Source organism: Staphylococcus sp. HMSC62B09, assembly GCF_001839115.1.
GTDB classification, from domain to species: Bacteria; Bacillota; Bacilli; order Staphylococcales; family Staphylococcaceae; genus Staphylococcus; species Staphylococcus haemolyticus.
On sequence record NZ_KV840107.1, the window covers coordinates 1 to 57,671 of the forward strand.

The following is a 57,671-nucleotide window of genomic DNA, read 5'->3' on the forward strand; positions in this document are numbered from 1 at the left end:
TCTATTCATCTTTCAGATGTGTGTCCTAAATTACACCCAGTCATTAGAACTTTAAGACGCTTAGCAGCTGTCATTGAAAATACTATGACATATTCTAACCTGACCAACGGTCCGTTAGAAGGAATTAATAATAAAATCAAACTCATTAAAAGGGTATCTTTTGGTTATAGAAATTATGATAATTTGCGTAATCGAATTATTATAACTTCGCGACTATTTGCCTCAACAACAAAAAAAGAGATTAAACGACCTAAGGTTGCCTAATCTCAATATTGGGACTCATCAGTCCGATTTGACGTAGAGACTTTTAAATTTGATTCATAGTCTATTATTTAAATATTTCCTTTATCCTTAATACGGCGTACAGGTATATTTTTTAAAATGTCGTTTACTACGTAACTCGCACAGATTAATCCTACTGTACTTGGTACAAATGCATTTGATGATGGAGGCATTTGCCCTTTACGATTAATGGCGTTTGCATCTCCAACGGTTGCTTTTACATCTTCACGAATTACAATAGGACTTTCATCAGAAAACACGACAGGTACACCCTTTTTTATACCTTGACGCTTTAGTTTATTACGGATAATTTTAGCCATAGGGTCCATATAAGTTTTAGAAATATCTGCTATTTTAAATCGTGTAGGATCAGTTTTATTAGCTGCCCCCATGCTTGAAATCATCTTAATTCCTCGTTCTAAACACTCTTTCATCAGATGAACTTTATATATTATAGTATCACTTGCATCGATAAAGTAATCAATATCATAATTATTAAATAAATCCTCATATGTCTCCTCAGTATAAAACATGTGAAGTGGTGTTACTTTACAATCAGGGTTAATAAGTTTAATACGTTCTTCCATCAAAGTGACCTTACTTTGTCCAATAGTTGTAGTGAGTGCATGTATTTGACGATTGACATTTGTAATATCTACGTCATCTTTATCGATTAAAATAATATGACCAATATTGGTTCTAGCTAATGCTTCGGCAGCAAATGAACCAACACCACCTACCCCAAGAACTGCAACTGTTTTTTCTTTTAATAGATCTAAACCCTCTTGTCCATATGCTAATTCGTTTCTTGAAAATTGATGTTTCATTTTAAACTCCTTTATAAAAAACAATACGATAACTATATGTTAACAGAAAAAGACAAATAAAAATACGCAAGACATAAAGTCTTGCGTACCGGTAGAGTCCGTGATTGCCGTAGTTATAAAAAGCTTGATCATTCGGCCTGCTATATACAGGTGGGTGCCCTGTTTCTTGTTTTGCAAGTCCTCCAATTGAGGCGTGTGCGCTGCAAGAAAACCTATTGGGCTCCCTGATCAAAAAGTGTTAGGCCCAAATAAAAAGCAAACATACGAACAATACAGATGACTACCTTATGTTTATATATTACCACAGAGGTTTAAATAAAGAAATCCTTATGAACTAGATAGAAATGTATATTTTGTGATTCAAAATTTTAATTATATTAAATTTACATAATATTATTATAGTTTTTATTGGCTAAATATAATTCTGCAACAAAACAAAAAAAACACTAAATAAAAGTCACCAAAATCAATTGTGATTTTGATGACTAATGTATTTATATCATTTTATATGTTAAATCTAATGACGAATACGTAAAGAAAGCTCTTCTAATTGTTTGGCTGAGACTTCACCTGGTGCATCTGTAAGCAAGCAAGTCGCAGAAGCTGTTTTAGGGAATGCAATTGTATCACGTAAGTTTGTACGATTAGTTAATAGCATTACTAAACGGTCTAAGCCTAGTGCAATACCGCCATGTGGTGGTGTACCATATTTAAATGCATCTAATAAGAATCCAAATTGTTCTCTAGCTTGTTCTTTAGTGAATCCTAATACTTCAAACATTTTTTCTTGTAATTCACCGTCTGCAATTCTGATTGATCCCCCACCTAATTCATAACCGTTTAAAACGATGTCATAAGCATTCGCTTGTGCATTTTGAGGTTCTGAATCTAATTTACTAATATCTTCTTGTTTAGGTGAAGTAAATGGATGGTGTGCAGCTACATAACGTTTAGCATCTTCATCATATTCTAATAACGGCCAATCTGTTACCCATAAGAAATTAAGTTTATTTTCATCGATTAAACCTAATTCTTTGGCAATTTTAATACGTAAAGCACCTAAACTTTGAGCTACTACATTTGGTTTGTCAGCGACAAACATTACTAAGTCTCCTGATTCAGCCTGTGTAAGTTCTTTTAAAGTCGCAACATTTGAATCTTCAAAGAAACGAGCGATTGGACCACTCAATCCATCATCAACAACTTTTACCCATGCTAAACCTTTAGCACCATAAATATTTACGAATTCTGTTAATGCGTCCATGTCTTTACGAGTATAATTGTCGGCTGCACTTTTAGCTACAATGGCTTTTACTTCGCCATTATTTTCTACAGTATCTTTAAATACTTTAAAGTCCATTTCACGACCTAACTGCGATACATCTTTAAGTTCCATATCAAAACGAGTATCAGGTTTATCTGAACCATATCGTCTCATCGCTTCTTCATAAGTCATTCTAGGGAAAGGACCTGATACGTCAATGCCTTTAACATCTTTAACAACTTTTCGTAACATTTCTTCACCCATTTCAATCACATCTTCTTGATCAACGAAACTCATTTCAATATCGACCTGAGTGAATTCAGGTTGACGATCTGCACGTAAATCTTCATCACGGAAACATTTAACAATTTGATAATATTTGTCAAAACCACTAATCATTAATAATTGTTTAAATAATTGAGGTGATTGTGGTAATGCATAAAATTCTCCTTCATGAACTCGAGAAGGTACTAAATAATCTCTGGCACCTTCTGGCGTAGATTTAGTTAAAACAGGAGTTTCAATATCGAAGAAACCATTGTTATCTAAATATTCACGAATAGAGCGTGTTGTTTGATGTCTCATTTTGAAAGTTTGTGCCAACTCTGGGCGTCTTAAATCTAAATAACGGTATTTTAAACGGATGTTTTCATCAACATTTTGATTTTCTTCATTAATAGAAAATGGTGGTGTTTCTGATTTATTGATAATTGTTATATTAGAAACTTGTACTTCTACTTGACCAGTTTTAATTTTAGGATTCACAGTATCTGGATCTCTCTTTGTTACTGTTCCCTCAACTTCAACTACATATTCTGATCTTACTGATTCAGCTACACTTAAAGCTTCTTCAGAAAAATCAGGGTTAAAGACGATTTGCACGATACCTTCTCTGTCACGTAAATCGACAAAGATTAAACCACCTAAGTCACGACGATTATGAACCCAACCTTTTAAAGTAACTTTTTGGTTTAAAAGTTCTTCTGTAACTAAACCACAATACGTTGTTCTTTTACTCATTTATATTCTCCTTTTTATTATTTATTTTTTTCTTTAAAATAATTTACTAAGTTATTTAAGTTAATAGTTTCTGTTTCACCTGTTGACATGTCTTTGACATCAATCACTTCATTTTCAAGTTCTTGATCACCGATAACAACTGTATATTGAGCATTCAAGCGATCAGCTTGTTTCATTTGTCCTTTAACTTTACGTTGTAAATAATCTTTGTCGGCTTTTATACCCGATTTTCTGAGTTGATTTAAAAGCTTAACGCTATATCGTTCAGCTTCTTCACCCATAGTAACGATGAAAAGATCAAACGTATCCTCGACGTCCAAATCAATTCCTTCTTCTTCAAGCGCCAATAACAATCTTTCAATACTTAAAGCGAAACCAATACCCGTTTGATTTGGTCCATCTAATAATTCAAGCAGTCCATTATATCGACCACCACCACATAAAGTAGTTATTGCACCATCATAATTAGGATTATCCATCATTAATTCAAAAGCAGTGTGTGTGTAATAATCAAGACCACGTACAAGGTTAGGATCTTCAACATATGAAATACCTAAATCATCTAAGTGAGTCTTCACTTCATTAAAGTAAGCTTTTGAATCGTCATTTAAGTAATCAGTAATTCTTGGCGCATTTTTAACCGCTTCTTTATCTCTATCAATTTTGCAATCTAGTATTCTCATTGGATTTGTGTGTAATCTTGATTTACAATCATCACAAAATGTATCTATCACTGGCTCAAAATGACGTATTAGTGCCTCATTATATTCTTTACGTGAATCAGCATCACCAATACTATTGATAACTAATTTTAAATGTTTAAGGCCGAATGATTCATAGATATGCATCACCATAGCTAGAACTTCAGCATCCATGCTCGGATTTTCAGCGCCAATCGCTTCAACACCGAATTGAGTGAATTGACGGTATCGCCCTTTTTGTTTACGTTCATATCTGAACATTGGCCCATTATAATATAATTTAACAGGCTGATTTGGAATACCTTGCATTTTATTCTCAATGTATGAACGTACAACAGCTGCTGTTCCTTCTGGTCTTAAAGTTATGCTTCTGTCACCTTTATCTTTAAAAGTGTACATTTCTTTTTGTACGACATCTGTAGAGTCACCCACGCCACGTGCAAACAAATCTGTACTTTCAAATATAGGCGTGCGAATTTCTTTATAATTATATAATTTCATTAATTTATCAAGTTGATTTTCAATGTAACGCCATTTACTAGAATCTTCAGGTAAGATATCTTGTGTACCTCTAGGAATTCTAATCACACAATCACTCCTTCTTTGTATTTTTACAAACTCCCTTTAATAAAAAAAGTCCCTTATATAGCATTTCTGCTATACAAGGGACGAATCGCCGTGTTGCCACCCTAATTGTAATTAAATTCGTTAGTAAAACTTAATTACCACTCAAAACGTGTAACGTACGTAAAACGGCTTAATCTATTAAAGCACCTGTTCTTGTGTTCAAAGTAATAAATTACTCAGTATAATCTTACAGCCATGGATTATATCTCTTCACAATATCAATTATTGCTACCTCTTTCATTTACACTTTCAAGAATCATAACGGTATTATATATAAAGTTCACTAATTATAATAACGAGTTTATGCTTAGTTTGCAAGCTTTAAGAGGCAAAATATTGTTTTAAACCATCCACTACAGCTTCTTCTACAACTTGTCGATGAATTTGATCTCGTATCATTACCTCATCTGTTGGATTACTTATATATCCTAATTCTAATAACACGGCTGGCTTATTGGTCTGTCTGAGTACTTGGAAGTTCTCTTGTCGAGTTCCTCTATTAGACAACATGGCTTTCTTTTGTATGTTTGTATTTAACGTTTCAGCTAAAGCTTCTTGATTATTTTTATACCAATAAACAGTTGCACCATTAGCATTAGGACTATCAAGAGAATCATTATGTATACTAATGTATGCGTCACCATTAAGTTTTCTATCATCTAAGCTAACATATGTATCATCAGAACGTGTTAATTTAACTGTTGCCCCCGCTTTTTCAAGAGCACGTCTCAATTCTTTAGCTGTTTTTAAAGTATAGTTCTTCTCCAAACTCTTTTTTGAAGTATTACTAGATGCACCCTGGTCATTGCCTCCATGGCCAGGATCTAAGACAATGACCTTATTTTTCAAAGGGTTTACTTTTTTATTCGCATCCGCTTCAATATTTAAGCTTGTGTGCCATCCAGCTATCCAACCTTTTTCAGAACCATCTCTGCTTTCAACTTCTATCCATTTACCTGATTTACTCAATCTAGTAAACGTATCACCTTTTTCGACTTGGTAAATCACAGGATAAGCAGCATTTGGACCAGTTCGTAATTCAGCATTCTCTGAAACTGTAATTCTATTACTCCCTTGATCACTATGATTCATTAGCATAAATAATAATATTAAAAATAATATAAAAGCACCTACAACAATCAATGTTGTCAGATTTTTAAGGTCATGTTTAGATAACCATGCATCTATTTTGTTCATATTATTTTGCCATCCTGACTTTCATAAATAATAGTAACTGGACCATCATTGATAATTTCAACTTCCATATCAGTACCAAATTCACCTGTTTTCACTTTAACGTCATAAGCTTTTAAAGCAGTGTTAAATTTTTCGTATAACACATTGGCTTCTTCAGGATTTTTTGAATTTGAAAATCCTGGTCTATTCCCTTTACGTACATCAGCATATAAAGTAAATTGAGAGATAGATAAAATTTGACCTTCAACTTGTTGGATATTTAAATTAAGTTTGCCATTTTCATCTTCAAACAAACGAGCGTTAATAATCTTTTTAGCAACTGCATCTATATCTGCTTCTGTTGTATCCTTACCTATTCCGACTAAAAGACAGAAACCCTTGTCGATTTCATTGTGAATGCTGTTATTTATAACTGCTGCTCTTTTTACTCTTTGTACAACTACTTTCATATTAATAGCACCTCATTAATTCCAAACTCTTGACACTGTATATACATCACTTAATTGTTTTAGTTTTTCAACTACACGGAATACATCATTAACATTATGCACCATAACACTAATAGTGATAATTGCATTCTTATCAGTATCAGACCGTCCATTGATTTTAATAATACTTCCGACTGTAGAGTTAACGGCTTGTATTACTTCATTTAATAAACCATTACGATCATATGCACTAACTTCTAAATCTACTTGGTATCGTTGAGTAGAATCTTTAGATTTAACCCACTCAACTGCTATTAATCGTTCTGTTTCATTTTTAACATTTGGACAATCTGTACGGTGCACTTTTATACCATGTCCTTTAGTGATATATCCTACAATATCATCTCCAGGGATTGGATTACAACATTTTGAAAGCTTTATCAATACATTCTCTATACCTTCGACATAGACACCACTATCAGTGATGATATCATCTTTAATTGGAAGTGATTTAATAACTTCCTGCGCCTCGTTTAGCGCTTTTTGTTTATCTTGTATACGTTGTCTTTCGGTCAATTTATTAACAACCTGTAAAGCTGTTACACCACCAAATCCAACTGCTGCAAATAGGTCATCATCATTAGCAAAATTGTATTTCTCATTAACAACTTCTATATTTTTATCAGTTAAAATATCATCTACTCTAAAGCCCTGTTCTTTAATTTCTGATTCGACCATAAACTTACCTTTTTCAATGTTAGATGAACGGTCTTGTTTTTTAAAGAAACCCTTAATTTTACTTTTAGCACTTGATGATTTAACTATCTTTAGCCAATCTCTACTAGGTCCATAAGAGTGTTTACTTGTACGAATTTCAATAATATCTCCGGTTTGAAGAACATAATCAATAGGAACAATTTTACCATTAACTTTTGCACCAATCATCTTATTTCCGACTTCGCTATGAATAGCATAAGCAAAATCTATTGGGACCGCACCATAAGGCAATTCAATAACATCACTTGCAGGTGTGAAAGCGTACACTTTATCACTTTGTAAATCATATTTCAGTGATTCCATAAATTCTTGTGCGTCAGATGATGTATGATCAGCTTCAGCTAATTCTTTTAACCAATTTAATTTATTTTGAAAATCTTGATTCTTCTCATTAACTGTTTTTCCTTCTTTATATGCCCAATGAGCTGCAACACCATGTTCAGCTATTTCATGCATTTCATATGTTCTAATTTGTATTTCTAAAGGGTCACCATTAGGACCAATGACAGTTGTATGTAGAGATTGATACATATTCTGTTTAGGCATGGCAATATAATCTTTAAATCTTCCAGGCATTGGTTTCCATAATGTATGGACTAACCCTAAAATTGCATAACAATCATTAATAGAATTTACAATTACACGAATAGCTAATAAATCGAATATTTGATCAAACTGCTTTTTCTGCTTCATCATTTTTCGGTATATGCTATAAATATGTTTAGGTCTACCGCTAATTTCTCCAGTGATGTCCATTTTAATCATTTCTGTTTGAATTTTATCTATTGCATTAGCGATATAAGCTTCCCGTTCACTACGCTTTTTCTTCATTAAATTGACAATACGGAAATACTGAACACTGTCTATATATCTAAGTGCAGTATCTTCTAATTCCCATTTAATCGTATTAATACCTAATCTATGTGCCAATGGTGCATAAATTTCTAGTGTCTCTTTAGAGATACGCACTTGTTTTTCTCTAGCCATAGCTTTTAATGTTCTCATGTTATGTAATCTATCGGCTAATTTGACAAGTATCACTCGAACATCTTTTGCAATTGCAATAAATAGTTTACGATGATTTTCTGCTTGTTGTTCTTCTTTAGAACGGTATTTTACCTTTTTAAGTTTAGTAACACCATCGACAATTCGCGCTATTTCTTCATTAAACATATCTTTAACATCGTCAAATGTATATGGCGTATCTTCAATGACATCATGCAGAAAGCCTGCCACTATCGTTGGACCATCTAAACGCATTTCTGTTAATATGCCCGCTACTTGAATAGGATGCATGATATACGGAAGACCATTTTTGCGGAACTGTCCTTGATGGGCTTCATAAGCTATATGGTAACTTTTTAGGACATATTGATAATCATCAGTTGACAAATATGATTTAGCTTTATTTAGCACCTCATCAGCGCTATATGGATACTCGTTATTCAATATATGACACCCCAACTCATTTGTATTTCAAATACTCAACTCATATTCGAATTTTTGAAAATTAAGAAAACATACATTGTCCTTCATTAATCCGAGTATATCATCTATTTAGATATAGTAATGCGAGTATTACTTTAATTTTATCAAATGTTAAAAGAACTACAAAAGCCTTAACATTTTTATAAATAATAGTTCTATGATACTACAAGTTTTTAAAAAAATAAATGGTGTTACGCTGAAATCAAATCAAGTAAACAATTTAACGAAAAAAAGGGAATGAGATAGAATCCCATTATGAATTCATTATCTCATTCCCAAAAATTGTTAGACATTAAAAGCATGTACTATGTCTTTTAATTATAGTCACCTATTCATCATATGAAATTAAACTCATCACATCATAATCTTTAATTTTTTCAATACCGTTTAAATATTTAAGTTCAATTATAAATGCAATACCTACGACGATTCCTCCTAGTTTTTCAACTAGTTTAATTGCCGCCTCTATAGTACCTCCAGTAGCTAATAAGTCATCAGTTATAAGAACACGTTGACCTGGTTTAATTGCATCATTGTGCATTGTAAGAACATTTGTACCATATTCTAAGTCATATTCATATCGGATAACTTCACGAGGTAATTTACCCTCTTTTCTCACGGGCGCAAAACCAATACCCATTGAATAAGCTACAGGGCACCCAATTATAAATCCTCTTGCCTCAGGACCTACAACTATATCAACGTCTCTCTCCTTAGCATATTTTACAATTTGATCGGTAGCATAACCATAAGCTTCCCCGTTATCCATAATTGTTGTTATATCTTTAAAACTGACTCCCGGTTTAGGCCAATCTTGCACTTCCGAAACATATTGCTTTAAATCCATATATCTATTTCCTCCTATTTACTAACCCTTCTGTGATTTGATCCAAGTTTTTAATTGCGTAAAATCATCATAAAGTAAAAGTTTCTCAACTTCCATTCTGGATTGTCTTAATTGATAAACACGACTTGTTTCAATATTTTGTTTGTTAGCATTATCTACAATTTTAATTATACCATTTTCGTCAGTTACAAAACCTAACTCATAAAATACTTTAAGCATAAATTTTAAAATATTAGGTTTAACATTCAAATGTTGACATAGTAACATACCCTCTTGTTCAAGATTGGTTTCTTTTTTGGTCATTAGCGCTTTGAAACAGCTTTTAAATTGATGTGACGAGGGCATACCATCAAAATATATACTCTGCTGATGTTGCAAAACTAAATAGAGTTGTGAATAATTTAAGTTTTTGAGACTATCTTTAAGACTGTCTAAATCGTTTGGCAAGTCTCTTAAAATTACTACTTCATGTTCTTGATCGATTTTATCACCATAATAATAGTAATTATGATTCAATTTTTCTTTTTTAGGGTGTATTAAAAAAACAACTCTAGTATCGTTTGGGTCTATATTTAATTGTTTATGTTTACTTCGGTAATCTAATATTTGTTCTTTATTCGTTGCTATATCTTGAATAATAAACTGTGGTGATTGATTTCCGTTCCATTCATTGATTTGTAAATTTCCTAGTAGATTGATTGGTTGACCAGGTTCAATTTGAGTTGCTAATTGACCATTTTTCCAAAATAGGCTTTGTAATTGTAACTGACCGGTTACTAATTTCAAATGGTTTTTATCTTTTCCAATTGCTCTAACATCAACGACTTCATTATCATCAATTTCCAATAATGGTTTTTCAAAGTCTGTGCCAAATGGACTTAGTCTTTGAATATCACGAATGTTATTTATAGAAATATCATTCTCTTCTAATTTAACTGATACATGTTTTGTCGGCTCTAGTGACGTATGTTCTGATAATTTAAACATCCAGTCATTCAATCCTTGCTCTAAAGCTTCAATATAATCTATTTCCATAGTCATACCCGCAGCCATATGATGACCACCAAACTTAGAAATTAAATCTTGATGTGCACTCAAAATTTCAAACATTGAAACTTGTTCTATACTACGAGCTGATCCTTTAGCATGATTTTGTTCTAAATCAATATTCAGAATTAAGGTAGGTAATGCATATGTCTCAACAATTTTAGATGCTACTATACCTAAGACACCTTCATGCCAATTTTCTTTAGCTAATAGTAAAAATTGATTGCCATTATTCACTTTTTCTTCAGCAATGGCTAGTGCCTCTTCAGTTATCTGAGCTACTATTTCTTTACGTTCAACATTAAAATGTTCTACTTGTTCAGCTAGAAATTCAGCTTCTTCTTCATCCTCGGACATTAATAACTCCGCAGCTAACGATGCATCCTCTAATCTACCAACAGCATTAAGTCGAGGCCCTATAATAAAACCTACAGTTTCTTCGTTAATCGTGTTATTATAACCAGCTTGATTAAGTAATGCTTTAATTTGAATTGGACAGCTTTGATTTAAAAATGATAAACCTTGTTTTACTATAGAACGGTTTTCATCTGTCATTGACACTAAATCTGCTATAGTACCAATCGCAGCTAAACTTACAAAATAATTAGGAGGATTGTCTAATAAAACTTGAGATAATTTGTAAGCTACACCAGCACCGCATAAAAAGTGAAATGGGTATTCATATTCTGGATGCATTGGATGAACGATGGCATATGCTTCAGGCAAAGTACGTCCAATTTCATGATGATCAGTTACTATGACATCAACTCCTAGCTTTTGTACCATTTCAATCTCTTTATGACCTTGTATGCCATTATCGACAGTTATGATGAGAGACACGCCTTCATCATAGGCATTTCTAAATGCAAGTTCATTAGGACCATAACCTTCTGAAAATCGATTAGGAATATACCAACCCACTTCAGCACCTAATGTCTGCAATGTATTAACTAATATAGTTGTAGAAGTGACACCATCGGCATCATAATCACCATATACCAATATACGCTCATTTTTATCAATTGCTTCATTGATTCGAGTCACCGCTTTTTCCATATCACTTAATAGCCATGGATCGTGGTTAATGATAGTTTCATCTAATATAGCTTTAATTGACTCATCATCAGTTATCGATTTACTTTCAAGAAGTTTTTTTATAATCGGTGTTAATTGATATTTTTTTATTAAAGTTTCATTTATGTATTCTGTTGGAGGTTCATAGAGCCAGTTATATTTAGATTTAATCATGTAATTATCCTCCCTTTTTCCAAAAGCCATTATACCGAAAATTCAACTAAATAAAAAGTAAACAACGTTAAGTTGATAAAACTATTAATGATACTAGAAAAAGAGTAGAACATTGAATGCAATGTCCTACTCCCTACTAATTTATACTAAAATCTTTTCATCATTTGATTTTTTCTCTTTGTATACCGTTAATTTACCGTTATCTGCTTTTTTAAGTTGTCGTTTCTTCATTATACCCCATAAAGGTACAGCTATAAATACTGAAGAGAATACACCAGATACTAATCCAATTAATAATGCTAATGCGAAATTGAATAAGCTTGATGCCCCAAATATTAAAATCGCAACTACGACAACAATTACTGTTAAAACAGTATTAACGGAGCGAGTCATTGTTTGACGAATAGAGCGATTAACGATGTCATCGATTTGCTCTGGTTTGGTAATGACTTTAATTTTATGCAGATTTTCTCTTACACGGTCAAATGTTACAATCGTATCATTAATTGAATAACCTACGATAGTTAGTACTGCTGCAATAAATGTAATATCAACTTCCAAACGAAGTAAGCTGAATAATGCAACAATCATAAAGACATCATGCAGTAATGCTAATACTGATGATAGACCCATTCTCCATTCGAATCTTAGTGAAACATAGATAATAATACCTATTGCCGCATAGATAAGAGCCTTCATAGCGTTTTTAGCTAATTCTTGTCCAATCATTGGTGATACTGTATTTACAGTTGGTTTATGACCGTATTCATTGTTCACTTTTTTGTTAAGTTCTACAACTTCATTTTTAGATAAATCTTTCTTAAATTGCACAGTTGCTTGTTTATTCTCACTACCATTTATTTGAACTTGATCTGGAGTTAATCCCATGTCTTTCATCGTACGTTCAACTTTAGGTTGAGACAATTTTGTATCAGAGTCGATATCAACACGCGTACCTGCAGAGAAATCAATGCCTAAGTTTAATTTGAATATACTTAAAATCAAAATACCAACAATCAAAATCAGAATACTGAATCCGATTAATGGTTTGGCTAATTTAACAAAATTCCACTTTTCATATGAAGTTTTAAGATCATGAACATTTACACCTTCATTAATATCATGTCTATTTTTCTTACTAACTCCAAATAGCCAGAATTTCTTCTTAAAGTAATTAGATGATACAAGTAATGATAATAAACCTCTTGATAAAAATACAGCTGTTACAAATATCATAAGAATACCTAAAAGTAACATTGTCGCAAAACCTTTTACTGAACTTTCACCGAAGAAGAATAATACACCCGCAGCAATAACTGTAGTTAAGTTCGAGTCAAATATCGTTAAGAATGAACTCTTGTTTGCTTTAGAGTAGGCTTGTTTTAACGTCCTACCAATTCGCAATTCATCTTTTATCCGTTCATACATAATTATGTTCGCATCTACAGCCATACCTACACCGAGTACGAGAGCTGCTAATCCTGGTAATGTAAGAACACCAGAAATGAAATTAAATGCTATTAATGTAAGATAAATATAAACAGTCAATGAGATGATAGCAACTAAACCAGGTAGCCTATAGAAACCGACCATAAATAGATATATAATTGCTACGCCTACCGCTGATGCAAACATTGTTTTATCAAGTGCATCTTGACCAAACTGTGCACCTACTGAATTAGAATAAATTTCTTTTAAATCAACAGGTAGTGAACCAGCATTTAGTAATTCTGCAATTTGTTTAGCTCTTTCTACACCTTGTTGACCATGGAATCCACCTGAAATTTCAACACTATCTGAATTAATAGGTTGATCTACTGAAGCAGCTGAAATGTATTTACGTTTATCTTCAGTTTTTTCTAACTCTTTATGGTAGCTATCACCTTTTTTATAATCAAGCCATACTACCATCATATTTTCTTGTTTTTTCGAAATTTCTTCTGTTACTTTTTTAAATTTAGCACGATCTTTTAATTTAAATGTAACAGCTGGTTCATTAGTACCTTGCTTAAATTCTTGTTTAGCTGAACCTTGTACAATATCTTTACCAGTTAATTTAACTTTATCATTGGCATCACGAATAGTTAAATTAGCTTGGGAAGATAATATTTTACGAGCTTCATCTGGATCTTTAACACCTGCTAATTGAACTCTAATTCTGTCTGGATCCTCAACTTGAATATGAGGTTCAGATACACCGAGAACATTGACACGATTTTCCAAAGTTCTAGCAGTCGATTGTAAGGCTTTCTCATCAATTTTTTTATCACCATCTAATGGTTTAACTTGATAAAGAACTTCAAATCCACCTTGTAAATCTAATCCAAGATTTACGTTTTTAACTACATTCTTATATGTAAGCCCCATTCCAACGAACAAAACGGCTACAATTAGTATGAATGCAATTATCCTACTAAATTTCTTCACATGAACACCTCATTGTTTACTTATGTACTAAGAATAATCTTTTAATAAACCATGTGCAAGTTAATTAAAAATTACATAGTTATTACATGACCTATATATATTAACATACTACATCTTTTAGTTAAATTAAGATTATTACGCATATACATATAATATAAAAAACTGTCAACATAGTATGAACTTTGTCGACAGTTTTAAATAAATAAATAAATTTCATTTCCCCTTAACTTTAAGAAGGGTCTACTTGTTTAATTGCTGGTTTTTCAAAAGTCATTTCTGTTCCATGACCATTAACTGTGATAACAACTGTAGTTTCATCAACAGCTTTAACAGTTCCTTTCAAACCACCAATAGTAGTAATACGTTGACCAGATTCGATTCGGCTAATCATTTCACGATGTTCTTTAGCACGTTTTTGTTGAGGTCGAATTAAAAAGAAATAAAATACTATAATTAAAATTATAGGTAAAATAAGTGCTGAAACGTTCATTATGTTGTCTCCTTATTAGAAATTTTTAGGGTTTTCTACATTAAGCCCATATTGTTCAAAGAATTCATCTTTAAAATCTAAAAGACAATCTTCTCGAATAGCTTGTCTAATATCTTCCATCAATTTTAGCAGAAAATGTAAATTATGAATAGTAGTAAGACGGATACCGAAAGTTTCTTCAGCTTTAATCAGATGTCTGATATAAGCACGTGAATAATTCTTACATGTGTAGCAATCACAATTTTCATCTAGTGGTTTAAAATCGTTTGCATATTTAGCATTCTTAATTACTAATCTTCCATTTGAAGTCATACATGTACCATTTCTAGCAATACGCGTTGGTAATACACAATCAAACATATCCATGCCACGTATGCTACATTCAATTAATGCATCAGGAGAACCTACGCCCATTAAATAACGAGGTTTATCATCTGGCATATATTGCACTGTATGTTCAACCATTTCATACATAACTGGTTTAGGTTCGCCTACCGACAATCCACCAATAGCATATCCAGGGAAATCTAAAGCAACTAATTCCTTAGCGCTTTGTTCTCTTAAATCTTTATATTCGCCACCTTGAATAATACCAAAGAGTGCTTGGTCCTCTGGGCGCTTATGTGCGTTTAAACAACGCTCAGCCCATCTCGTAGTGCGTTCAATTGAATCCTTAACATACTTATACTCAGAAGGCATAGGTGGGCATTCATCGAAAGCCATCATTATATCTGAACCTAAGTCATTTTGTATTTCCATTGATTTCTCTGGACTTAAAAATAACTTTGATCCATTTGTATGGTGTCTAAACTCAACACCTTCTTCAGTTATCTTACGGAGATTACTTAAACTAAATACTTGGAAACCACCTGAATCAGTAAGAATAGGGCCATCCCAATTCATAAACTTATGCAGACCCCCAGCTTGTTTGATAATATCATTTCCAGGTTGTAACCACAAATGATACGTATTTCCTAATATTATTTTCGCTTCTATTTGTCTTAATTCTTCAGGACTCATTGTTTTAACAGTTGCTTTTGTTCCTACCGGCATAAACATAGGCGTTTCAAAAGAACCGTGCGGTGTATGAACGATACCTAAACGTGCACCTGATTGTTTACAAGTCTTTATATGTTCATAAGTTACTGCTGGCATATTTAATACCTCTCATTCATTAAATAATTAACATCGCATCTCCAAAACTGAAAAATCTATATTCTAGTTTAACAGCTTCTTTATATGCGTTTAAAATGTTTTCTCGACTACTAAATGCTGATACAAGCATGACTAAAGTTGATTTAGGTAAATGGAAATTAGTAATTAAACCATCTATAGCTTTATATGTAAATCCTGGATATATATAAATATCAGTCCATCCACTAACAGCTACAAATTCATTGTAATCACGACGAATAGTCTCTAGAGTCCTTGTTGAGGTTGTACCTACAGAAATGATTCTATGACCTTCTTTTTTTGTTTGATTTAATAAGTCAGCTGTTTCTTGGCTCATTTGATAATATTCACTATGCATTTCATGGTCATTAATATCTTCAACACTTACAGGTCTAAATGTTCCTAATCCAACATGCAATGTTATAAATGCAATATTTATACCTTTTGCTCTAATTTCATGTAAAAGTTCATCTGTAAAATGCAACCCTGCTGTTGGTGCTGCTGCAGAACCACTTTCTTTAGCGTAGACAGTTTGATAGCGGTCAGGATCATCTAACCGTTCTTTTATATATGGCGGTAAAGGCATTTCACCGAGTTCATTTAATCTTTCCTCAAGAATTCCTTCATAATGCAAACGCATGATACGTCCACCTTGATCCAATTCCTCTATACATTCAGCTATAATCTTACCCTCTCCGAAAGACAACTTATTCCCAACTTTAATTCGCTTTGCTGGTTTAAGTAAAACTTCCCAATCATTATTCTCAATTCGAGTAAGCATAAGCATTTCAACTTTTGCACCAGTCTCTTCTTTTAAACCAAATAATCGTGCAGGCATAACACGTGTATCATTTAAGACAAGTGTATCACCAGTTTCCAAGTAATCAATGACATCTTTAAAATGTTTGTGTTCAATGTTACCACTGTGTCTACCTAACACTAACAATCTACTTTGGTCTCTATCTTTTAAAGGGGTCTGAGCAATTAATGATTCAGGCAGGTCATAATCAAATTCCTCAACATTCATTTTTTATATCCCTCATTTATTAAAATTTTTGAAATGTTCGTATGCAAATGCAGTAGCTTTTCTACCTCTTGGTGTACGCTCTATAAATCCTTTTTGAATTAAAAAAGGCTCATAGACATCTTCAATTGTTATACGCTCCTCACCGATTGAAACAGCTATAGTATCAAGACCCACAGGACCACCATCATATTGATTAATGATGCATCTCATCATTTTATGATCAATGTAGTCTAAACCTTCTGCATCTACTTGAAGCAATTGTAAAGCTTGTTTAGTTGTCTCAATATAAATCTGTTCATCTTCATTGACTTGTTGAAAATCTCTAACTCGTTTCAATAAACGATTTGCGACTCGAGGCGTTCCTCGTGAACGTTTAGCTAACTCAGTTGCACTTTCATCATCAATTTTTGTATTTAACACTTCTGCTGTTCGAATTATAATTTCCTTTAAATCATTTTCATTATAATATTCTAATCTCAGATGAACGCCAAATCTATCTCTTAGTGGACCAGTTAAGCTTCCAGCCCGTGTAGTCGCACCTACTAGCGTAAATGGAGGCAAATCTATTCTAATACTACGAGCTTCATCACCTTTTCCAATGATAATATCAATGAAGAAATCCTCCATCGCTGAATATAAAACTTCTTCAACGGTGCTGCTTAAACGATGAATTTCGTCAATAAATAGTACATCCCCAGGTTGCAAACCAGATAGTATTGCTGCTAAGTCACCTGGTCTATCTAATGAAGGACCTGAGACAGTTCTTATATTAACGTTCATTTCATTTGCGATAATATTGGATAGTGTTGTTTTACCTAATCCTGGTGGTCCGAATAGAAGTACATGATCTAATGGCTCTTCACGTAGTTTAGCAGCTTTAATGAATACTTCTAAGTTGTTCTTTATTGATGATTGCCCAATATATTGTTTTAACATTGTTGGTCTAAGTGATAATTCGAAAGAAGTTTCTTCACTATGCAAAGATTGATCAACCATTCTGTCATCCATAGTTTCTCCCCCCAGTTACATTAGTAGTTGTAAATAATATGATTTTTATAATTTAAGACACAAGTGTTTTTAGTCCTAGTTTTACTGCTTCATCAACAGAATCAAATGTTGATTTGTTGAGTACTTTTTCAACTTTAGAAATTTCTCGTTTTGAGTAACCTAAAGCTTCTAGGGCGAGTAATGCTTCTTTAACTAGTTTTTCGTTATTTGAATTTTCTTCATTGATGCTTAAAAGTGTCTCAGTTGTTTCATTTGTAATTTGAACTTTGCCTTTTAGATCCAGCACAATTTGACGTGCAGTTTTCTTACCAATACCTGGAAACTTAGTCAAATAAGCATCATTCTCATTTTCAATTGCTATTTTAACTTCATTTGGTGTACTAGTAGCTAAAATTGCTAATGCAGACTTTGGACCTATACCTGTAACTTTGATTAAACTTAAGAACATATCTTTTTCTTCTTCATTAATAAATCCATAAAGTAACTGAGCATCTTCTCTAACAATTAAAGATGTATAAATTACTAATTCTTTCTCCAAATATTTTTGAAATCGATAGGAATTTGGAGTCTGAATTTCATATCCAACCCCATTAGTTGATTCAACAACTACATGAGTTGGAAATAATTGCGTCAATTTACCTCTAATATAAGCGTACATTCGTTACCTTCCTTACATACTCATACTTATTAATTCAACTTTAGAAACATGTTCAATATTTCTTAATGCCTTTATAATTTCATCAATTGAAATGGTGGTATCTTTTGCGCTAAGTGATAATGTTATCGTAGCTTTCTCTTCCATTGGTACACTTTGATGTATAGTAAGAACAGATAATTGCAATTTAGAAACCTTATTAAGTACTTGCGCTAACATCCCAACAATATCATTAACATAAAGAATAAGCGTAAATTCACGATGGTTTAACATTTTTTCATCTACAGGGAAGATTGTTTCTCTATATTTATAAAATGCACTACGTGAAAGATCAAATAATTTAACAGCTTCATAAATGGACAATTCCGGATTATTTTTTAAAGCATCTTTAATTTTTAATGTTTTTACCACTGATTCAGGTAAGACATCTTCACGTATCAAGTAAAACTTTTTATAATCTTTGTTGTCCACTGTTAGCAACTCCTATTCTACAAATTCAAATTCTCCACCTAAAATTCTAACGATGTCTCCATTACTACAGCCACGTTCTCTCAGTGCATCATCAATACCCATTGAACGCATTTGTCTAGCAAACCTTCTTACTGCTGGGTCACTATTAAAGTCTGTCATTTTGAACATTCTCTCAATTGCATTACCACTTACTACATACGCACCATCGTCGTCTCTAGTGATAGTGAATTTATCTTGAGAAGGCGTATGTTTATAAAGTACACGGTTAACACCTATTTCTTCATCGTTATCAACGCTAAAGTCAATATCTTTAACTTCATCTAATTTATCTGCTATAGCGTATAATAACTGTTCAATATTATCTCTTGTAATTGTAGAAACAGGAATTATCGTAATGCTATCATCTACTTGTTCTTTAAATAAAGTTAAATTATCTTGTGCATCGGGCATATCCATTTTATTAGCGACCACAATTTGAGGTCTATCCTCTAATCGTTGTTTATAATTTATTAATTCTTTATTTATAATTTGGTAATCATCAAATGGATCTCTACCTTCTGATCCACTCATATCTATCATATGAACAATCACTTTTGTACGTTCAACATGTCTTAAAAACTGATGTCCTAATCCAACACCATCTGAAGCACCTTCAATTAAACCTGGTAAATCGGCCATAACAAAACTTCTATTGTCAGGTGTTGAAACGACACCTAAATTTGGCTTAATTGTAGTAAAATGATACGCACCAATCTTTGGTTTTGCTTTTGAAACTATTGACAATAATGTTGATTTACCAACACTAGGGAATCCAACTAATCCAACATCTGCTAATAATTTAAGCTCTAATATTACATCTAATTCTTCACCTGGCTCACCATTTTCACTAAAGTCTGGTGCTGGGTTTCTAGGTGTAGCAAAACGAGAATTACCTCGTCCACCTCGTCCACCACGAGCTACAACAGCACGTTGGCCATCTTCAACAAGGTCAGCTAATACTTCATCAGTTTCCACACTTTTGATTATTGTACCAGGAGGTACTTTTAACACTAAATCATCTGCACCTCTACCATGCATATTACTACTTTGCCCATTCTCGCCCTTTTTAGCTTTAAAATGACGTTGGTATCTAAAATCTAATAATGTTCTTAATCCCTCATCTACTTCAAAAACAACTGATGCGCCCTTACCACCGTCGCCACCAGCTGGTCCTCCAAACGGAACATATTTCTCTCTTCTATAGGCAGTGATACCATTACCACCATCACCAGCTTTAAGAGATATTGTAACTTGATCGACAAACATATATCTCACCTCTTTTACGATTTGTTCTTTAATGACAACATTATATCATTATCCATTAAAGCATGAAAAATTAACACTATAAAGTTACTACTTTTGTATTAAAACAAAATAAAACACCAGAAGTATTCACTTCTGGTGTTAACTAGACAAAATTATTCAGCTACTGCGTATACAGAAACTTGTTTTTTGTCGCGACCTTTACGTTCGAAACGAACAACGCCGTCGATTTTAGCGAATAATGTATCATCGCCACCACGACCTACATTTTCACCAGGATAAATTTTAGTACCACGTTGACGGTATAAAATAGAACCGCCTGTAACGTATTGACCATCAGCACGTTTGGCACCTAAACGTTTTGATTCTGAGTCACGACCGTTTTTAGTAGAACTTACCCCTTTTTTAGATGCGAAGAACTGTAAGTTTAATTTTAACATCGGGATACACCTCACTTGTAATTTAATCTGATATTTTCATTATATTCATCTTCAATCGTTTGTAAAGAAACTAACATTGCTTGAAGAATTAATTGCGCTTGTTCATTGTTTGTATCTACACTTCTTATATGAAAATGACCTCCATCATCCTCATAGTCAATGTCTGGTTTCTCAGAAGTTAAACCTAGAATTGCATTAACGCTTCCAAATAAAACCGCTGAGGCACCTGCACAAACAATGTCATGTCCATATTCACCATGATTAGCATGACCATCCATAATAACGTCTGTTACTTTTCCACTATCATTAATAGTGATGTCAACTGTAATCATAAATTAAGCGTTGATTTTATCAATAGTTAATTTAGTATATGGTTGACGATGGCCTTTTTTACGTTTAGAGTCTTTACGACGTTTATACGTAAATACAGTGATTTTTTTACCGCGACCTTGTTTGTTAACTGTAGCAGTAACAGTAGCACCTTCAACAGTTGGGGCACCAACTTTAACTGAATCGCCACCTACAAATAATACTTTATCAAATGTGAATGAGTCACCTTCATTAACATCTAATTTTTCAACGAAGATTTCTTGACCTTCTTCTACTTTAATTTGTTTACCGCCTGTTTCGATAATAGCAAACATACTTTGCACCTCCTATATTAATAAGTCACGCCATATATAGGTGACATTAAAAATGTTCTTAAACCTATATTTGAGCGGTTGTATGTAGCTATAAAACTACTCAACTATTGCATCTTACCATTACTAAATACCGGTGTCAATCTTGTATATGAGTTTTTTTCATAAATTTTATAAAAACTGGGAAAAGTATAATAAGTAAAATGACATTTAATATAATAGTTGGAATCATTCTTAATAAGATGAAATTGATTATATCAATATTAGCAAATCCAATCACACCATAAATAATTGCTACGTAAATTTCGAAAACAATAATACTAATAATACTCAAAATACAAATCATTGTATAATCTCGATAAAAAACTTTAAGAAATTTATCAAATATAACGACAAGTGCTAAGTAACCAAACATATATAATCCATAGACACTGCCGACATATATATCAGTTACGATTCCAAACAGAATTGCGAATATTAATCCGATTCCAAAGCCACGATAAATCGTTATCAACAAAATATACAACAAAATTAAGTGAGGAATAAAATTAAACTCGAAATGACCAAGATGCATTGGGATTAGAAGTCCAATGATACTGTCAATGTAAAACAGTACTACACCAACGATTAAGTACAAAAATACTCTCATCAATTGTCCCTGCTTTCATCGGCAGCGTTGTCAGGATCTTTTTTGGCGATATATATGTGGCTAATATCGGATAAATTAGCGCCTGTTTTAACTCTAACTTCTTTTGCTAATCCATACTCATCATTTTCAACTTTGGTCACTTCACCTATGTATAAATCACTTGGTAATTGATCGGCCAACCCACTAGTTATGACCTTATCGCCTTTTGAAATCTTATCTTTATTATTGATATTGCCAATGACTAGTTCTTGATTCTTTTTATCATACTGGTCGATTAAGCCAAATACATTTTTAGAATCGTGTTGAATGTTAACAGACAATTTACCTGTTCTAGTGTTAGTAGATAATAAGTCTACTTGTGCTGAAAATTGGTTAACTTTCGTTACTCTTCCAACTAAACCTTCAGCTGTCATAACAGCCATATTTGATTTAACACCGTCTTTATTTCCTTTATCAATGATTACTGTATTCATCCATTGGTCAGCATTTCTAGCGATTACAGCACCAGAAATTGGATCATATTTAGAAATATCAGTCATATCTAATTCTTTTTTTAAATCTTTATTTTCCGCTTCTAACTTTTCATTTTTAGCCTCTAGTTGTTTTACTTTCTTGTTGTCAGTTGTTTTATTTGAGCTAAAAAGATTATTTATCGCTCCAGTAACAAAATTGACAGGATAGCTCACGACTCTTTGCCCAAGAGAAACAGAATCCCCCACATATTGTTCAGGAGGTGATTGTGTATGTGACCTTAATGACAAACCAATCAGTGCAATAAAAATTATAACCGCACAAAAAACAACAATTAATTTGTTATTTTTAAAAAACTTTTGCACTTATAACACCTCTACAAATTCTTATTTAAATCATCCTTTATTATTTTATATTACTCGTTGTTTGAAATAAAGCACTAAGTTCATTCTATATCAACATCTTTAATTAAAAAAGAGATTAGATATCACGACTATTACGCAATGCGTCAAATAGTTAGTGGTACCTAATCTTAATAAACTCAGTATGAACTCAATTTAGTTATTTATCTTTATCCTTTTTATCATCATCACTATAAAGTTTTTCATCTTTTCTCCATTTAGCGAAAAGATTTTGTGCTTTAGCTTGTTCATTTGCTTGTTTTTCTTTAGATTGTTCAGACATGTATCACACCAACCTTTAAAATATAGTTTATAACTTAACCATAACGTAGAAAATAAACTAGTTCAATTATGAAAACTTAATTAATATGCATCAAAAGGCTTTAATTCAATATATTGACCAAGTGCATTCAAATCTTGTTCCATTTCTATTTCAGTTCGATATACTTTTATCTGATCACTACCAAATTTATAAATAATGAATTCGTCATTACGTTGTCCAGCAATGTAATTGTCATTATATCCCATTCTTCCTAAGCATGATACCGCCATAAACTCTTTCTTATCTATGTATTTAAATACATTTCTTGTTTGACTTGCCGGGATATTTTGTAAAATATCATTATCCTCAAGCACATAACGCTTACCTTTTGTTGATATGTTATGAGGACGATTTAAATTGTTTGGTGAGTTATTCAACTGCTCATTGTTTATAGAATGATTTATCGGATTCCAATCTTGATCCCTTAGAAATGGTGCGTATTTTAATGCAAAATATATAATACAAATAATAGCTATAACTGCAATAATATTTTTTATAATACTAAGAAAAAAACGCATTAAATACCCTCCAATAGTAATCTTTATTATAATAGAATAATACTATATCAACATCAGTCTTTAGCATGATAATGGTATGTACTAAAGTATGATTCCAAATTAATCCTAGATGCTTTATAATAAGGTTATATTATCGTTTATGGATATTCATGAGGAGTGTTGATAATGAGTATTGTGAGTATCATTTTAATTGCATTACTTGTGATATTGTTATTTAGAGTTGGGTTTGCAATTCTTAGATTTATAATATCTGCAGCCTTAATATTATTAGGATTATATTTAGGATATCAAGGCATACTTTGGATTATGGAAAATTTCCAAGTACTATCAGCCTATATTCAATAAATTATTAAACTAGCCATGTCTCAATTCTTGTAGGATTGATATTGCAATGGCTAGTTTTATTTTTTAAATGTATGTGTCAGATAGTTAAATAATTTATATACACCTGATAATAATAGTCCCTATATTACCCCTGTAATTAACGAGGCAAAAATTAATGATGCTATATTAGTATTTTGACCGCTAATCAGTACACCTATTACAGAAAATAAGACAATCCCTATCATAGATAAAACAATTGTCGTGAACATTTCCTTAAGTCCAATCGTATGTTCTTTGATTGTCAGTCTAAGAACATAAACTACTGGTATCAAAATTCCTATTATTAAAAATAATGTCATAATGCACCTCTATAAAATTTTTCAACCACAATTATACAGGATTACTAATATTTTAAACAAATGATACCATTAATTACTCAAGTCAAAGTAACCTTCTTCTACTAAACTAGCATATTTTTGATCACCAATAATTATATGATCAAGAACTTGAATTCCTAGTAATTCACCACATTCCTTTAATCTAATTGTTGTTTCAATATCTTCTTTAGAAGGTGTGACATCGCCAGAAGGATGATTATGTAAAACTATAATCGCATTACTAGATGCTCTAATAGCTGCTTTGAAAACTTCACGTGGATGTATTACTGAAGAATTTAATGTCCCTTTATAGATTGTTTCTTCTTTTATCACAATATTTTTAGAGTTTAATAAAAGTACTACAAAATGTTCTTGAGTCAAATCTTTCATTTTTGACATCATAATATTAGATACATCACTTGGTGATGTTATCTTAATTTTTTCATTAAAATCTCTAGCATACATTCTTTCACCTAATTCAAAAGCAGCTTTAAGGATGACTGCTTTATATAGTCCAATTCCTTTAATTGTTGTTAAATCATTAATTGATAAATGTTTTAGTTCTTTCAAACCATTAAAGCTAATCATTAATTCATTAGCAATATCTAAACTTGAAAATCCTTGTCTTCCTGTATTTATAAGAATTGCTAATAACTCACTATTAGATAAACTTTTTGCTCCATTGTGAATAAGACGCTCTCTAGGTAATTCAGACTTTGCCATACTTTTAATTCTCAAACTAGATCAACCTTTCTAAATGTATAATAGCGTGCTCTGGTATAAATAATTTGTCATCATAAAACCAATAAACATGAATGGTACAAAAGGAATATAAGTTTGCTGTTTCATTATTAATAAAATTGAAGAAACTATAATAGCGATTATTAGCGTATAAAGAAGAAATATCAAATAAAAGTGATATGGGAAAAAACAAGATAAGATACTTAAAAGTAATATATCACCATATCCTATTTGTCTTGGAAAAAGAAAATAATATAGATGAAATATTAAAGTGAAGAATATAAAGGTTGAAAAATAAATCATCGTGATTTTTGCACATACAATAGTATATAGAATTATTATGACTATATTAATTGTTAACGTTTGAAGGTCATACAATGCCATTGTAAGAAGGAATAAATAAGTAGTAATAAATAGAGAGAAGTGTACATTAGTATCAAAATTAATTATTAAAGGTATAATTAAGAAAGCTAAGCATTCCCCAAAAATATAATGACGTTTTAACTTTTGATTACAACAATTAGATTTTCCTTTTAAAATAAAAAAGCTAAATATGGGTATTAATTCGAACCAACATAATTTACGACCGCAATAATCACACTTGGAACGCCTAACAAGATAATTCAAATTCAAACTGTTCGTATTGGTGAGATGGTATAAAAAACTAAACAAAACACTACAAACATAAGATATTAATAACACTAGCATCACCTAAACTAATTATAACTATTTCACCTTGAAAGTAAATGAGTTATGTTATTTATTTTATAAATAAATAATAGTATTTAAGAAAAATATTAATTTCATTATCAATAACTAAAATTTAGTGATAATCAAATATCCCCGAGTCATTTAGGTACAATGTTATCCTAAATGACTTGGGGATATACTAATTCAAGTTTAAAATTCAGTTTTACTTTTTACTTCACTTATAAAATATAAACTACCAGTAATTAATAACCCATTGCCATCATATTTTTTTATAAAAGAAACATAATCATCAATAAATTCAATATGCTCTAAATTTACTTGTTCTGACAACTCATCTTTAGTCAATGCTTTAGGGAAATCGAATTCAGTGAAATATAGGTGATTTGAGATCTCTTCAAGTTTATTAAGCATGCCATGCACTGGTTTACCTTTTATTGCCGAGAAAAGAACGTCCATTTTTTCGTTATCATAATAATTCTTGATCGTATCAATTAAAGCTTCAATACTTTCGTTATTGTGGGCTCCATCTATAATGATTAATGGATTCTCTTTTACTTGTTCAATACGACCAGTCCAACTAACACTCTCAATAGCATCAATCATTTTATTAAAATCTAGCGTAATAATTTCTTGTTCATATAGCTCAATCAATGCAGTAATTGCAAGCGCTGCATTTTCTTTTTGATGTTCACCAAGCATGTTTAAAATAATTGTTTCTAGCTCATAGCCCTTATAACGATAAGTGAATTCATCTTCTTGTGAAACAACCACAATTTCACGGTCTAATTCAATTGGTTTCGCCTCATTACTTTCAGCTAGGTCTCTAATATATTTTAATGCTTCTTCATTTTTAACAGCATAAATCACAGGTATATTAGGTTTAATAATAGCACCCTTGTCTTTTGCAATATCTAAATAAGTGTTACCTAAAATATCAGTATGATCTAATCCAATACTTGTAAGTACTGAGAGAATTGGGTTAAACACATTAGTGGAGTCATTTTTTATACCTAACCCTGCTTCAACTACAACAAAATCAACAGGGTGAATTTGTCCAAAGTATACAAACATCATTGTTGTAATGATTTCAAACTCAGTAGCACCACCTAGTTCTGTTTCCTGCTCTAAAGCTTCACTAATTGGTTTAACTATTTCGACTAATTCAACAATCTCGTCATTTGTAATTGGAAGTCCATTTAGACTAATTCTTTCATTAAAATTTTCAATAAATGGAGAAGTAAAAGTTCCTACCTCATAACCATTTTCCACTAAAGCGGCTCTAATGTATGCTACAGTTGAGCCTTTACCATTTGTACCACCAACATGTATGCCTCTAATATTTAATTGAGGGTTATTCAAACGATCTAGCATCCACTCCATACGTTTTACACCAGGTTTGACACCAAATTTAGTTCTCTCATGTATCCAATACAAACTCTCTAGGTAATTCATTGGCGATTCTCCTATGCTTTTAATTGTTCAATTCTGTTTTTCACACCATCATATTTTTCTTGATAACGTAGTTGTTTTTCTTTTTCTTCGTTGATAACTTTTTCAGGCGCTTTATTAACAAAATTTTCATTAGATAATTTTTTATCAACACGATCAAGTTCTTTTTGTAATTTATCTAATTCTTTTTCTAAGCGTGCAATTTCTTTATCCATATCAATTAGACCTTCTAAAGGTAATATAACTTTACCAGCGATTACCACTGCAGTCATTGCTTTTTCAGGAATATCAATATGTGTATCAATCGTTAATTCACTAGGATTACAGAATTTATGAATATAATCTTCATTTTCAATTAGTGTTGCTTTAATATTTTCATCTTTGGCTTGAATGTAAATAGGTATTGCTTTAGAAAGTGGCGTATTTACTTCAACACGAGATTGTCTTACAGATTTGATAATTTCAACTAATTGTTGCATCGTTTGCTTACTTTCTTCAAATACAAGCTCTTCCCTAACCTTTGGCCATGATGCTTTCACAATCGTATCGCCTTCATGTGGAAGACTTTGCCATATCTTCTCAGTAACAAAAGGCATAAACGGATGTAACATTCTCATAATTTGATCTAGTGTATAACTTAAAACAGAACGTGTCGTTTGTTTTTGTGCTTCATCTTCACCATTCATTGGTATTTTACTCATTTCAATATACCAATCACAGAACTCGTCCCAAATGAAATTATATAGCGCACGACCAACTTCTCCAAACTCATACTTTTCACTTAAATTAGTAACGGTTTCAATCGTCTCATTTAAACGAGTTAAGATCCATTTATCCGCTAATGAAAGGTTTCCAGTTAAATCGATATCCTCAAATTTAAATTCATCACCTATATTCATTAAGCTAAAACGCGCACCGTTCCATATTTTATTAATGAAATTCCAAACAGACTCTACTTTCTCAGTAGAATAACGTAAGTCATGACCAGGTGATGATCCTGTTGCCAAGAAATATCTTAAGCTATCTGCTCCATATTCTTCTATTACATCCATAGGATCTACACCATTACCTAATGATTTACTCATTTTCCGACCGTCTTCAGCTCGAACTAAACCATGAAGTAAAACATCGTTGAATGGTCTTCTGTCAGTGAATTCAAGACCTTGGAATATCATTCTTGCAACCCAGAAGAAAATAATGTCATATCCAGTTACAAGTGCATTAGTTGGATAGTAACGTTTAAAATCATCTGCATCAATATTCGGCCAACCTAAAGTTGAAAATGGCCACAATGCACTAGAGAACCAAGTATCTAGAACATCTTCATCTTGCACCCAATTATCAATATCTTTAGGCGCTTCTTCACCAACATAAATTTCACCAGTTTCTTTATGGTACCAAGCAGGTATTTGATGACCCCACCATAATTGTCTAGAAATTGTCCAGTCTCTAATTTCTTCCATCCAACGATTGAAAGTGTTCTCAAAACGTGGTGGATAAAAATCGATTCGATCATCTGTTTTTTGATTATCCAGTGAACGTTGCGCTAACGGTTTCATTTTTACAAACCATTGCGTTGATAAGTAAGGTTCAACAACAGCACCTGAGCGTTCAGAATGACCAACTGAATGAACATGCTCTTCAATCTTAATGACTAGATCTTGCGCTTTTAAATCTTCAACCAATTGTTTACGACATTCAAATCGATCTAATCCAGCATATTTATCAGCTTTATCGTTCATTTTACCATTTTCATCCATGACAATAATGTTCTCTAAACTATGTCGTTGACCAATCTCAAAATCATTTGGATCGTGTGCTGGCGTTACTTTCATAGCGCCACTACCAAAATCAATATCAACATATTCATCAGCTAATATCGGTAACTCTCGACCAACAATTGGTAATATAACTTTCTTACCAATTACATCTTTATAGCGGTCATCATTAGGATTAACAACTATGGCAGTGTCTCCTAACATTGTCTCAGGTCTTGTTGTCGCAATTTCAATATAGCCATTACCATCAGTGTAAGGATACTTAAAATGATAGAAATGACCTTGCACATCCTCGTGAATTACTTCAATATCTGATAAAGCCGTTCTAGCTTCAGGATCCCAGTTAATAATACGTTCACCACGATAAATAATGCCTTTATTGTATAAGTCAACGAAGACTTTTCTTACTGCTTTACTTAACCCATCATCTAAAGTAAAACGCTCTCTACTATAATCTAGACCCAAACCTAATTTAGCCCATTGTTGGCGTATAAATGACGCATATTCTTCTTTCCATGACCAAGCGTGTTCTAGGAACTTCTCACGTCCGATATCATGACGAGAAATGCCTTGTTCTTTTAATTTAGCATCTACTTTTGCTTGAGTAGCAATACCTGCATGGTCCATACCAGGTAGATATAGTGTGTCATACCCTTGCATACGTTTCATACGCGTAATAATATCTTGTAAAGTTGTATCCCACGCATGTCCAAGGTGTAATTTTCCTGTCACATTGGGTGGTGGAATTACAATTGTATATGACTCTTTTGATTTGTCTTCTGAGGGTTTGAAATAATCATTCTTTACCCATTCTTCATAACGTCCAGCCTCAACTTCGCGTGGATTATACTTAGGCTCCATGTTCATCGATTAAAACCTCCTAATAATTAAAAAAACATCCTCCTAAATAATATAGGACGGATGTTCCGTGGTACCACCTAAATTCAAGTATAAATTAATATACCTGCACTTAATTTGATTAACGCTCAATCACGCTTTTATCTACTAATAAATGATTCAATAAAAGTTCAAGTGGGCTACCTTCAGATTGAATGTTATACATATTTACACCAACCATATGCTCTCTGTGCTATCATTCAAACTTACTCTTCCCAATAATATATTTCATTACTTAATTATAGTATAATGGAAATCGTGATAAGTCAATCTCTTGGAGGTATATTTATGAATGAATGTGCATTTAGTACAAAAGACCCGACTTACTTAGATTATCATGACAATGTATGGGGACAACCCATATATGATAGCAAAGCCTTATTTAAGCTAATGGCTTTAGAATCTCAACATGCTGGGTTATCTTGGCTAACCATTTTAAAAAAGAAACAATCTTATGAACAAGCATTTTACAACTTTGAGCCAAGCAAAATTGCTCAGCTATCTACGAAAGATATAGATAATTTAATGGAATTTCCTAACATTGTTCATAATCGTAAAAAGTTAGAAGCGATTGTATCACAAGCACAAGGTTATTTTGAAATAGAAAAGGATTTTGGTAGTTTTAGTAATTTCCTTTGGTCATATGTTAATCATCAACCTATAGATTTGAACTATACAACTGCCTCAGAAAGAATTACTGTTGATGATCGTGCTAAACAATTATCTAAAGACTTAAAAAAATATGGTTTTAAATTTTTAGGACCAGTAACTGTTTTTTCATTTTTAGAAGCGGCAGGTTTATATGATGCCCATTTGAAAGGATGTCCATCTAAACCTTCATAATAATTTATATAGGTTGTACCATAGAGTGCAATTTAAGAAATAAGTCGAAAAGTAATTGTAGGTAAAGGTTTTATCAACCCTCTTTAATATTAAAATTACTAACGCTTAAACTTTGCATGACACAATCTATCTTTTTTGATGAAATTTTAAAATACCGCCACGTAAGAAAAAGCCAATGATAGGGGCTACTACAAATAAAATAAAAAAGATTCTAAATATGTGGAAACTAGAAATCATTGCTACATCCGCCCCCGTTGCCATAGCAACTAAAACAATTTGACTCATACCTCCTGGCGCTCCGCCCAAAAACAACTCATTAATATTATTATTTGTAAATATGTGCACAATATATACCATGATAAATGATCCAATGATTAGAAAGATATTTTGATAAATGATTGCAACGGCAATTCGACCTTTTAAATCGGAAAGTAAATTGGCAATCTGCAATCCAATTCTAATCATATAAATCACTTGTGCAGAAGCAAGAATATAATTATCTAATGTAAATATGTGATGTGTAGTTAAATTCCAAATTACTAACACGACAATAGGAGCCAATAATTGCTTGGTAGGAAAATTGATTTTAGCCATAAGACTATAAATGATTGCAATACAACAAATTAATAGTATTACTTGCGATAAGTTTAGTACTTCCGTTAATGGAGGTGATTTAATAGAAGTTGTTTCATTTCCACTATCACTACTAAAGAAATAAGAAATTAAGGGTACTAATATCACGACAAATATAACGCGAGACGTTTGAGTTAAACTCACTACGAGAATATTTGCCTTTTTATTTTCCTCTGCCATAATTAGCATTTGACTTAAAGCACCTGGAATGACACTTAATATTGCTGTCTCAGTGTTTACTCTTGCTATTTTTTTGAAAAAGAAGGCGATCAATAGAGATAAAACTAATAGTAATAGTGTAATAACAACAATTATCAACCAATCATTTTTAATATCATGCAACACTTCAGACGTAAATGTTGATCCAATTTGTACCCCTAAGAGAATCAATCCAATTTGACTAAGCCAGAATGGCCATTTGACCTCTAATTTAAATACTTTAATGACAATTATCGATGCAATAATAGGACCAAACATAAATGGTAAAAAAACATGCGCAACATGTAATAACAAACTAATAACAACAGCAGTCACTAATAGAATAAAGTTATTGATCCATACATTTTTCATTATGCGGCCACTTCTTTCATTAAAAATGAGGTTAAGACGTCATCGAGTTGAAAGTCCTAACCTCATTCTATTTCATAACATTATACAATACGACTTAAAGCAGTATCAAATGCTTGGATTGTTTTTTCAATGTCTTCTTTACTATGTGCTGTAGATAAGAATGTTCCTTCAAATTGAGAAGGTGGTAGGAATACGCCTTCTTTAGCCATTTCACGATACATTTGACTGAACAATTCTAAATTACTTTTATTTGCTTCTTCAAAGTTAGTTACTGGTCCTTCATTTAAGAAGTATCCAATCATAGATCCAGCTCGATTAATAGTAATTGGGACATTATGTTTGCTAAATACTTTTTTAAGTCCTTCTTCTAAGATATCACCTAATTCTTGGAAATACTCATAAGATTCAGGCGTTAATTGACTTAGAGTTTCGTAACCACTCGTCATTGCTAATGGATTCCCGGATAATGTTCCAGCTTGATAAATATTTCCAACTGGAGCAACTTTGTCCATAATCTCTTTTCTACCACCAAACGCACCTACTGGTAATCCACCACCAATAACTTTACCTAAACATGTAAGATCTGGTGTAACACCAAAGTAACCTTGCGCACAATTGTACCCTACTCGGAAACCTGTCATTACCTCATCGAATATTAATAGCGCACCATAGTCATTTGTAATCTCACGTAACCCTTGTAGGAAGCCATCTTTAGGAGGTACAACGCCCATATTACCAGCAACTGGTTCTACGATAATTCCAGCGATATCATCTCCATAATTTTCAAAAGCAATTTTAATTGCTTCTAAATCATTATACGGAACTGTAATCGTATTCTTAGCAGTACCTTCTGGGACACCAGGTGAGTCTGGTAATCCTAGTGTTGCAACTCCAGAACCCGCTTTAATTAATAAGGAATCACTATGACCGTGATAACAGCCTTCAAATTTTATAATCTTATTTCTTCCAGTATAACCACGAGCCAATCTTAACGCTGCTAACGTTGCCTCAGTTCCTGATGAAACCATACGCACTTTTTCAATTGATGGTACGCGTTCGATTACTAATTCTGCAAGTTTGTTTTCTTCTAATGTAGATGCTCCGAAGCTTGTTCCTCTATCAACAGCCTCATGTAGTTTTTTTATAACTTGTTCGTTTTTATGTCCTAGAATTAAAGGTCCCCAGCTTAATACATAGTCAATATACTCGTTACCATCGATATCATAAATTCTTGATCCTTTTGCTTGATCCATAAAAATCGCTGGTGTATCAACAGATTTAAATGCTCTTACAGGACTATTAACGCCACCTGGCATTAAATTTTCAGCTATTTTCATCGCTTCAATCGATTTCTCGTAACCCATATCAAAATCCTCCTAAAATTAATTATTTATCTAAGTAATGACAAATATCTTTCGCAAAGTAAGTAATAATCATATCTGCACCTGCACGTTTCATTGAAACCATTTGTTCCATAACAACACGTTCTTCATCTATCCAACCATTTTGTGCTGCTGCTTTTGTCATTGCATACTCACCACTTACGTTATAAACAATAACAGGAATATTTGTATTGTTTTTAACATCTCTTACAATATCTAAATAACTTAGCGCAGGTTTTACTATCATCATATCTGCGCCCTCTTTTAAGTCACTTTCAAGTTCGCGAAACGCTTCCAAACGATTCGATGGGTCCATTTGGTAAGTCTTTCTGTCACCAAAAGAAGGTGCAGAATCAGCCGCATCTCTAAATGGACCAAAGAAACTTGATGCATATTTGATACCATAACTCATAATTGGAATATTGTAATAACCGGCATCATCTAGACCTTTACGAATTTCTGTAACAAAACCGTCCATCATATTACTTGGTGCTATAATGTCTGCACCCGCTTCAACTTGTGAGATAGCTGTTTTCACAAGTAAAGGTAATGATTTATCATTATCTACATCATGAGTATGATCATCAATAACACCACAATGTCCATGATCTGTATATTCACATAAACATGTGTCTGCTACAATTAATAAATCTTTATGCAATTCTTTAGCCTTTCTTGTTGCTTCTTGGATAATACCATTATGATCATATGCACCAGAACCTACGTCATCTTTAGAATTTGGTACACCAAAGAACATGATTGCTCTAATTCCTAGTTCATATGCCTCATTTATTTCATCATCTAATAAATTCAAGCTAATTTGGTAAACGCCTGGAAGTGATTTAATCTCACTTTTTACATTATCTTTTTCAACTACGAATATTGGATAAATTAAATCTTCTTTTCTAACATGGTTTTCTCTAACTAAATTACGCATTGACTCTGATGAGCGTAATCGTCTATGTCTATCAAATTTCATTATTATACCAACTTTCAATAATTTTATTTATAAGTGATTCCGAAGTTTGTTTATTAGCTATTAATGGGTTGAGACCGTTCTTTCGTAATGTGTTTGCAGTTTGGGCCCCAATAGCAACATACTTATCAAAACCACAAGGAACGTCATGCCTTATATACGCTTTTACTGCAGAAGAACTTGAAAATGTTACCGCATGAACTTTATGATGTTCTATCAATTGAATGACTTCTCTAATATTCCTATCATTAGGAATAGGTTTATATAAATCGATTTTAGTCACTATATTATTTTGTGCTAATGTATGTTGGAGTTTTGGACGCGCTTCAGCACTACTTGGTATGAGAATGCTTTGTTGATTCTTTTTAAACTGATTCAAAAATCCTTCTTGAGAGTAGTCATTAGGTATAAAATCAACATTAATTTTAAGCGCTTCACAAAGTTCGGCAGTTTTCTTTCCAATGACAGCTACATATTTAACATCTAATTGATTTAAATATTTATAAAATATGCGAACCGCATTTTTAGAAGAAAAAATAATCCAGTCATATTTATGATGCAAAACTTGAGTATCAAATTCAAGTGATTGAATTTCTATAAATGGCTTATGCATTATTTCCACTAAATCACTATTAAATTCACTCGATTGCGTCATAGCTACAACTGGTTTCATATTTCATTACACCTCAACAATATGGTTTAATGCGCTTGTTCTTCATTTAGTTTTTTGATTATTTCATAGGCACCCTGCTCTTTTAAAACACGGCTGACTGTTTCACCTAAATCAACAGGATTTTTACCAACTTCTGTGTGCTCATATCTCTTTGTACCGTCTGGAGTCATAATTAACCCAGTAAATTCAATTTCACCATTCTCCTTATTAGTTGCATACCCTCCAATAGGTACTTGACAACTACCATCCATAGCTGAAAGGAATGTTCTTTCAGCTATAACACAATTCGCTACTGCTTGATTATGAACTTTACTTAATAATTCCAATAGTTCGACATCATCACTACGACACTCTATACCTAATGCACCTTGTCCAATAGCTGGTAATAAAATATCTTTGTCCAGATATGTCGTTACAATATCATCTGACCAACCCATACGTCTAAGTCCTGCAGCAGCTAAAATAATTGCATCATAATCTTCTGTTTCTAATTTTTTAAGTCGAGTGTCAATATTTCCTCTTATCCATTTAATTTCTAAGTTTGGATATTTAGATAAAATTTGAGCACCACGTCTTAATGAACTCGTACCAATAATACTACCATCCGGTAATTCATTTAAAGGTATATGATTATTAGAAATATAAGCATCAAATGGAACTTCTCTATCAGGTATGCAACCTATTGTTAAACCTTCAGGAATGATACTTGGTACATCTTTAAGTGAGTGTATTGCCATGTCAATTTCTTTGTCAAAAAGTTCTTGTTGGATTTCTTTAACAAATAGTCCTTTACCGCCCACTTTAGATAATTGTTTATTTACGATGCGGTCACCTTTAGTGACAATCTCCTTAATTTCTATTTCAAGGGTTGGATCCACCGCTTTTAACTTATCTATAAATTGTTGACTCTGAGTTAAGGCAAGCTTACTTCTACGTGAGCCTACAACCAATTTGCGCATAATTGTTGCCTCCTAATGACATTTGAAATTTTAAGTGAAATGTGTTGTGAAAAATAGATTAATCATGCATAAGCAAAATAACATAATATTAAAGTAAATTAAATAAATTGTTTTAAACCATCGATTAATACGACTTAGTAGATAAATAGCGTAAAAAATTGTAATAATAGAAGATAGTACTACTTTAGGGTCAGCAAAAATACTATGTCCAATTGCATAGACACCCCACTGTGCGCCTAAAATAATACTCAAAATTAAAATAATGAAACCACTTAAAGATGAATAAAACACAACCGTTTCAAGTGTGGCTACGCTACCAATTCTAAAGTATTTTTGATCAAAATTCTTTTCCCTTAAATTGCGGTATTGAATAATATAAAGTAATGAATTTACAAAAGCTAATGCAAAAAGAGCATAACTTAATACCGCTAAGCCTATATGCACTAATAACAATTCATTTATAACTGTAATACGTTGCACATTTGTTGAGTAATGTTCAGGTTGAAAAGTATTCATCATCAATAATATAAATCCAATAACATTGAGAAAGAATACTGAAAAACTTAATACTTTAACTACATTTAAAACCAGTGCTATACATATAATTATCCATGATAAAAAGAAAAATACATCAAATAATGAACTCACCGGAATTTGATTATGCGAAGTGATATAAACAGACAAAGAGATTGTTTGCAATATCCAAACAATCCCTAATGTATAAATTCCTAATTCTCTAATTTTATGACTCTTTTTAACGAAATCTATAAAATAACAGAGAATACTAATTAAATATATAATTAATATTATTTCATGAAATCTAATAAACAGGGTCTCTTGCATATTATCACCATATTAATATGCTTATTCAAAACTAAAGATGTGACGGATAGAAACTTCTTTTTCTTTTTGTGCTTTACGAGCTTTAATATCCTCGTAAGGGTCTGCAGCATCAATATCAAATATGTTTTGAAATAGCTCTAATTTTTCATTACTTCTCTTATCATTACTCAATTCTTTGGCCTGTTTTATTGGATCTTTCAACATTTGATTAATAATACTTTTAGTATGTTTCGAAATGATTGTACGTTCTCTATCACTAAGATCAGGTAGCTTTCTATCAATACTATCCATTGTTTCTGACTGGATTGTCATTGCTTTTTCACGCAATGCTCTAATTACAGGTACAACACCTAACATATTTACCCAATCATTATGAGCCTGGACTTCATCAGGAATCTGACTTGCTATAAAGTCAGCTGCCATCTGACGTTCTCGCAAGTTAGCATCAACTAAACCTTTAAGATCATCCACGTCATAGCTGAAAATATTTTCGCTGATATTAACATTTGGTTCGATATCTCTAGGAACCGCAATGTCTATTAACAATAATGAAGAAGCTTTTCTATTAAGATTGACCGACTCAATCATAGATTTTGTAACAATAAAATCTGGCGAACTTGTTGAACTGATAACAATATCAGCATTAGTCAAAAGAGTTGGTAATGACTCAAGTTTATTATAATTTACGTCGTGCTTCGTTGCTAATTTATACGCATTAGTTTCAGTTCTATTAACGACAGTAATATCATCAATGCCACAACCTAATAAATTTAAGAGTGATAATTCACTCATTTCCCCTGCACCTATAATAATAGCTCGTTTACCTTTTAGTTTACCAAATACCTTTTTAGCTAATTCAACTGCTGCATATGAAACACTCACAGCATTATCTGCTATGTCAGTCTCATTATGAGCTTTTTTAGCGAAAGTAATAGCCTGTTTAAATAAATGATTAAAAATTGTACCAGTTGTTTGAATGTCTTGAGCTAAAAAGAATGCATCTCTCATTTGTCCAAGAATTTGAGTTTCACCTAATACAATTGAATCTAAGCCAGAAGTGACTCGCAGTAAATGTTCAACTGCTTCGTCCCCCACTTTAACTTCTGACATATTTTTTATATCATCTACATCAAATCCAAATGAACGCGCTAAAAATCTTTGAATATAGTAACGACCTGTGTGAATTTGATCAACAATAGCATATACTTCAGTACGATTACATGTAGATAAAATGACGTTCTCTAAAATAGATTTAGTTTCGAACAAATCTTCATGGGCTAATCGCAAGGCATCATCTCTAAAAGCTACTTGCTCTCTAAGTGCTACATCAGCAGTGCGATGATTTATACTTATAGCAATAAAATGCATTTATAACGCCCTCCAAATACTAACAATACTGATATTATAACACATTATTTAATGATTTTAAGTTGATTGCTCAAACAAATTAGAAAGATTCTAATTTGAAGTCAAAATTTTGACACTTATCCCATTAAAAAATCTAAACAGAAGTTTGACCCCTGCTTAGATTAAAATAATTATAAATAATCAGCAATTAAATCCCATATTTGTTGCTGCTTTGTATTTTGAATTGATGAGTAACTAATAATCGTATCATCTGGATCTAAATCTAATTTCTCTTTAATATTTTTAATATGCTTTTGAATCTTACCCTTTGCAATCTTGTCCTCTTTAGTACAAATAACTAGTGTAGGTATATCAAAATGTTTTAAGTAATTATACATTAAAACATCATCTTCAGTTGGATTGTGTCGTAAGTCAACTAGTTGAATGACTAGCTTTAAACTCTCTCTCTTAGTCAAATATTCTTCAATCATTTTACCAAATTTCTCGCGTTGTGATTTACTCACTTTTGCATAGCCATATCCAGGGACGTCGACAAATATTAATTGATCATCAATATTAAAGAAATTTAATGTTTGTGTTTTACCTGGTTGTTGCGACGTGCGAGCCATATTTTTTCTGCCAATCATACTATTAATGAAAGAAGATTTACCAACGTTTGAACGTCCACTTAATGCCACTTCAGATAAACCTGTATCAGGATATTGAGCCTCTTGTACAGCACTTATAATCAAATCAATGTTATTAGGATTAATATTCATAAATTATCCTCTCTTTTGTAATTAAATTTAACTGTTTCATTATAATATATATTTCATTATATCTAAATAAGCAATTTTTTAATTAAAAAAGGAGCAGAACAGAATTCAAATAGAATTCGATGTTCCACTCCAACTTTAATTGTTTATAGGATCTAAAAAACATTTCACTTGTTCGGCGCAATCTTTACAGAGCGTACTCAAACTTAAATAACTTATATTATGCTGATGTTTTACTATCATTCAATAAGTTACCTTCAGAATCGTATAATTCTGGGTCAACTTCATCATTAATTGTTTTATCAGTAATAACAACTTTAGTTACGTCTTCTGATGAAGGAACATCATACATAATATCGATTAATGCTTCTTCAATAATAGAACGTAATCCACGTGCTCCTGTTTTACGCTCAATAGCTTTCTCACTTACCGCAGCTAATGCTTCTTCGGTAAATTCTAACTCAACATTATCAAGTTCTAACATTTTAGTATATTGTTTTACTAAAGCGTTCTTAGGTTGCGTTAAAATGTTTTTAAGCGCTTCTACATCTAATGTTTCTAAGTTAGCAACTATTGGCACACGACCAATAAACTCAGGAATTAAACCATATGATTGTAAATCTTCTGGGCGAATTTGTTCTAACAATGCTTCCTCATCGTATTTATCCGCTTCATTACTTGCAAATCCAATCACTTTTTCTCCTAAGCGACGTTTAATTACTTCATCGATGCCATCAAAAGCACCACCTAGAATGAATAAGATATTTGTTGTATCAATTTGTATTAATTCTTGGTTGGGATGTTTACGTCCACCTTGTGGGGGCACACTTGCAGTCGTACCCTCTAAAATTTTAAGTAAGGCTTGTTGAACACCTTCACCAGATACATCACGCGTAATTGATGTGTTTTCAGATTTTCTAGCAATCTTATCAATTTCATCAACATAGATAATCCCTTTTTCAGCTTTATCAATATCGAAGTCAGCTGCTTGAATTAATCGTAGTAAAATATTTTCTACATCGTCACCAACGTAACCTGCTTCAGTTAAACTTGTAGCATCTGCAATAGCAAATGGAACGTTTAAAGTTTTAGCTAATGTTTGTGCTAATAATGTTTTACCGCTACCAGTTGGTCCTATTAAAGCAATATTACTTTTTTGTAATTCAACTTCATCTTCATTAGGTCCTAATTGTTGGATACGTTTATAGTGATTATATACGGCAACTGCTAAAGATTTTTTAGCTTTTTCTTGACCAATAACATATTCATTTAAATGATCCATAATTTCTTTCGGTGTAGGCAGTTCAGTAAACTCTTCAGAAGTCGTTTGAGCTAATTCTTCTTCTACAATTTCTGAACATAGTTCGATACACTCATTACAGATATATACGCCACTTCCTGCGACTAATTTCTTAACTTGGTCTTGGTCTTTACCACAGAAAGAACATTTTAAATTTTCTTCATCTTCATTGAATTTAAACATTCATTTACACCTCTATTCTTAAACGACTATACTAGATAGCATTCTACAATGCAAATTCATGGTTAACAACTAAAATGCTTAAAATATAGAGTAGCAGGTTACATATATTGATGCACCTGCTACTTTAAATTTTAATTATTAATTTAACAATGAATTATTATTTATCTTCTTTAGTAGATTCAACGTATTTAGCATTGTCTCTAAGTAAGTCAATTACTTTTTGGATACGTACATCATTTTTAATAATGTCAGTATTACCTAAAGTATTTTTAATATCTTCAACTGAGATATTAAATTGTTTACTCATTTTTTCTAATTCTTTTTCGATATCTTCATCATTTGCTTCAATATTTTCTTTATCGGCAATAGCTGAAAGTGTTAAGTTTGTTTTAATGCGTTGTTCTGCATCATCTTTCATTTGTTCTCTTAATTGAGATTCATCTTGACCTGAAATTTGGAAGTAAGTTTGTAAATCTAATCCTTGTTGTTGGATTCTTTGACCAAATTCTTGAACCATACGATCTAATTCAGTGTCAATCATTGCTTGAGGAATATCGATTGTAGCATTATCAGTTGCTTTATTAATTGCTTCTTCTTTTTCAACATTTTCAGCTTCCTCAGCTTTTTGTTCTGATAAACGTTTGCGTAAGTTTTCTTTGTACTCATCAACACTGTTAGCATCTGAGTCTAATTCATTTGCAATTTCATCATCTAATTCAGGTACTTCTTTATATTTAATTTCATTTACTTTAGTTTTGAAAGTAGCTTCTTTGCCAGCTAATTCTTCAGCATGATATTCTTCAGGGAAAGTTACAACTACATCTTTTTCTTCACCTGTTTTAACGCCTACTAATTGATCTTCAAATCCAGGAATAAATGAGCCTGAGCCAATTTCAAGATCATAACCATCTGCTTGTCCACCTTCAAATTGCTCACCATCAACATAGCCATCAAAGTCAATGTTTACTGTATCTCCATTTTCAACAGCACCATCTTCTTTAACTACCATATCAGCTAAGTGTCCAAGGCTGTGGTCAATTGCTTCTTGTAAATCTTCATCAGTTAATTCTGAATCTTGTTTTTCTATTTCTAAACCTTTGTAATCACCTAATTGAACTTCAGGTTCAACAGTTACAGTAGCTTCAAATTCAAAATCTTTACCTTTTTCAATTTGTGTAACATTAATTTCTGGTTGAGCTACTGGATTGATTCCAGTTTCATCAATAGCTTCACCATATGCTTCAGGTAATAGAATATCTACTGCATCTTGATATAATGCTTCTACACCGAAACGTTGTTCAAAGATAGGACGAGGCACTTTACCTTTACGGAAACCAGGCACGTTAATTTGTTTAACTACTTTTTTAAATGCTTGATCTAATGCTTTGTCTACTTTTTCTGCTGGAACTGTAACTTTTAATAATCCTTCGTTACCTTCCTTTTTTTCCCAAGTTGCTGTCATGTATAAATACCTCCATGATTACATTTTTATTTTTTCAACTTCCCTATTATAGCACACGTCCTATACGGACACAAACAGTCTTTTATAGGGCTTAAAACACTTTTAAAATTCAATAATCTAACTTTAACGAATTAATTTAACAATATAAAATAATTTGCTCAAAGTTGACCATCAAGACTATTAATAAAATTTAATATTTTTACATTTCCTTTATTAGTTTGTATACCAATCATTGATTTAAAGTAAACATCATAACCAGTAATCCAATCATCACAGGTGTATAAATCGAATATATTGAGTGGATATAGTAATATAGCATGATTATTCATGGTATGTATTGCTTCATCAATGATATTGAGTGCTCCATTTTCTAGTTTATCAATTACTCGAGGAATTACTTGAGTTTTAAGTTCAGTATGTTCCAAACCATTAAGCTCATTAGGAATAACGTTAACTGTATAATTCATCTTGTTAATATTAATTGGTATATTGTAGCCAGCAAATCTTAAAAATTCTAGCATTAAACTTTTTAAATTATCTGCCTCAACCTCATTAGATAATAAAAAGGCTATAGTTTCTTTAAATTCATAATGCCCATTATCAATTAATTTAAGAACTAATTGTATTTGTTCATTCAAATTGAGTGTATTAAATTTAGCCAATGATTGGCTTGTGATATGTTTATCTTCATTGAGTTGAGATTGAGCATATTCTTTTAATGGAAATAACGCCATTCTTGTTTTGTGACTTTGAACTTCGTCTATAATTTGATTGATAACATTTACAGACTCATAATACTGACCTAAGCCATTTAACGCCTTGATATAATATAACATTAACTCATCATACGCTTGAATACCTCTTTTTAAAAGTACAATAGCTTCTTCTCTTAACTCCAAAAACGAATTCAAATGATATAACATATCACATTTAATTAAGGCTAATGTCTCATCTAGTTCAAATTGTGCTTCATAATCTTCAATTAATTGATATACCGTTTCGTAATGTTGACTGTTATGAGATGATTTAATATCTTTATACAATTTTTGCTGTAGTTTTGGAAAAGGGATGATGTCTGACATGTTGTATCCCTCCTATAAATCTTTTAAAATTAATGCACTCCATGTTTCAAATTCATCATAATTACCAATACGCTCTTTTTCTAACCATTGAATTTTTAATGTATCTGTTTCACGTACTTCAATATCATTTGAGTTAACTTTAATTTTAAAGACTACACCTATATGTACTTTACCCACATCGTTTGTATCATCATTTATAAAACCTATATATTCCAAATTCTGAGAATTAGCTTCTAATAAACCGACTTCTTCTTCTAGCTCTCTTTGAGCATTTACCCTTAAAACTTCATTTACAGAACTTGCGCCAATCACATCATTCATGTGTCCACCTACACCGATAGAAGATTGACCATGTAAACGTGACTCTCCACCACCACTTAATCTTTTGTATACTAATATTTCATTTTTCTCATTTTCTAAAAGACAATATGATATTAATTGTTTATACGAAGGATCTTCTTCCATATCTCCACGTCTTTTAACTTCATAATTAGAAAAAGTATTAAATATCGCTTTACCTTGTGGATCATTTTTAGTTAAAAAGCCGTTAAAAGCAATTGACTCTTGTTCAAAAAGGATATCTCTTGATACTACTATTATTTGTTCATCATATTTAGACATAATGTTCTCCTTACACTAGTTTCTTAATTAGCATTTTATCAAACTAAATCATTAAACAACAAATAAAAGTGCATAAATTAATAATGTCCTATTCACCTGATGGTTAAAATAAAAAAGGAGTGGAACAGAAATAATATTTTTAAAAATTCATTTCATCATCCCACCCCGACAAAGTTGTTTAGAATTAAAAACTTGTTACAAATGAAAATTTAATTCAAGCAACTGTTGCCAATATATAATTATAGCCTGAGACATTAGATTATGTCACAGGCTCGGAAAAGTTAATTATTTTAAAGCTTCTTTAGCTTTTGATACTAACTCTGCGAAAGCTTTTTCATCTGAAATAGCAACTTCAGAAAGCATTTTACGGTTAATATTGATGTCAGCTTTTTTCAAGCCATTCATTAATCTTGAATAGCTCATGTCATGTTGACGTGCAGCTGCGTTAATACGTGTAATCCATAATTTACGGAAATCACGTTTACGTTGACGACGGTCACGGAAAGCGTATTGACCTGATTTCATTACTTGTTGTTTTGCTACTTTATATAGTGTGTGTTTAGCACCGAAGTAACCTTTAGCTAATTTAATCGTTTTTTTACGACGTGCTCTTGTTACTGTTCCACCTTTAACTCGTGGCATATTAAATTCCTCCTTAGATATAACAATTAATTATCGTTCATTTATCAATTACAATTATTTTTTATAAGCTAATAATTGTTTTACTCGTTTCATATCGCTTTTAGAAACTAATTTAGCTTTACGTAATTTACGTTTTTGTTTAGTATTTTTATTTGCAAATAAGTGTGATGTGAAAGCTCTTGAACGTTTTAATTGGCCTGAACCAGTTCTTTTAACACGTTTAGCTGCTCCGCGGTGAGTTTTCATTTTTGGCATGATTCATTTCCTCCTAATAATAGTGAATTATTTTTCGTTAATAGGCGCTAACATGATAAACATTTGACGCCCTTCCATTTTAGGTTTCTGTTCAACAGTGGCAATATCTTTACATTCGTCAGCGAATTTTTCTAATACGCGCTGACCAATTTCCTTATGAGTGATTGCACGACCTCTGAAACGAATAGAAACTTTACATTTATCGCCTTTAGATAAGAATTTACGACCATTTTTCAACTTAGTTTGGAAATCATGTTCCTCAATAGTTGGACTTAGGCGTATTTCTTTAACATTGATAACTTTTTGTTTCTTTTTCATTTCTTTTTCTTTTTTCTGCTGTTCGAATTTGTACTTACCATAATCCATAATTCTTGCAACAGGTGGTTTAGCATTTGGTGCTACAACTACTAAATCTAATTCAACACGTTCAGCCATTTCTAATGCTTCTCGTTTTGATTTAACACCAATTTGGTCACCATTTTGGCCAATTAAACGTAATTCTTTAGCGCGAATCTTTTCGTTAACTTGCGTTTGATCTTTTGCTATGGTTGACACCTCCCAAAATTTTACGAAATTTTCCAAGCAAAAAGAGCGGACAAATTATGCCCGCTCTTCTCTCATACACATTTATGTGTGACATGATTGACCTGCCAACTGCTTTAAGCGTCGCTACAGGTGAGAAACGGGTGTTTCTACTTGGTACGTTTCGTATTCAACGTTAATAATCATATCAGTGTATATCATATAAGTCAACAATTATTTTAATATTAGTGATGTTTTACTTCATCCATTGAAACATCTTGTCTTAAATCTACATTATCTAATGGAATTATCTTCGTTTTATATCTCAATTTATGATAAATAAAGAATACTAAGAAAACTGGGATTCCCATATATGTGATAATGAAGCGATTTAAATCGAAATGACCTGTTTTAATAAAATCAACATCTTGCCCAATTATGACAATAACACAGAGCAAGCCTGCGAATATAGGACCGAATGGGAACCATTTAGCTTTATACTTCAATTCCCTTTTACTATGATGTTGTTTTTCGAAAGCTCTTCTAAATCTGTAATGACTAATTGCAATACCTACCCATGCGATAAAGCCAGTCATACCACTAGCAGCAACTATATACTCATATGCATCACCACTTAGTTTTTGCACTAAGAAAATAATAACTACTAAAATCGCTGTTCCAACTAGTGATAGATAAGGAACACCATATTTATTCGTTTTACCAAACGAACGAAAAGCTAATTTATCTTTACTCATCGAATAAAGCATTCGTGTTGAGGCATACATACCTGAATTACCTGCTGATAATACTGATGTTAAAATAACTGCATTCATAAATGATGCCGCAAAAGCTAACCCTGCATTTTTAAACACGAGTGTAAATGGAGAAGTCGCAATATTATCATCGCCACCCATCAATGCATTACTATCGTAAGGGATTAACATACCTATAACAAATATTGCTAATATGTAGAATAATAATATTCTCCAGAATACTTGTTTAATAGCTTTAGGTACAGCGCGTTCTGGATTTTCAGATTCTCCAGCTGTAATACCAATTAATTCTGTACCTTGGAATGAGAATCCAGCAACTAGGAAGACGCCTAGTATTGATAATAAACTCCCACCTAAGTTACCACCTAGTATTGGTCCGTCACCTTTCGTAAATGTCTCGAAACCTACAAATTCTCCACCCATAATACCTAGTATCGTTAAAAGACCAATAATGATAAAGATAATGACTGTTACAACTTTGATTAAAGCGAACCAATATTCACTTTCACCATAAACTCTAACAGATAAAGAGTTTAGTGCGAATATAATAACTAAGAATATACAACTCCAAACCCATGCTGGAATACCAGCCATAGGTGTCCAATATTGAATGACTTGTGCAGCAATGGTTACATCTGCTGCAACTGTAATAACCCAGTTAAACCAATAGTTCCAACCTAACGCAAATCCTAATGATGGATCTACAAAACGTGTTGCGTAAGTACTAAATGAACCAGACACTGGTAAATACGTTGCCATTTCACCTAAAGATGTCATGAGGAAGAATACCATAGCTCCAATAATCGCATATGCAATTAAAGCACCTAGTGCCCCTGCATCGTGTATTGCTCCCCCAGAGGTCATAAATAATCCGGTACCGATACAACCACCCATTGCTATCATAGAAATATGGCGGTCCTTCAGTCCTCTTTTGATTCCATCATCTTGATTTTCGACTTTTTTCATAGAAGCTCCCTTTCTTACAGTAGAGGCTAACTAAAATAGTTTTGTTGTGTTATGCGATGATTATGAACGCATTCAAATTATACTTCCAAATAGTTTATAATTCTTTAAAGCATAAAAAAATGGTTGCATACCTTTTGATATGCAACCATCTGCTTAATCTATGTCGGTAGCACATCACAAATTGTGACAGTACAGTTTCTATTCGATAACTGTCCCAACAAATGATAATTAAGGTTATCATTCATTTCGGCATCTTTACCTTCCACACTTTCAACATACGTTCCTTAATAACTTCTGAAGTGTTAATAATTAAAGACGCAACCTCTAACTCTTTTTTAATTAACTATATAGTAATATACATTAAGCTATCATTTTTATCAAGACTATCTATGTTTTTTCAAACGAATTTCATCTACTAAACTCCAAATAAATTCATCTTTTTCAACTGTTTCTTGATCTTGAGAACCGTATTTACGTACATTGACTTGATTGTTTTCAACTTCTTTATCACCAACAACTATTTGATAAGGTATTTTTTGCATTTGTGCTTCACGAATTTTGTATCCCATTTTTTCATTACGGTCATCAATTTCTACACGTACACCTTGTGATTTTAATTCATCTTGTAAATTTCTAGCATAGTCATAATGTAAGTCAACATTAACAGGTATTATTTCAACTTGTTTAGGTGCTAACCAAGTTGGGAATGCACCCTTAGTTTCTTCAGTTAAGAACGCTACAAATCGTTCCATAGTTGAAACTACGCCACGATGAATAACTACTGGACGATGATTTTCACCATCGCTACCGATGTATGTTAGTTCAAAACGTTCTGGCAATAAGAAATCAATTTGAGCAGTTGATAAAGTTTCTTCTTTACCCATAGCAGTCTTAACTTGAACATCCAGTTTTGGACCATAGAATGCTGCTTCACCAATTGCTTCAACATATGGTAATCCCATTTCATCGACTGCTTCTTTTAACATAGTCTCAGCTTTGTTCCACATTTCATCATCATCCATATACTTCTCTTTATCTTCTGGATCTCTGTAACTTAATCTGAATGTGTAATCTTCAAAGCCAAAGTCACTATATACTTCTTGAATCATGTTAACAACACGTTTAAATTCATCTTTAATTTGATCAGGTCTAACGAATATGTGTGAATCGTTTAATGTCATTCCACGTACACGTTGTAATCCTGATACAGCACCACTGGCTTCATATCTGTGCATAGTTCCTAATTCTGCAATACGGATAGGTAGTTCACGATAAGAATGAGGACGATTATTATAGACCATCATATGATGTGGACAATTCATAGGTCGTAATACCATTTCTTCTGTTTCGTCTAATTTCATTGGTGGGAACATATCATCTCTATAATGATCCCAGTGTCCAGAAGTTTTGTATAACTCTACATTTGCTAACACTGGAGTATATACGTGGTCATAACCCATACTTACCTCTTTATCAACTATATAACGTTCAATTTCTCTACGGATTGTAGCACCATTAGGCAACCATAATGGAAGACCTGCACCTACTAATTGATTGTTAGTGAAAAGCTCTAAATCTTTACCAATTCGACGATGATCACGCTCACGACGTTCTTCAAGCATCTCTAAATGTGCTTTCAAATCTTTTTTATCAAAGAATGCTGTACCATAAATACGCTGTAACATTTTGTTATTGCTATCCCCGCGCCAATATGCACCGGCAGTTGAAAGTAATTTAAATTCTTTGATTTTTGAAGTTGAAGGAACGTGTACACCACGGCATAAATCAGTAAATTCACCTTGTGAATATAAAGTAACACTTTCATCTTCAGGTATAGCGTCAATTAATTCCAATTTATAAGGATCATCTTTGAAGAATGATTTAGCTTCTTCTCTTGATACAACTTTACGTTCAATTTTATGATTTTCATCAACAATTTGTTTCATCGTTTTTTCAATTTTTTCAAAGTCATCTGACGAAACCTTTTCATCCATATCAAAATCATAATAGAACCCACCGTCTATAACAGGGCCAACTCCAAACTTAACATCCCCATATAAACGTTTTAAAGCTTGGGCCATTAAATGGGCAGTAGAATGACGTAAAACTTCAAGCGCTTCATCACTACCTGGAGTCACAATTTCAATTGAACCATCTTCTTCTAATGGTCTAGTTAAATCAACCATTTGATTATTATATTTACCAGCAACCGCTTTTTTTCTTAATCCAGGGCTAATTGATTGTGCAATTTCTTCAGTTGTTACGCCTTTATCAAACGCTTTCGAATTACCATCTGGGAATTGAACATTTATTTGATCCATTATAAAACCTCCATAAATAAATTCTAATTTCGTTGAAATAAAAAAACTCGCCCCTAAAAAAGGGACGAGTTCGTCGTGGTACCACCCTAGTTATTTAGCAATAGCTAAATATCTCTACTTAAGATAACGGTCTTGAGCCGGGCATTGATTACCAACACCTAATGATGAAGGAGTAATAATTTAATTTGTTAGCTAATCTCTCATCATTTATTAGCTCGCTGTATAACATGGATTAAATTATCATATCTTCAATTATTTCAACGATTAAGATTTATCTTAATTATACAATAGTTATTTTAAATTTCAATTGTTTCTTAAATTTTTACCATCCAAATAATATGGCGTTGATAAAGATTTAATTCTTTCAATAATTCTAGCAGCTTTTGTTTCTTCCGCACCTTCACGTGTGATAGATAAATGATGTTCTAGCTCATCAAAATTTAAATTGGATGAGAAAAACGTTGGTAGTTCTTGAACCATGCGATAGTGTAGTAATGGTCCAATTACTTCATCTCTAACCCAAGGTGTTACTTCTTCCGCACCTATATCATCTATCATTAATATATTTGCCTCTCGTATTCGTTGTAACTTTGTTTCATAACTACCATCTCTGAAACCACTTTTTAGCGTGCGAATATATTCAGGTAAATAAACAATCGTAGAAGCAACACTTTTAGCTTTAAGTTGATTGGCAATTGCACCTAGAATAAATGATTTCCCAGTTCCAAATGGACCGTGAATATACATTCCTTTTACATTTTCTCCATTAACTAATTTTTTACAGATATCATTTACATTTTTAGCAATAACTAATCGGTTCAAATCAGTGTCATAAATATCTTTCATCTTAGCGTTTAATGTATCACGTTGCATATGGTGTGATGTGATTAAGTGAGAATTAAATCTTTCTTCATCGTGTTTAATTTTGCAAGGGCACATATTATAACGTATTTTAATTCTATTATTGTCGATATATAATTCAGGTACATGACCTTTAACAAAGTTTGGACAATTTTCATAATCATGCCCATCATAATTTTTTTGTTGATCTTTATACTCTTGTAACACATTTAAGTCATTATCAATGATTTCATTGGTTAATTCAGATTGATGTTCATTTAAGAATGATTTAACATCAGGATCGTTGACGACTTGTTTTTTTATTTTAGCAATTCTTTTTTCTAAATCGCCATTTGATTTGATAATACTATTGAATGATTTCATTTAATCCTCCTCCCAATCGCGTTTTAATTGTTCACGAAACGCAGCTCTTTCCTTTTCAAACTGTTCTTGTTCTTCTTTAGTCGTTTCTTTATCAGTATTTTCTTGACCTCTATTTTTTAACCATTTAGGTGTTTTTTCTCTAGATACAATCTCACGTGATTTTGAATAACGTTTTCTTGATTGACGTTGGTCATTACCTTTATTTTCTGATTTTGATTCATTTGCTTTTAACGCATAGTTATATGCTTCTTTTGCAGTCTTAATACCTAATTTTTTCCAATTAGATGCGATTTCTAAAATATATGTTTTAGGTAGTTTCATCTCATTTTTTAGCATTACAAATTGTAAAAGAATATTAATTACACCAAAGTTTAATTTTTCTCTTTCAACTAACTCTTCAATCATTTTCTTTTGTTGAAATGTTGGTTCTGATTCTGACCATGACGCCAACATATCTATTGGACTTGTTTCCTCTAACAATTGAAACCAATCATCATTTGAAGTGGGTTGACTTGAAGACACAGATTGATTGTTACTATTCACTTCATTTTGATTACTAGCCTTAGTCTCTAGTTCAGGTAATTGTTGATTATGTTCAATTAAATAATACGAACGCGCATGCTTTCTCATTTCTTCGTATGATAATTGTTGATTACTTGTAATAGAATTTAATATAATTCGTTTCATAGCATCTTCTGTTAAACCATACAATGTAGCCAATTGAACAATTAAATCTCTAGCTTCTTTAGTTATAATTTCATCGCTAATAAAATGATGACGTAGCATTTCTTTTAAAATCTCAAAATCAAATGATACATTGGATAAATCTATACCATGATATGGTTTTTCTTTTTTTATTGATGAAGCATCAATAGTAACGCTTGAGTGTGGAATTTTAAAAACATCAGTAAACTTGCGAGTTACTTGTTGAAACCCACTTAAATCAAAATCATGCTTTTTAAAATAATTTTTTAAGCTTTTAAAACGTTGTTTATCGACTTGGTTATATAGATAAATTGATAACATAGGATCATTAAAAAATTGATAGGCAGTTGGTGGCTGTATCAATTCGTAAATAAAAAATGATTGTTGTTCATCATGCTTTACATATGTTTTAAATAAACCGATTGCTTCCAATAAATCCATATACTGTCTAAATTCTGATAAATTCATTTTCAATTCATTCATTATTGTGTAATGCGTTAATGTGTCATCACTATTCACGAATTGGTTCATAAAGTGATATGTACCTATCGCTTGCGCGCCAATTAATGGCATATACAATCTATTAAGTATTTCCAAATGATTATGATTTATTTGGAACTGACGATACACTTTAAAACCGTCATGTGGACTCAAACCATACTCATACGATTGTAAACTCATTTATATATCACTCCGTTTATTATCGTTCAAGATACCTTGCATTGATGCTAACAATTGATCAACATCTTTAAACTCTTTATAAACTGAAGCAAATCTCACATAAGAAACTTGATCGACATGCATCAACAGGTTCATAACATGTTCACCAATATCTCGTGAAGATATTTCAGTTTGTCCGCTATCACGTAGCTGCCATTCAACTTTATTAGTAATATCTTCTAATTGTTGATAACGTACTGGTCTCTTTTCACAAGATCTAACAAGACCATTTAAAATTTTCTCTCTTAAAAATTGTTCTCGAGTTCCATCTTTTTTTACTACAATTAATGGACTTACTTCTATATGTTCGAACGTCGTAAATCGAGTACCACAATTTTCGCATTCTCTTCTTCTTCTAATTGCATTTGCATCATCGGCATGTCTAGAATCAACTACACGCGAATGTGTTGAACTACATTTTGGGCATTTCATATCTTCACCCTCTTGAATAGATTATGATTTATTATACTATAAAAGCATTCTTGACAAAAGAAGTCTAATTCTCATTTAAATTAGACTAAAACAAAAGTATCTTAATAAGAATCTAGTTATATGCATAATATATTTCTTAAATGACAAGAATGTGTGAAAGTTTAAATACAAAATCACATAAAAATAAAATACGAGACTATCAAATCTTAGTCAAAAGATTTAACAGTCTCGTTTTAATTTATAGTGATATCTTCTTAGTTAGCCGTTGCAACATTTTCAGAGGCAATTAATTTAGCAATTTGTTGAGCAACTTCAACTACTCTATTTGAGTAGCCCCACTCATTATCATACCATGCAATCACTTTTACTTTATTATCATCCATCACAATTGTGTTTTGAGCGTCAATAACTGCTGAATTAGGATTTGTATTGAAGTCCATTGATACTAGTGGCGCGTCTTCTACATCAAGAATACCATCTAGGCTAGCATTTCTGAATGCATCATTGACTTGTTCAGCTGTAACATCTTCTTTTAAATCTACAACTAAGTCTACAAGTGACACGTTTTTAGTTGGCACACGTAAAGCTAAGCCATGCAATTTACCTTCTAATTCTGGAAGTACTTCTTTTAAAGCTTTAGCTGCGCCAGTTGAAGTTGGAATAATACTTTCATTACATGAACGTGCACGACGTAAATCTTTATGCGGATTATCAATATTATTTTGATCGTTAGTAATCGCATGTACTGTTGTCATAAGACCGTTAACGATGCCAAATTTATCATTAAGCACTTTTGCTACCGGACCAATGCAGTTAGTTGTACAAGATGCATTACTAAAAATGTCATATGTATCTACATCTAATTGGTTATCATTTACCCCTTTAACCACCATTTGTACATGGCCACCCTTAGAAGGACCAGTTAATAATACTTTTTTAGCACCTGCATTAATATGGCCTATTGCTTTATCTCCATGGTTAAATTTACCTGTAGCTTCAATTACAATATCAATGTCTAAGTCTTTCCAAGGTAAATTTTCAGGATTACGGTCAGAAACAAGTTTAATATCTTGTCCATCGACACGGATACCGTTCTCAATTGGTTCTACTTTTTTATCAAATCTACCATGAGTAGTATCATAATTTATTAGATGTGCAATTGTTTCAGGTGGATAGCTTGCGTTAATCGCTACAACGTTTAAATCTTCATTATGTAATGCGATTCTTAACACCATTCTACCTATTCTACCCATACCATTAATTGCAATATTTGTTGACATTTAAAGCACCCCTTGATCGTTTGTTTATATGTTATACTTTATAAAAATAGTGTAACATAATAATTTGATTTTGAAAGCGTTTTCTATTAATTTTAAAAAATTTTTTAATCGACAATATTTGGTTAACAAAAAAGCTCTAATAGACTTATCTATGTAAAAATTTGACATTTACATCATTCATCTACTAGAGCCGAAGCATAAATAATTGCTTAAGCAAATTTTATATATCTTTGTTAATAAAACCTTTATCAGTCAATAGCTGTTCTAAGTTTTGTTTCAGTTCCAACTTATCCCCTAGGTTATCAATAACATGGTCTGCCATTCTACTCTTTTTATCTATTGATATTTGACTATAAACGCGCGCTTTCGCATCCTCTAGCGACAATTGATTTCGCTCCATCAATCTCTCAATTTGAATACTTTCAGACGTGTATACTAACCATACTTCTTCAACTGTATTTTGTAATTCATTTTCAAAAAGAAGCGGGATATCCATAATGACATCATAACCTTGATTAAGATATGATTGCTTTTCTTCTTCCATTATTTCTCTAACTATAGGATGCACAATATCATTTAACTCTAAACGTTTCTCTGGGTGATTAAAAACAATTTCACCTATATATTTGCGATCCATTTCACCTTCCTCAGTGATAGCACTATCACCAAAAGCTGCTCTAACTTGTTCTAAACCTTTGGTTCCTTTTGCAACAGCTTTTCTTGCAGCTATATCAGCATCAACAACTTTAAAACCAAGTGCTGTTAATAACTCAGAAACCGTTGACTTTCCAGTGGCAATACCACCTGTTAATCCAATAACTTTTGGCATAAATATTCACTCACCTTTATTTCTGACAATATGGACAAAAATGACTATTTCGCGATGCAATGACTTTTTGCTCAATATCATGACCACATATTTTACATGTCTTTTGTTTATATACATTTAAGTGTAATTGCATTTCTCCTGTTTTGCCATCAGCATGACGATAATCAGAAATGCTAGTACCGCCATTATTTATACCCTCATTTAATACTTCTTGAACATAATAAAATAACATTTGTCGTTCTTGATTAGATACATCTTTTACTTTTCTCTCAGGTAAAACGCCTGCTCTAAATAACGCTTCACATGCATAAATATTTCCACAACCTGCTATCATTTTATGATCAAGCAACATTTGTTTAATAGGTTTGTTTTGGTATTTCTTAAGTTTAATCCGGTCTAAAAAATAGTTTAATGCATTGTCATCAAAAGGTTCAGGCGCAATTTCAAGAAAAGCTGGATAATCATTATAGGTAGCTAGATTTCTTAGTTCACCAAATCGTCTAATATCAGAATAAACAAGTTGTTGACCATTATCTAAATGAAACACAATATGCCAATGTTTTCGATAGTTAGGTGTACTAATATCTGATAATTTATCGACAATAAAAAATCCGCCTGCCATACCTAAATGACTTAATATAATACGCTGGTTGTTATTTTTTTCAATAGTGAAGACAATATATTTACTTCTTCTATCAACGGATTTTATTTTAAAACTTTCACTATTCAATCTGAAACCATCCAAATTAATTCCTTTAATAATTGTCTCTTTTCCTTGTTGTTTACCCTCAATAACTTTGTTTGAAAATGTCACACTTTTAATAGTTGCATTCAATATATAAGGCTCTATACCCCTTTTAACGTGTTCAACCTCTGGTAATTCTGGCATTTCTAATTCCTCTTTCTATTTTGCATCATACCATGTAGATCCATAGTTAGAATCTACTTTTAACGGCACATCTAATTGTAATGCGTGTTCCATAATTTCCTCAACAAATAAACTAAAATCTTCAACTTCATTTGCAGGTACTTCGAAAATTAATTCATCATGTACTTGTAGTAATAATTGAGCATGATATGACGTTCGTTTAATTTGTCTATCAAATTCTACCATTGCTAATTTAATAATATCTGCTGCACTACCCTGTATTGGAGTATTCATTGCCGTACGTTCAGCAAAACCTCTCAAATTAAAGTTTCTACTATTAATATCTGGTATATATCTACGACGGTGCAATAATGTTTCAACAAATCCATCTGCTTTCGCATCTTTAACAATATCAGACATGTATTGTTTTACACCTGGGAAACTTGCCAAATAATCATCTATAAATGCTTTTGCTTTATTTCGAGTAATGTTTAAGCTCTGGCTCAAACCATAATCACTAATACCATATACTATTCCAAAGTTAACAGCTTTAGCTTGTCTTCTCATTAAAGCGTTAACTTCATTCGCTTCTACATTAAATACTTTCATCGCAGTAGCAGTATGAACATCTCTTTCATTGATAAATGCTTCTTTCATACTTTCATCTTGGGTAATATGAGCAAGTACACGTAATTCAATTTGAGAGTAATCAGCTGATAATATCACACTATCATTTGAAGTAGGCTTAAAAGCTTTTCTAATCTTACGTCCTTCTTCAAGACGGACAGGTATATTTTGTAAATTAGGATCTACACTTGATAAACGACCAGTTTGTGCTAATGTTTGATTGAAGCGAGTATGAATTCTGTTATCTTTACTTATGACTTTTTGTAATCCCTCTACATAAGTGGATTGTAATTTTGATAATTGACGATATTCAAGTATATAGTCAATGATTGGGTGCTGACCTTGTAACTGCTCCAACACATCAACTGCAGTAGAATATCCAGTTTTTGTTTTTTTAATGACCGGTAGTTCTAGTGTTTCAAATAATACTACACCTAATTGTTTAGGAGAGTTAATGTTAAATTCTTCCCCAGCCGCTTCGTGAATATTACTTATTAGTAAATCTAATTTTTCTTGAATTTCAGACTGCATTTGTTTTAAATCATTAATATCCGTATAAATTCCTGTTTCTTCCATTTCACTTAAAATACGTGCAAGTGGAAGTTCTAAATTTAACAATAGATCAATTTGTTGGTGCGATTCTAATTCAGCAACCATTTCAGGTTTGCAGGCATAAATTGCCTCTGTGATTGTAGCAATATGCTTATTTAAAATTGCGTCTTCTGGAACATGTCGCTTTTTCCCTTTGCCATAAACTGAAATATCATCTTGAACAAAATTTTGATTATAATTACTTACTACAGAGTTTACATCATCTATCGTTCTCGATGGATCAATAATATAACTTGCTAACATAACATCAAATACAATATTTTTTATATCTATATCTAATCTATGCGCAACAACGTATGTTTTTTTAGCATCATAAACAATTTTTTCTGTAGTATCATTCTCTAGCCATTTAATCAATTCAGGATATTCCTTTAGTTGATCGGAAGCTATTACAACATGGTCCACTCCATCATAAAATCCAAATTTTAAAATTGTATCCTGTAAGTAATTGGTACCATCTACTTCGATGTGAATCACAGCTTCTTTTAATTCTTTAAAATTTATGTTGTTAAAATCATTACTCACTTCAATGACTTTATCCTCGTGATTCTCTTCAGTAATATTACTATCTATATCAGATAATAATTGTTTGAATTCTAACTTTTTGAATAATTCAATTTTATCTTTATTATCATCTTGATTTTCTAACTTAGTATCTTGTAATGCAACTTCAATTGGGCTATCTTTATTAATTGTTGCTAATTCTTTACTCATAAATGCATCTTCACGACTGTTTTCAAGTTTTTCCTTTAATTTTTTTCCTGAAACAGATTCTATATTGTCATAAACACCTTCAACAGTATTGAATTGTTTCAATAATTTGATAGCCGTCTTTTCACCTACACCAGCAACGCCAGGGATGTTATCAGATGTGTCACCCATAAGTCCTTTCATATCTATAATTTGACTTGGATTAAGTCCATCATATTTTTCATTAATGAATTCTGGAGTATAATGATCAACATCTGTTACACCTTTCTTAGTGTAATAAATTGTAACATTATCAGTTGCTAACTGTGTCAAATCTCGATCACCAGTAACAATAATCGTTTCAAACCCTTGCTCGTTAGCTTCTTTACTTAATGTGCCTATAATATCATCAGCCTCATAATTTTCTAACTCATAGTGCTTTATATGGTAAGTATCTAATAATTGTCGAATGTATGGGAACTGTTCGCTTAACTCAGGTGGGGTACTCTGTCTTCCGCCTTTGTATTCAC

54 protein-coding genes, 1 other RNA gene, 1 riboswitch and 3 other annotated features (1 of these 59 running past the window's edge) are annotated in these 57,671 nt (G+C 32.1%); of the genes, 3 read left to right on the forward strand and 52 right to left on the reverse strand.

From position 1 onward, the window contains the following. The coding region (locus HMPREF3265_RS02275; RefSeq protein WP_141764261.1) for a transposase at positions 1–264 on the forward strand (264 nt) is incomplete at its 5' end. 68 nt (positions 265–332) lie between these two features. Here the strand turns inward: HMPREF3265_RS02275 and HMPREF3265_RS02280 are convergent. The 24 genes from HMPREF3265_RS02280 to HMPREF3265_RS02390 all read right to left on the reverse strand — a co-directional run bounded on the left by HMPREF3265_RS02280 (position 333) and on the right by HMPREF3265_RS02390 (position 23,748). After that, entirely contained in the window at positions 333–1,109 is a 777-nt protein-coding gene (locus tag HMPREF3265_RS02280) for a tRNA threonylcarbamoyladenosine dehydratase (RefSeq protein WP_011275590.1), read from the reverse strand. 91 nt (positions 1,110–1,200) lie between these two features. Next, positions 1,201–1,391: non-coding RNA, 6S RNA (gene ssrS / locus HMPREF3265_RS02285), on the reverse strand. Between the two features lie 235 nt (positions 1,392–1,626). After that, positions 1,627–3,393, reverse strand: coding sequence for an aspartate--tRNA ligase (aspS, locus tag HMPREF3265_RS02290; RefSeq protein WP_070860958.1), 1,767 nt, complete (start codon positions 3,391–3,393; stop codon positions 1,627–1,629). 17 nt (positions 3,394–3,410) lie between these two features. After that, positions 3,411–4,682 (reverse strand): histidine--tRNA ligase, encoded by a 1,272-nt coding sequence (gene hisS / locus HMPREF3265_RS02295; protein WP_070580821.1) that lies wholly within the window; start codon positions 4,680–4,682, stop codon positions 3,411–3,413. A gap of 360 nt (positions 4,683–5,042) precedes the next feature. Continuing rightward, the gene (locus tag HMPREF3265_RS02300) at positions 5,043–5,918 is read right to left on the reverse strand and encodes an N-acetylmuramoyl-L-alanine amidase family protein (protein ID WP_037536719.1); all 876 of its coding nucleotides are present in this window, start codon (positions 5,916–5,918) and stop codon (positions 5,043–5,045) included. Beyond that, complete coding sequence (gene dtd / locus HMPREF3265_RS02305; RefSeq protein ID WP_070860959.1) at positions 5,915–6,367, reverse strand: D-aminoacyl-tRNA deacylase; 453 nt, start codon at positions 6,365–6,367, stop codon at positions 5,915–5,917. Before dtd ends, HMPREF3265_RS02300 begins: the two co-directional genes overlap by 4 nt. 15 nt (positions 6,368–6,382) lie before the next feature. Beyond that, positions 6,383–8,572: a RelA/SpoT family protein gene (locus HMPREF3265_RS02310; protein ID WP_070860960.1), complete on the reverse strand. Its 2,190-nt coding sequence runs from the start codon at positions 8,570–8,572 to the stop codon at positions 6,383–6,385. Between the two features lie 367 nt (positions 8,573–8,939). Continuing rightward, positions 8,940–9,458: an adenine phosphoribosyltransferase gene (locus tag HMPREF3265_RS02315; protein ID WP_037536725.1), complete on the reverse strand. Its 519-nt coding sequence runs from the start codon at positions 9,456–9,458 to the stop codon at positions 8,940–8,942. A gap of 21 nt (positions 9,459–9,479) precedes the next feature. Further along, entirely contained in the window at positions 9,480–11,753 is a 2,274-nt protein-coding gene (gene recJ, locus HMPREF3265_RS02320) for a single-stranded-DNA-specific exonuclease RecJ (protein WP_070860961.1), read from the reverse strand. 141 nt (positions 11,754–11,894) lie between these two features. After that, on the reverse strand, positions 11,895–14,180 hold the full coding sequence (secDF, locus tag HMPREF3265_RS02325; protein ID WP_070860962.1) for a protein translocase subunit SecDF: 2,286 nt from the start codon (positions 14,178–14,180) through the stop codon (positions 11,895–11,897). Positions 14,181–14,409: 229 nt separating this feature from the next. After that, positions 14,410–14,670 (reverse strand): preprotein translocase subunit YajC, encoded by a 261-nt coding sequence (gene yajC / locus HMPREF3265_RS02330; RefSeq protein WP_011275581.1) that lies wholly within the window; start codon positions 14,668–14,670, stop codon positions 14,410–14,412. A gap of 15 nt (positions 14,671–14,685) precedes the next feature. Next, the gene (gene tgt, locus HMPREF3265_RS02335) at positions 14,686–15,825 is read right to left on the reverse strand and encodes a tRNA guanosine(34) transglycosylase Tgt (RefSeq protein WP_070860963.1); all 1,140 of its coding nucleotides are present in this window, start codon (positions 15,823–15,825) and stop codon (positions 14,686–14,688) included. Positions 15,826–15,844: 19 nt separating this feature from the next. Beyond that, entirely contained in the window at positions 15,845–16,870 is a 1,026-nt protein-coding gene (gene queA, locus HMPREF3265_RS02340; protein WP_070860964.1) for a tRNA preQ1(34) S-adenosylmethionine ribosyltransferase-isomerase QueA, read from the reverse strand. Positions 16,871–16,882: 12 nt separating this feature from the next. Beyond that, on the reverse strand, positions 16,883–17,878 hold the full coding sequence (gene ruvB, locus HMPREF3265_RS02345; protein WP_037536735.1) for a Holliday junction branch migration DNA helicase RuvB: 996 nt from the start codon (positions 17,876–17,878) through the stop codon (positions 16,883–16,885). Positions 17,879–17,930: 52 nt separating this feature from the next. Next, complete coding sequence (ruvA, locus tag HMPREF3265_RS02350; RefSeq protein ID WP_070860965.1) at positions 17,931–18,536, reverse strand: Holliday junction branch migration protein RuvA; 606 nt, start codon at positions 18,534–18,536, stop codon at positions 17,931–17,933. A gap of 12 nt (positions 18,537–18,548) precedes the next feature. After that, positions 18,549–19,004 carry an ACT domain-containing protein gene (locus HMPREF3265_RS02355; RefSeq protein WP_070580841.1) on the reverse strand — a complete coding sequence of 152 codons (456 nt, stop codon included), beginning with the start codon at positions 19,002–19,004 and terminating at the stop codon, positions 18,549–18,551. Between the two features lie 12 nt (positions 19,005–19,016). After that, positions 19,017–20,309 carry a GTPase ObgE gene (gene obgE / locus HMPREF3265_RS02360; protein ID WP_070580842.1) on the reverse strand — a complete coding sequence of 431 codons (1,293 nt, stop codon included), beginning with the start codon at positions 20,307–20,309 and terminating at the stop codon, positions 19,017–19,019. Positions 20,310–20,461: 152 nt separating this feature from the next. Then, positions 20,462–20,746, reverse strand: coding sequence for a 50S ribosomal protein L27 (gene rpmA, locus HMPREF3265_RS02365; RefSeq protein ID WP_011275573.1), 285 nt, complete (start codon positions 20,744–20,746; stop codon positions 20,462–20,464). An 11-nt stretch (positions 20,747–20,757) separates the two neighbouring features. Beyond that, a complete protein-coding gene (locus tag HMPREF3265_RS02370; protein WP_037536746.1) occupies positions 20,758–21,078 on the reverse strand; it encodes a ribosomal-processing cysteine protease Prp in 321 nt (106 codons plus the stop codon). A 3-nt stretch (positions 21,079–21,081) separates the two neighbouring features. Beyond that, positions 21,082–21,390, reverse strand: coding sequence for a 50S ribosomal protein L21 (gene rplU / locus HMPREF3265_RS02375; RefSeq protein ID WP_002448968.1), 309 nt, complete (start codon positions 21,388–21,390; stop codon positions 21,082–21,084). A gap of 13 nt (positions 21,391–21,403) precedes the next feature. Next, positions 21,404–21,480: a sequence feature (ribosomal protein L21 leader region), on the reverse strand. Between the two features lie 46 nt (positions 21,481–21,526). Next, a complete protein-coding gene (gene mreD, locus HMPREF3265_RS02380; protein ID WP_070580843.1) occupies positions 21,527–22,036 on the reverse strand; it encodes a rod shape-determining protein MreD in 510 nt (169 codons plus the stop codon). Continuing rightward, positions 22,036–22,872, reverse strand: coding sequence for a rod shape-determining protein MreC (mreC, locus tag HMPREF3265_RS02385; protein WP_070580845.1), 837 nt, complete (start codon positions 22,870–22,872; stop codon positions 22,036–22,038). The genes mreD and mreC overlap by 1 nt, the downstream gene beginning before the upstream one ends. 196 nt (positions 22,873–23,068) lie before the next feature. After that, positions 23,069–23,191 (reverse strand): hypothetical protein, encoded by a 123-nt coding sequence (locus tag HMPREF3265_RS12790; protein ID WP_011275568.1) that lies wholly within the window; start codon positions 23,189–23,191, stop codon positions 23,069–23,071. A gap of 80 nt (positions 23,192–23,271) precedes the next feature. After that, a complete protein-coding gene (locus HMPREF3265_RS02390) occupies positions 23,272–23,748 on the reverse strand; it encodes a DUF4930 family protein (RefSeq protein ID WP_070580847.1) in 477 nt (158 codons plus the stop codon). A 165-nt stretch (positions 23,749–23,913) separates the two neighbouring features. Here HMPREF3265_RS02390 and HMPREF3265_RS02395 point away from each other — a divergent pair, with 165 nt between their 5' ends. Further along, positions 23,914–24,093 (forward strand): hypothetical protein, encoded by a 180-nt coding sequence (locus HMPREF3265_RS02395; RefSeq protein WP_011275566.1) that lies wholly within the window; start codon positions 23,914–23,916, stop codon positions 24,091–24,093. Positions 24,094–24,500: 407 nt separating this feature from the next. On the opposite strand, the gene radC is transcribed toward HMPREF3265_RS02395, so the two are convergent. The 4 genes from radC to HMPREF3265_RS02415 all read right to left on the reverse strand — a co-directional run bounded on the left by radC (position 24,501) and on the right by HMPREF3265_RS02415 (position 29,995). Continuing rightward, a complete protein-coding gene (gene radC / locus HMPREF3265_RS02405) occupies positions 24,501–25,187 on the reverse strand; it encodes a RadC family protein (RefSeq protein WP_037550985.1) in 687 nt (228 codons plus the stop codon). A 15-nt stretch (positions 25,188–25,202) separates the two neighbouring features. Next, positions 25,203–25,898 carry a prepilin peptidase gene (locus HMPREF3265_RS13075; protein WP_076742256.1) on the reverse strand — a complete coding sequence of 232 codons (696 nt, stop codon included), beginning with the start codon at positions 25,896–25,898 and terminating at the stop codon, positions 25,203–25,205. Positions 25,899–26,090: 192 nt separating this feature from the next. Further along, positions 26,091–27,353: a bifunctional folylpolyglutamate synthase/dihydrofolate synthase gene (locus HMPREF3265_RS02410; protein ID WP_070580851.1), complete on the reverse strand. Its 1,263-nt coding sequence runs from the start codon at positions 27,351–27,353 to the stop codon at positions 26,091–26,093. 11 nt (positions 27,354–27,364) lie between these two features. Beyond that, positions 27,365–29,995 carry a valine--tRNA ligase gene (locus HMPREF3265_RS02415; RefSeq protein ID WP_070678457.1) on the reverse strand — a complete coding sequence of 877 codons (2,631 nt, stop codon included), beginning with the start codon at positions 29,993–29,995 and terminating at the stop codon, positions 27,365–27,367. Between the two features lie 43 nt (positions 29,996–30,038). Then, positions 30,039–30,257: a binding site (T-box leader), on the reverse strand. Between the two features lie 56 nt (positions 30,258–30,313). Here HMPREF3265_RS02415 and HMPREF3265_RS02420 point away from each other — a divergent pair. Further along, positions 30,314–30,868, forward strand: a complete 555-nt coding sequence (locus tag HMPREF3265_RS02420) for a DNA-3-methyladenine glycosylase I (protein WP_053024744.1) — start codon at positions 30,314–30,316, stop codon at positions 30,866–30,868. Positions 30,869–30,994: 126 nt separating this feature from the next. Here HMPREF3265_RS02420 and HMPREF3265_RS02425 read toward each other — a convergent pair whose 3' ends face one another. The 24 genes from HMPREF3265_RS02425 to polA form a co-directional block, all read right to left on the reverse strand. Further along, positions 30,995–32,071: an AbrB family transcriptional regulator gene (locus HMPREF3265_RS02425; RefSeq protein WP_070860966.1), complete on the reverse strand. Its 1,077-nt coding sequence runs from the start codon at positions 32,069–32,071 to the stop codon at positions 30,995–30,997. An 80-nt stretch (positions 32,072–32,151) separates the two neighbouring features. Beyond that, positions 32,152–33,435: a glutamate-1-semialdehyde 2,1-aminomutase gene (hemL, locus tag HMPREF3265_RS02430; RefSeq protein ID WP_070580857.1), complete on the reverse strand. Its 1,284-nt coding sequence runs from the start codon at positions 33,433–33,435 to the stop codon at positions 32,152–32,154. Between the two features lie 22 nt (positions 33,436–33,457). Next, positions 33,458–34,432, reverse strand: a complete 975-nt coding sequence (gene hemB / locus HMPREF3265_RS02435; protein WP_070860967.1) for a porphobilinogen synthase — start codon at positions 34,430–34,432, stop codon at positions 33,458–33,460. After that, the gene (locus tag HMPREF3265_RS02440) at positions 34,422–35,102 is read right to left on the reverse strand and encodes a uroporphyrinogen-III synthase (protein ID WP_070441112.1); all 681 of its coding nucleotides are present in this window, start codon (positions 35,100–35,102) and stop codon (positions 34,422–34,424) included. Before HMPREF3265_RS02440 ends, hemB begins: the two co-directional genes overlap by 11 nt. A gap of 26 nt (positions 35,103–35,128) precedes the next feature. Beyond that, positions 35,129–36,061, reverse strand: coding sequence for a hydroxymethylbilane synthase (gene hemC, locus HMPREF3265_RS02445; protein ID WP_070441115.1), 933 nt, complete (start codon positions 36,059–36,061; stop codon positions 35,129–35,131). Positions 36,062–36,091: 30 nt separating this feature from the next. Next, positions 36,092–36,904 carry a cytochrome c biogenesis protein gene (gene ccsA / locus HMPREF3265_RS02450; RefSeq protein ID WP_070441118.1) on the reverse strand — a complete coding sequence of 271 codons (813 nt, stop codon included), beginning with the start codon at positions 36,902–36,904 and terminating at the stop codon, positions 36,092–36,094. Positions 36,905–36,925: 21 nt separating this feature from the next. Beyond that, positions 36,926–38,272 (reverse strand): glutamyl-tRNA reductase, encoded by a 1,347-nt coding sequence (hemA, locus tag HMPREF3265_RS02455; RefSeq protein WP_070441121.1) that lies wholly within the window; start codon positions 38,270–38,272, stop codon positions 36,926–36,928. Positions 38,273–38,442: 170 nt separating this feature from the next. Next, on the reverse strand, positions 38,443–39,030 hold the full coding sequence (gene yihA / locus HMPREF3265_RS02460; protein WP_070580861.1) for a ribosome biogenesis GTP-binding protein YihA/YsxC: 588 nt from the start codon (positions 39,028–39,030) through the stop codon (positions 38,443–38,445). Between the two features lie 217 nt (positions 39,031–39,247). Then, positions 39,248–40,510, reverse strand: a complete 1,263-nt coding sequence (clpX, locus tag HMPREF3265_RS02465; protein ID WP_033080133.1) for an ATP-dependent Clp protease ATP-binding subunit ClpX — start codon at positions 40,508–40,510, stop codon at positions 39,248–39,250. Positions 40,511–40,667: 157 nt separating this feature from the next. After that, positions 40,668–41,972, reverse strand: a complete 1,305-nt coding sequence (gene tig / locus HMPREF3265_RS02470; RefSeq protein ID WP_070860968.1) for a trigger factor — start codon at positions 41,970–41,972, stop codon at positions 40,668–40,670. Positions 41,973–42,130: 158 nt separating this feature from the next. After that, positions 42,131–43,054, reverse strand: coding sequence for a hypothetical protein (locus HMPREF3265_RS02475; RefSeq protein ID WP_070485020.1), 924 nt, complete (start codon positions 43,052–43,054; stop codon positions 42,131–42,133). A 12-nt stretch (positions 43,055–43,066) separates the two neighbouring features. Next, the gene (locus HMPREF3265_RS02480) at positions 43,067–43,675 is read right to left on the reverse strand and encodes an NUDIX domain-containing protein (protein WP_070860969.1); all 609 of its coding nucleotides are present in this window, start codon (positions 43,673–43,675) and stop codon (positions 43,067–43,069) included. Positions 43,676–43,960: 285 nt separating this feature from the next. After that, positions 43,961–44,317, reverse strand: coding sequence for a 50S ribosomal protein L20 (gene rplT / locus HMPREF3265_RS02485; RefSeq protein WP_011275545.1), 357 nt, complete (start codon positions 44,315–44,317; stop codon positions 43,961–43,963). A gap of 54 nt (positions 44,318–44,371) precedes the next feature. Beyond that, positions 44,372–44,572 carry a 50S ribosomal protein L35 gene (gene rpmI / locus HMPREF3265_RS02490; protein WP_002448990.1) on the reverse strand — a complete coding sequence of 67 codons (201 nt, stop codon included), beginning with the start codon at positions 44,570–44,572 and terminating at the stop codon, positions 44,372–44,374. A 27-nt stretch (positions 44,573–44,599) separates the two neighbouring features. After that, positions 44,600–45,127, reverse strand: coding sequence for a translation initiation factor IF-3 (infC, locus tag HMPREF3265_RS02495; protein ID WP_029376631.1), 528 nt, complete (start codon positions 45,125–45,127; stop codon positions 44,600–44,602). A gap of 22 nt (positions 45,128–45,149) precedes the next feature. Then, positions 45,150–45,276 (reverse strand) — a sequence feature (ribosomal protein L20 leader region). 63 nt (positions 45,277–45,339) lie between these two features. Next, entirely contained in the window at positions 45,340–46,833 is a 1,494-nt protein-coding gene (locus HMPREF3265_RS02500) for an amino acid permease (protein WP_070441136.1), read from the reverse strand. A gap of 159 nt (positions 46,834–46,992) precedes the next feature. Then, a riboswitch (Lysine riboswitch) is annotated at positions 46,993–47,168 on the reverse strand. A gap of 48 nt (positions 47,169–47,216) precedes the next feature. Next, positions 47,217–49,154 (reverse strand): threonine--tRNA ligase, encoded by a 1,938-nt coding sequence (thrS, locus tag HMPREF3265_RS02505; RefSeq protein WP_070441139.1) that lies wholly within the window; start codon positions 49,152–49,154, stop codon positions 47,217–47,219. A gap of 303 nt (positions 49,155–49,457) precedes the next feature. Further along, positions 49,458–50,378 carry a primosomal protein DnaI gene (gene dnaI, locus HMPREF3265_RS02510; RefSeq protein WP_053024752.1) on the reverse strand — a complete coding sequence of 307 codons (921 nt, stop codon included), beginning with the start codon at positions 50,376–50,378 and terminating at the stop codon, positions 49,458–49,460. Continuing rightward, entirely contained in the window at positions 50,379–51,764 is a 1,386-nt protein-coding gene (locus HMPREF3265_RS02515) for a replication initiation and membrane attachment family protein (protein WP_070441142.1), read from the reverse strand. It lies immediately after the preceding gene. Further along, positions 51,765–52,235 (reverse strand): transcriptional regulator NrdR, encoded by a 471-nt coding sequence (gene nrdR, locus HMPREF3265_RS02520; RefSeq protein ID WP_037551021.1) that lies wholly within the window; start codon positions 52,233–52,235, stop codon positions 51,765–51,767. It lies immediately after the preceding gene. Between the two features lie 254 nt (positions 52,236–52,489). Continuing rightward, positions 52,490–53,515 (reverse strand): type I glyceraldehyde-3-phosphate dehydrogenase, encoded by a 1,026-nt coding sequence (gene gap, locus HMPREF3265_RS02525; protein ID WP_070860970.1) that lies wholly within the window; start codon positions 53,513–53,515, stop codon positions 52,490–52,492. Between the two features lie 220 nt (positions 53,516–53,735). Next, complete coding sequence (gene coaE / locus HMPREF3265_RS02530) at positions 53,736–54,344, reverse strand: dephospho-CoA kinase (protein ID WP_070860971.1); 609 nt, start codon at positions 54,342–54,344, stop codon at positions 53,736–53,738. 16 nt (positions 54,345–54,360) lie between these two features. Continuing rightward, on the reverse strand, positions 54,361–55,233 hold the full coding sequence (gene mutM, locus HMPREF3265_RS02535; protein ID WP_070860972.1) for a bifunctional DNA-formamidopyrimidine glycosylase/DNA-(apurinic or apyrimidinic site) lyase: 873 nt from the start codon (positions 55,231–55,233) through the stop codon (positions 54,361–54,363). A gap of 15 nt (positions 55,234–55,248) precedes the next feature. Next, positions 55,249–57,671 carry the 3' portion of a DNA polymerase I gene (gene polA / locus HMPREF3265_RS02540; protein ID WP_070441154.1) on the reverse strand. The gene runs 208 nt beyond the window's last position, so 2,423 of the gene's 2,631 nt are visible here — the last part of the coding sequence; its start codon lies beyond the right edge, outside the window — the gene reads right to left on this strand; its stop codon occupies positions 55,249–55,251.

What these genes read in the sequence shown, in the direction of transcription:
- HMPREF3265_RS02280 (WP_011275590.1), bottom strand. Translation starts at nt 1,109, where the DNA reads ATGAAACATCAATTTTCAAGAAACGAATTAGCATATGGACAAGAGGGT.
- aspS (WP_070860958.1), bottom strand. Translation starts at nt 3,393, where the DNA reads ATGAGTAAAAGAACAACGTATTGTGGTTTAGTTACAGAAGAACTTTTA.
- HMPREF3265_RS02300 (WP_037536719.1), bottom strand. Translation starts at nt 5,918, where the DNA reads ATGAACAAAATAGATGCATGGTTATCTAAACATGACCTTAAAAATCTG.
- dtd (WP_070860959.1), bottom strand. Translation starts at nt 6,367, where the DNA reads ATGAAAGTAGTTGTACAAAGAGTAAAAAGAGCAGCAGTTATAAATAAC.
- HMPREF3265_RS02315 (WP_037536725.1), bottom strand. Translation starts at nt 9,458, where the DNA reads ATGGATTTAAAGCAATATGTTTCGGAAGTGCAAGATTGGCCTAAACCG.
- recJ (WP_070860961.1), bottom strand. Translation starts at nt 11,753, where the DNA reads ATGATTAAATCTAAATATAACTGGCTCTATGAACCTCCAACAGAATAC.
- yajC (WP_011275581.1), bottom strand. Translation starts at nt 14,670, where the DNA reads ATGAACGTTTCAGCACTTATTTTACCTATAATTTTAATTATAGTATTT.
- tgt (WP_070860963.1), bottom strand. Translation starts at nt 15,825, where the DNA reads ATGCCAGCAGTAACTTATGAACATATAAAGACTTGTAAACAATCAGGT.
- queA (WP_070860964.1), bottom strand. Translation starts at nt 16,870, where the DNA reads ATGAATGTTGAGGAATTTGATTATGACCTGCCTGAATCATTAATTGCT.
- ruvB (WP_037536735.1), bottom strand. Translation starts at nt 17,878, where the DNA reads ATGGATGACAGAATGGTTGATCAATCTTTGCATAGTGAAGAAACTTCT.
- ruvA (WP_070860965.1), bottom strand. Translation starts at nt 18,536, where the DNA reads ATGTACGCTTATATTAGAGGTAAATTGACGCAATTATTTCCAACTCAT.
- obgE (WP_070580842.1), bottom strand. Translation starts at nt 20,309, where the DNA reads ATGTTTGTCGATCAAGTTACAATATCTCTTAAAGCTGGTGATGGTGGT.
- rpmA (WP_011275573.1), bottom strand. Translation starts at nt 20,746, where the DNA reads ATGTTAAAATTAAACTTACAGTTCTTCGCATCTAAAAAAGGGGTAAGT.
- HMPREF3265_RS02370 (WP_037536746.1), bottom strand. Translation starts at nt 21,078, where the DNA reads ATGATTACAGTTGACATCACTATTAATGATAGTGGAAAAGTAACAGAC.
- rplU (WP_002448968.1), bottom strand. Translation starts at nt 21,390, where the DNA reads ATGTTTGCTATTATCGAAACAGGCGGTAAACAAATTAAAGTAGAAGAA.
- mreD (WP_070580843.1), bottom strand. Translation starts at nt 22,036, where the DNA reads ATGAGAGTATTTTTGTACTTAATCGTTGGTGTAGTACTGTTTTACATT.
- HMPREF3265_RS12790 (WP_011275568.1), bottom strand. Translation starts at nt 23,191, where the DNA reads ATGTCTGAACAATCTAAAGAAAAACAAGCAAATGAACAAGCTAAAGCA.
- HMPREF3265_RS02390 (WP_070580847.1), bottom strand. Translation starts at nt 23,748, where the DNA reads ATGCGTTTTTTTCTTAGTATTATAAAAAATATTATTGCAGTTATAGCT.
- HMPREF3265_RS02395 (WP_011275566.1), top strand. Translation starts at nt 23,914, where the DNA reads ATGAGTATTGTGAGTATCATTTTAATTGCATTACTTGTGATATTGTTA.
- HMPREF3265_RS13075 (WP_076742256.1), bottom strand. Translation starts at nt 25,898, where the DNA reads ATGCTAGTGTTATTAATATCTTATGTTTGTAGTGTTTTGTTTAGTTTT.
- HMPREF3265_RS02410 (WP_070580851.1), bottom strand. Translation starts at nt 27,353, where the DNA reads ATGAATTACCTAGAGAGTTTGTATTGGATACATGAGAGAACTAAATTT.
- HMPREF3265_RS02415 (WP_070678457.1), bottom strand. Translation starts at nt 29,995, where the DNA reads ATGAACATGGAGCCTAAGTATAATCCACGCGAAGTTGAGGCTGGACGT.
- HMPREF3265_RS02420 (WP_053024744.1), top strand. Translation starts at nt 30,314, where the DNA reads ATGAATGAATGTGCATTTAGTACAAAAGACCCGACTTACTTAGATTAT.
- HMPREF3265_RS02425 (WP_070860966.1), bottom strand. Translation starts at nt 32,071, where the DNA reads ATGAAAAATGTATGGATCAATAACTTTATTCTATTAGTGACTGCTGTT.
- hemL (WP_070580857.1), bottom strand. Translation starts at nt 33,435, where the DNA reads ATGGGTTACGAGAAATCGATTGAAGCGATGAAAATAGCTGAAAATTTA.
- hemB (WP_070860967.1), bottom strand. Translation starts at nt 34,432, where the DNA reads ATGAAATTTGATAGACATAGACGATTACGCTCATCAGAGTCAATGCGT.
- HMPREF3265_RS02440 (WP_070441112.1), bottom strand. Translation starts at nt 35,102, where the DNA reads ATGAAACCAGTTGTAGCTATGACGCAATCGAGTGAATTTAATAGTGAT.
- hemC (WP_070441115.1), bottom strand. Translation starts at nt 36,061, where the DNA reads ATGCGCAAATTGGTTGTAGGCTCACGTAGAAGTAAGCTTGCCTTAACT.
- ccsA (WP_070441118.1), bottom strand. Translation starts at nt 36,904, where the DNA reads ATGCAAGAGACCCTGTTTATTAGATTTCATGAAATAATATTAATTATA.
- hemA (WP_070441121.1), bottom strand. Translation starts at nt 38,272, where the DNA reads ATGCATTTTATTGCTATAAGTATAAATCATCGCACTGCTGATGTAGCA.
- yihA (WP_070580861.1), bottom strand. Translation starts at nt 39,030, where the DNA reads ATGAATATTAATCCTAATAACATTGATTTGATTATAAGTGCTGTACAA.
- clpX (WP_033080133.1), bottom strand. Translation starts at nt 40,510, where the DNA reads ATGTTTAAATTCAATGAAGATGAAGAAAATTTAAAATGTTCTTTCTGT.
- tig (WP_070860968.1), bottom strand. Translation starts at nt 41,972, where the DNA reads ATGACAGCAACTTGGGAAAAAAAGGAAGGTAACGAAGGATTATTAAAA.
- HMPREF3265_RS02475 (WP_070485020.1), bottom strand. Translation starts at nt 43,054, where the DNA reads ATGTCAGACATCATCCCTTTTCCAAAACTACAGCAAAAATTGTATAAA.
- HMPREF3265_RS02480 (WP_070860969.1), bottom strand. Translation starts at nt 43,675, where the DNA reads ATGTCTAAATATGATGAACAAATAATAGTAGTATCAAGAGATATCCTT.
- rplT (WP_011275545.1), bottom strand. Translation starts at nt 44,317, where the DNA reads ATGCCACGAGTTAAAGGTGGAACAGTAACAAGAGCACGTCGTAAAAAA.
- rpmI (WP_002448990.1), bottom strand. Translation starts at nt 44,572, where the DNA reads ATGCCAAAAATGAAAACTCACCGCGGAGCAGCTAAACGTGTTAAAAGA.
- HMPREF3265_RS02500 (WP_070441136.1), bottom strand. Translation starts at nt 46,833, where the DNA reads ATGAAAAAAGTCGAAAATCAAGATGATGGAATCAAAAGAGGACTGAAG.
- thrS (WP_070441139.1), bottom strand. Translation starts at nt 49,154, where the DNA reads ATGGATCAAATAAATGTTCAATTCCCAGATGGTAATTCGAAAGCGTTT.
- dnaI (WP_053024752.1), bottom strand. Translation starts at nt 50,378, where the DNA reads ATGAAATCATTCAATAGTATTATCAAATCAAATGGCGATTTAGAAAAA.
- HMPREF3265_RS02515 (WP_070441142.1), bottom strand. Translation starts at nt 51,764, where the DNA reads ATGAGTTTACAATCGTATGAGTATGGTTTGAGTCCACATGACGGTTTT.
- nrdR (WP_037551021.1), bottom strand. Translation starts at nt 52,235, where the DNA reads ATGAAATGCCCAAAATGTAGTTCAACACATTCGCGTGTAGTTGATTCT.
- gap (WP_070860970.1), bottom strand. Translation starts at nt 53,515, where the DNA reads ATGTCAACAAATATTGCAATTAATGGTATGGGTAGAATAGGTAGAATG.
- coaE (WP_070860971.1), bottom strand. Translation starts at nt 54,344, where the DNA reads ATGCCAAAAGTTATTGGATTAACAGGTGGTATTGCCACTGGAAAGTCA.
- mutM (WP_070860972.1), bottom strand. Translation starts at nt 55,233, where the DNA reads ATGCCAGAATTACCAGAGGTTGAACACGTTAAAAGGGGTATAGAGCCT.